The organism is Streptomyces sparsogenes subsp. cuspidosporus, assembly GCF_039532705.1.
Lineage (GTDB): Bacteria > Actinomycetota > Actinomycetes > Streptomycetales > Streptomycetaceae > Streptomyces > Streptomyces sparsogenes.
This window is the reverse complement of sequence record NZ_BAAASD010000003.1, coordinates 1-54,556: the sequence shown is the minus strand read 5'-3', so window position 1 is coordinate 54,556 and position 54,556 is coordinate 1. Positions and strand designations below refer to the sequence as shown.

At 72.7% G+C, this 54,556-nt stretch carries 55 protein-coding genes, 1 tRNA gene and 3 pseudogenes (1 of these 59 cut by a window edge); 29 read left to right on the top strand and 30 right to left on the bottom strand.

The features are described from left to right. The 8 genes and pseudogenes from ABFY07_RS04545 to ABFY07_RS04510 all read right to left on the bottom strand — a co-directional run. A protein-coding gene (locus ABFY07_RS04545; protein ID WP_346173176.1) for an IucA/IucC family protein crosses the window boundary here: on the bottom strand, nt 1–162 show its beginning. 1,623 nt of this gene lie to the left of the window's left edge; only the first 162 of its 1,785 coding nucleotides appear in the window; it begins with the start codon at nt 160–162; the stop codon falls past the left edge of the window. A 119-nt stretch (nt 163–281) separates the two neighbouring features. After that, nucleotides 282–863 (bottom strand): annotated as a pseudogene (locus ABFY07_RS04540) (GNAT family N-acetyltransferase); the annotation flags it as partial. Beyond that, complete coding sequence (locus tag ABFY07_RS04535; protein WP_346173174.1) at nt 860–2,167, bottom strand: lysine N(6)-hydroxylase/L-ornithine N(5)-oxygenase family protein; 1,308 nt, start codon at nt 2,165–2,167, stop codon at nt 860–862. The gene ABFY07_RS04535 and the pseudogene ABFY07_RS04540, both read right to left, overlap by 4 nt. A gap of 45 nt (nt 2,168–2,212) precedes the next feature. Next, nucleotides 2,213–3,832, bottom strand: a complete 1,620-nt coding sequence (locus tag ABFY07_RS04530; RefSeq protein ID WP_346173173.1) for a pyridoxal phosphate-dependent decarboxylase family protein — start codon at nt 3,830–3,832, stop codon at nt 2,213–2,215. A gap of 308 nt (nt 3,833–4,140) precedes the next feature. Further along, nucleotides 4,141–5,175: a siderophore-interacting protein gene (locus tag ABFY07_RS04525; protein WP_346173172.1), complete on the bottom strand. Its 1,035-nt coding sequence runs from the start codon at nt 5,173–5,175 to the stop codon at nt 4,141–4,143. Between the two features lie 48 nt (nt 5,176–5,223). Continuing rightward, nucleotides 5,224–6,258, bottom strand: coding sequence for an ABC transporter substrate-binding protein (locus ABFY07_RS04520; RefSeq protein ID WP_346173171.1), 1,035 nt, complete (start codon nt 6,256–6,258; stop codon nt 5,224–5,226). A gap of 180 nt (nt 6,259–6,438) precedes the next feature. Next, a complete protein-coding gene (locus ABFY07_RS04515; RefSeq protein ID WP_346173170.1) occupies nt 6,439–6,714 on the bottom strand; it encodes a DUF4190 domain-containing protein in 276 nt (91 codons plus the stop codon). Nucleotides 6,715–6,717: 3 nt separating this feature from the next. Further along, nucleotides 6,718–6,873: a hypothetical protein gene (locus tag ABFY07_RS04510; protein ID WP_170066573.1), complete on the bottom strand. Its 156-nt coding sequence runs from the start codon at nt 6,871–6,873 to the stop codon at nt 6,718–6,720. Nucleotides 6,874–7,078: 205 nt separating this feature from the next. On the opposite strand from ABFY07_RS04510, the gene ABFY07_RS04505 reads away from it, so the two are divergent. After that, nucleotides 7,079–7,720, top strand: a complete 642-nt coding sequence (locus tag ABFY07_RS04505; protein WP_065963430.1) for a TetR family transcriptional regulator — start codon at nt 7,079–7,081, stop codon at nt 7,718–7,720. On the opposite strand, the gene ABFY07_RS04500 is transcribed toward ABFY07_RS04505, so the two are convergent. Next, nucleotides 7,686–9,053, bottom strand: coding sequence for a M6 family metalloprotease domain-containing protein (locus tag ABFY07_RS04500; RefSeq protein WP_346173169.1), 1,368 nt, complete (start codon nt 9,051–9,053; stop codon nt 7,686–7,688). The two genes, ABFY07_RS04505 and ABFY07_RS04500, sit on opposite strands and share 35 nt — an antisense overlap. A gap of 268 nt (nt 9,054–9,321) precedes the next feature. Between ABFY07_RS04500 and ABFY07_RS04495 the strand changes: the two genes are divergently transcribed. Further along, nucleotides 9,322–9,990: a TetR/AcrR family transcriptional regulator gene (locus tag ABFY07_RS04495; protein ID WP_346173168.1), complete on the top strand. Its 669-nt coding sequence runs from the start codon at nt 9,322–9,324 to the stop codon at nt 9,988–9,990. Nucleotides 9,991–10,245: 255 nt separating this feature from the next. Then, a complete protein-coding gene (locus tag ABFY07_RS04490) occupies nt 10,246–11,754 on the top strand; it encodes an MFS transporter (RefSeq protein WP_346173167.1) in 1,509 nt (502 codons plus the stop codon). Nucleotides 11,755–11,916: 162 nt separating this feature from the next. Here ABFY07_RS04490 and ABFY07_RS04485 read toward each other — a convergent pair whose 3' ends face one another. Then, nucleotides 11,917–12,426: a MarR family winged helix-turn-helix transcriptional regulator gene (locus ABFY07_RS04485; protein WP_428836855.1), complete on the bottom strand. Its 510-nt coding sequence runs from the start codon at nt 12,424–12,426 to the stop codon at nt 11,917–11,919. A gap of 101 nt (nt 12,427–12,527) precedes the next feature. Here ABFY07_RS04485 and ABFY07_RS04480 point away from each other — a divergent pair, with 101 nt between their 5' ends. Next, nucleotides 12,528–13,325: a dioxygenase family protein gene (locus tag ABFY07_RS04480; protein ID WP_346173165.1), complete on the top strand. Its 798-nt coding sequence runs from the start codon at nt 12,528–12,530 to the stop codon at nt 13,323–13,325. 38 nt (nt 13,326–13,363) lie between these two features. On the opposite strand, the gene ABFY07_RS04475 is transcribed toward ABFY07_RS04480, so the two are convergent. Continuing rightward, nucleotides 13,364–14,491 carry a questin oxidase family protein gene (locus ABFY07_RS04475; protein WP_346173164.1) on the bottom strand — a complete coding sequence of 376 codons (1,128 nt, stop codon included), beginning with the start codon at nt 14,489–14,491 and terminating at the stop codon, nt 13,364–13,366. Between the two features lie 197 nt (nt 14,492–14,688). Continuing rightward, nucleotides 14,689–15,159 carry a hypothetical protein gene (locus ABFY07_RS04470; RefSeq protein WP_346173163.1) on the bottom strand — a complete coding sequence of 157 codons (471 nt, stop codon included), beginning with the start codon at nt 15,157–15,159 and terminating at the stop codon, nt 14,689–14,691. A gap of 496 nt (nt 15,160–15,655) precedes the next feature. On the opposite strand from ABFY07_RS04470, the gene ABFY07_RS04465 reads away from it, so the two are divergent. After that, nucleotides 15,656–16,657, top strand: coding sequence for a sigma-70 family RNA polymerase sigma factor (locus tag ABFY07_RS04465; protein WP_065963446.1), 1,002 nt, complete (start codon nt 15,656–15,658; stop codon nt 16,655–16,657). 194 nt (nt 16,658–16,851) lie between these two features. On the opposite strand, the gene ABFY07_RS04460 is transcribed toward ABFY07_RS04465, so the two are convergent. Further along, entirely contained in the window at nt 16,852–17,589 is a 738-nt protein-coding gene (locus ABFY07_RS04460) for an SDR family NAD(P)-dependent oxidoreductase (RefSeq protein WP_346173162.1), read from the bottom strand. A gap of 302 nt (nt 17,590–17,891) precedes the next feature. Here ABFY07_RS04460 and ABFY07_RS04455 point away from each other — a divergent pair, with 302 nt between their 5' ends. From ABFY07_RS04455 to ABFY07_RS04445, 3 genes are all read left to right on the top strand, one after another. Then, nucleotides 17,892–18,653 carry a DeoR/GlpR family DNA-binding transcription regulator gene (locus ABFY07_RS04455; protein WP_065963450.1) on the top strand — a complete coding sequence of 254 codons (762 nt, stop codon included), beginning with the start codon at nt 17,892–17,894 and terminating at the stop codon, nt 18,651–18,653. Beyond that, a complete protein-coding gene (gene pfkB, locus ABFY07_RS04450; protein WP_065963452.1) occupies nt 18,650–19,594 on the top strand; it encodes a 1-phosphofructokinase in 945 nt (314 codons plus the stop codon). Before ABFY07_RS04455 ends, pfkB begins: the two co-directional genes overlap by 4 nt. 85 nt (nt 19,595–19,679) lie before the next feature. Then, the gene (locus ABFY07_RS04445) at nt 19,680–21,854 is read left to right on the top strand and encodes a PTS fructose transporter subunit IIABC (protein ID WP_346173161.1); all 2,175 of its coding nucleotides are present in this window, start codon (nt 19,680–19,682) and stop codon (nt 21,852–21,854) included. A 140-nt stretch (nt 21,855–21,994) separates the two neighbouring features. Here ABFY07_RS04445 and ABFY07_RS04440 read toward each other — a convergent pair whose 3' ends face one another. Together ABFY07_RS04440 and ABFY07_RS04435 are read right to left on the bottom strand one after the other, a co-directional pair. Beyond that, a complete protein-coding gene (locus tag ABFY07_RS04440; RefSeq protein ID WP_346173160.1) occupies nt 21,995–23,056 on the bottom strand; it encodes an FAD-dependent oxidoreductase in 1,062 nt (353 codons plus the stop codon). 96 nt (nt 23,057–23,152) lie between these two features. Next, nucleotides 23,153–24,289, bottom strand: coding sequence for a P1 family peptidase (locus ABFY07_RS04435; protein WP_346173433.1), 1,137 nt, complete (start codon nt 24,287–24,289; stop codon nt 23,153–23,155). A gap of 204 nt (nt 24,290–24,493) precedes the next feature. Here ABFY07_RS04435 and ABFY07_RS04430 point away from each other — a divergent pair, with 204 nt between their 5' ends. Together ABFY07_RS04430 and ABFY07_RS04425 are read left to right on the top strand one after the other, a co-directional pair. Then, the gene (locus ABFY07_RS04430; RefSeq protein ID WP_346173159.1) at nt 24,494–25,036 is read left to right on the top strand and encodes an AMP-binding protein; all 543 of its coding nucleotides are present in this window, start codon (nt 24,494–24,496) and stop codon (nt 25,034–25,036) included. Nucleotides 25,037–25,039: 3 nt separating this feature from the next. Beyond that, nucleotides 25,040–25,228 carry a hypothetical protein gene (locus ABFY07_RS04425; protein ID WP_346173158.1) on the top strand — a complete coding sequence of 63 codons (189 nt, stop codon included), beginning with the start codon at nt 25,040–25,042 and terminating at the stop codon, nt 25,226–25,228. A 67-nt stretch (nt 25,229–25,295) separates the two neighbouring features. Here the strand turns inward: ABFY07_RS04425 and mscL are convergent, their stop codons facing one another. From mscL to ABFY07_RS04400, 5 genes are all read right to left on the bottom strand, one after another. Next, nucleotides 25,296–25,772: a large conductance mechanosensitive channel protein MscL gene (gene mscL, locus ABFY07_RS04420; RefSeq protein ID WP_076970825.1), complete on the bottom strand. Its 477-nt coding sequence runs from the start codon at nt 25,770–25,772 to the stop codon at nt 25,296–25,298. Nucleotides 25,773–25,829: 57 nt separating this feature from the next. Beyond that, entirely contained in the window at nt 25,830–26,402 is a 573-nt protein-coding gene (locus ABFY07_RS04415; RefSeq protein ID WP_346173157.1) for an RcpC/CpaB family pilus assembly protein, read from the bottom strand. A gap of 341 nt (nt 26,403–26,743) precedes the next feature. Beyond that, a complete protein-coding gene (locus tag ABFY07_RS04410) occupies nt 26,744–27,592 on the bottom strand; it encodes an S-methyl-5'-thioadenosine phosphorylase (protein ID WP_346173156.1) in 849 nt (282 codons plus the stop codon). A gap of 121 nt (nt 27,593–27,713) precedes the next feature. Beyond that, on the bottom strand, nt 27,714–28,064 hold the full coding sequence (locus tag ABFY07_RS04405; RefSeq protein ID WP_346173155.1) for an FmdB family zinc ribbon protein: 351 nt from the start codon (nt 28,062–28,064) through the stop codon (nt 27,714–27,716). A gap of 192 nt (nt 28,065–28,256) precedes the next feature. Further along, nucleotides 28,257–29,765 (bottom strand): potassium/proton antiporter, encoded by a 1,509-nt coding sequence (locus ABFY07_RS04400; RefSeq protein ID WP_346173154.1) that lies wholly within the window; start codon nt 29,763–29,765, stop codon nt 28,257–28,259. 231 nt (nt 29,766–29,996) lie between these two features. Here ABFY07_RS04400 and ABFY07_RS04395 point away from each other — a divergent pair, with 231 nt between their 5' ends. Further along, nucleotides 29,997–32,738: a penicillin acylase family protein gene (locus ABFY07_RS04395; protein ID WP_346173153.1), complete on the top strand. Its 2,742-nt coding sequence runs from the start codon at nt 29,997–29,999 to the stop codon at nt 32,736–32,738. A gap of 276 nt (nt 32,739–33,014) precedes the next feature. Here the strand turns inward: ABFY07_RS04395 and ABFY07_RS04390 are convergent, their stop codons facing one another. After that, nucleotides 33,015–33,608 (bottom strand): 5-formyltetrahydrofolate cyclo-ligase, encoded by a 594-nt coding sequence (locus ABFY07_RS04390; RefSeq protein WP_346173432.1) that lies wholly within the window; start codon nt 33,606–33,608, stop codon nt 33,015–33,017. A gap of 84 nt (nt 33,609–33,692) precedes the next feature. On the opposite strand from ABFY07_RS04390, the gene galU reads away from it, so the two are divergent. From galU to ABFY07_RS04345, 9 genes are all read left to right on the top strand, one after another. Continuing rightward, entirely contained in the window at nt 33,693–34,595 is a 903-nt protein-coding gene (gene galU / locus ABFY07_RS04385) for a UTP--glucose-1-phosphate uridylyltransferase GalU (protein WP_065963471.1), read from the top strand. Between the two features lie 4 nt (nt 34,596–34,599). Then, entirely contained in the window at nt 34,600–35,991 is a 1,392-nt protein-coding gene (gene glp / locus ABFY07_RS04380; RefSeq protein WP_346173152.1) for a molybdotransferase-like divisome protein Glp, read from the top strand. A gap of 201 nt (nt 35,992–36,192) precedes the next feature. Continuing rightward, nucleotides 36,193–37,020: a hypothetical protein gene (locus ABFY07_RS04375; protein ID WP_346173151.1), complete on the top strand. Its 828-nt coding sequence runs from the start codon at nt 36,193–36,195 to the stop codon at nt 37,018–37,020. 222 nt (nt 37,021–37,242) lie between these two features. Next, nucleotides 37,243–37,725, top strand: coding sequence for a cyclic pyranopterin monophosphate synthase MoaC (gene moaC / locus ABFY07_RS04370; protein WP_065963481.1), 483 nt, complete (start codon nt 37,243–37,245; stop codon nt 37,723–37,725). Next, nucleotides 37,722–38,303, top strand: coding sequence for a MogA/MoaB family molybdenum cofactor biosynthesis protein (locus ABFY07_RS04365; protein ID WP_346173150.1), 582 nt, complete (start codon nt 37,722–37,724; stop codon nt 38,301–38,303). Before moaC ends, ABFY07_RS04365 begins: the two co-directional genes overlap by 4 nt. Then, entirely contained in the window at nt 38,300–38,923 is a 624-nt protein-coding gene (locus ABFY07_RS04360) for a GNAT family N-acetyltransferase (protein WP_346173431.1), read from the top strand. Before ABFY07_RS04365 ends, ABFY07_RS04360 begins: the two co-directional genes overlap by 4 nt. Nucleotides 38,924–39,074: 151 nt before the next feature. After that, nucleotides 39,075–40,292 carry a divisome protein SepX/GlpR gene (sepX, locus tag ABFY07_RS04355; RefSeq protein WP_346173149.1) on the top strand — a complete coding sequence of 406 codons (1,218 nt, stop codon included), beginning with the start codon at nt 39,075–39,077 and terminating at the stop codon, nt 40,290–40,292. Between the two features lie 157 nt (nt 40,293–40,449). After that, a tRNA-Ala gene (locus tag ABFY07_RS04350) sits at nt 40,450–40,523 on the top strand. A gap of 208 nt (nt 40,524–40,731) precedes the next feature. Next, nucleotides 40,732–41,118 carry a DUF4267 domain-containing protein gene (locus ABFY07_RS04345; protein ID WP_346173148.1) on the top strand — a complete coding sequence of 129 codons (387 nt, stop codon included), beginning with the start codon at nt 40,732–40,734 and terminating at the stop codon, nt 41,116–41,118. A 90-nt stretch (nt 41,119–41,208) separates the two neighbouring features. Here the strand turns inward: ABFY07_RS04345 and ABFY07_RS04340 are convergent, their stop codons facing one another. Further along, nucleotides 41,209–42,015: a hypothetical protein gene (locus ABFY07_RS04340; RefSeq protein ID WP_346173147.1), complete on the bottom strand. Its 807-nt coding sequence runs from the start codon at nt 42,013–42,015 to the stop codon at nt 41,209–41,211. Here ABFY07_RS04340 and ABFY07_RS43075 point away from each other — a divergent pair. Both ABFY07_RS43075 and ABFY07_RS04335 read left to right on the top strand, forming a co-directional pair. Continuing rightward, a pseudogene (locus ABFY07_RS43075) lies at nt 41,903–42,967 on the top strand (serine/threonine-protein kinase); the annotation flags it as partial. The gene ABFY07_RS04340 and the pseudogene ABFY07_RS43075 sit on opposite strands and share 113 nt — an antisense overlap. Nucleotides 42,968–43,433: 466 nt before the next feature. Then, a complete protein-coding gene (locus tag ABFY07_RS04335; RefSeq protein ID WP_346173146.1) occupies nt 43,434–43,922 on the top strand; it encodes a hypothetical protein in 489 nt (162 codons plus the stop codon). Here ABFY07_RS04335 and ABFY07_RS04330 read toward each other — a convergent pair. Together ABFY07_RS04330 and ABFY07_RS04325 are read right to left on the bottom strand one after the other, a co-directional pair. After that, a complete protein-coding gene (locus ABFY07_RS04330) occupies nt 43,903–44,184 on the bottom strand; it encodes a DUF3817 domain-containing protein (protein ID WP_428836854.1) in 282 nt (93 codons plus the stop codon). The genes ABFY07_RS04335 and ABFY07_RS04330 overlap by 20 nt on opposite strands. After that, on the bottom strand, nt 44,181–44,714 hold the full coding sequence (locus tag ABFY07_RS04325; protein ID WP_065963493.1) for a hypothetical protein: 534 nt from the start codon (nt 44,712–44,714) through the stop codon (nt 44,181–44,183). The genes ABFY07_RS04330 and ABFY07_RS04325 overlap by 4 nt, the downstream gene beginning before the upstream one ends. Nucleotides 44,715–44,797: 83 nt before the next feature. On the opposite strand from ABFY07_RS04325, the gene ABFY07_RS04320 reads away from it, so the two are divergent. Together ABFY07_RS04320 and ABFY07_RS04315 are read left to right on the top strand one after the other, a co-directional pair. Continuing rightward, a complete protein-coding gene (locus ABFY07_RS04320; RefSeq protein ID WP_346173145.1) occupies nt 44,798–45,139 on the top strand; it encodes a PadR family transcriptional regulator in 342 nt (113 codons plus the stop codon). Continuing rightward, on the top strand, nt 45,136–45,852 hold the full coding sequence (locus ABFY07_RS04315) for a hypothetical protein (protein WP_346173144.1): 717 nt from the start codon (nt 45,136–45,138) through the stop codon (nt 45,850–45,852). Before ABFY07_RS04320 ends, ABFY07_RS04315 begins: the two co-directional genes overlap by 4 nt. Nucleotides 45,853–45,885: 33 nt before the next feature. Here the strand turns inward: ABFY07_RS04315 and ABFY07_RS04310 are convergent, their stop codons facing one another. Together ABFY07_RS04310 and ABFY07_RS04305 are read right to left on the bottom strand one after the other, a co-directional pair. Then, the gene (locus ABFY07_RS04310) at nt 45,886–46,566 is read right to left on the bottom strand and encodes a hypothetical protein (protein ID WP_346173143.1); all 681 of its coding nucleotides are present in this window, start codon (nt 46,564–46,566) and stop codon (nt 45,886–45,888) included. 141 nt (nt 46,567–46,707) lie between these two features. Then, nucleotides 46,708–47,058, bottom strand: coding sequence for a hypothetical protein (locus ABFY07_RS04305; RefSeq protein ID WP_346173142.1), 351 nt, complete (start codon nt 47,056–47,058; stop codon nt 46,708–46,710). A gap of 301 nt (nt 47,059–47,359) precedes the next feature. On the opposite strand from ABFY07_RS04305, the gene ABFY07_RS04300 reads away from it, so the two are divergent. Then, on the top strand, nt 47,360–48,208 hold the full coding sequence (locus ABFY07_RS04300; protein WP_346173141.1) for an oxidoreductase: 849 nt from the start codon (nt 47,360–47,362) through the stop codon (nt 48,206–48,208). Further along, nucleotides 48,208–48,822 (top strand): TetR/AcrR family transcriptional regulator, encoded by a 615-nt coding sequence (locus ABFY07_RS04295; RefSeq protein WP_346173140.1) that lies wholly within the window; start codon nt 48,208–48,210, stop codon nt 48,820–48,822. The genes ABFY07_RS04300 and ABFY07_RS04295 overlap by 1 nt, the downstream gene beginning before the upstream one ends. A gap of 62 nt (nt 48,823–48,884) precedes the next feature. On the opposite strand, the gene ABFY07_RS04290 is transcribed toward ABFY07_RS04295, so the two are convergent. Together ABFY07_RS04290 and ABFY07_RS04285 are read right to left on the bottom strand one after the other, a co-directional pair. Continuing rightward, entirely contained in the window at nt 48,885–49,259 is a 375-nt protein-coding gene (locus ABFY07_RS04290; RefSeq protein WP_346173139.1) for a VOC family protein, read from the bottom strand. Beyond that, on the bottom strand, nt 49,256–49,879 hold the full coding sequence (locus ABFY07_RS04285; protein WP_428836859.1) for a TetR/AcrR family transcriptional regulator: 624 nt from the start codon (nt 49,877–49,879) through the stop codon (nt 49,256–49,258). The genes ABFY07_RS04290 and ABFY07_RS04285 overlap by 4 nt, the downstream gene beginning before the upstream one ends. A 299-nt stretch (nt 49,880–50,178) precedes the next feature. Between ABFY07_RS04285 and ABFY07_RS04280 the strand changes: the two genes are divergently transcribed. Beyond that, nucleotides 50,179–51,354, top strand: a complete 1,176-nt coding sequence (locus ABFY07_RS04280; RefSeq protein WP_346173137.1) for a trypsin-like serine peptidase — start codon at nt 50,179–50,181, stop codon at nt 51,352–51,354. Between the two features lie 93 nt (nt 51,355–51,447). Here ABFY07_RS04280 and ABFY07_RS04275 read toward each other — a convergent pair whose 3' ends face one another. Beyond that, the gene (locus ABFY07_RS04275; protein WP_346173136.1) at nt 51,448–51,930 is read right to left on the bottom strand and encodes a GNAT family N-acetyltransferase; all 483 of its coding nucleotides are present in this window, start codon (nt 51,928–51,930) and stop codon (nt 51,448–51,450) included. Nucleotides 51,931–51,994: 64 nt separating this feature from the next. Here ABFY07_RS04275 and ABFY07_RS04270 point away from each other — a divergent pair, with 64 nt between their 5' ends. Both ABFY07_RS04270 and ABFY07_RS04265 read left to right on the top strand, forming a co-directional pair. Continuing rightward, nucleotides 51,995–52,792 carry an exodeoxyribonuclease III gene (locus ABFY07_RS04270; protein ID WP_065963513.1) on the top strand — a complete coding sequence of 266 codons (798 nt, stop codon included), beginning with the start codon at nt 51,995–51,997 and terminating at the stop codon, nt 52,790–52,792. Nucleotides 52,793–52,829: 37 nt separating this feature from the next. Continuing rightward, nucleotides 52,830–53,369 (top strand): tetratricopeptide repeat protein, encoded by a 540-nt coding sequence (locus ABFY07_RS04265; protein WP_346173135.1) that lies wholly within the window; start codon nt 52,830–52,832, stop codon nt 53,367–53,369. A gap of 63 nt (nt 53,370–53,432) precedes the next feature. Here ABFY07_RS04265 and ABFY07_RS04260 read toward each other — a convergent pair. Continuing rightward, a pseudogene (locus ABFY07_RS04260) lies at nt 53,433–54,556 on the bottom strand (hypothetical protein); the annotation flags it as partial.

Genomic DNA, 54,556 nt, shown 5'->3' with positions numbered 1-54,556 from the left:
CGAGCCGTCGTCGCTGGTGACGGCATAGCGGCCGTCGGGCTGGGGCTCGGGAGTGAGCAGGCGCTCGTGGGTGAACTCGGCGAGCGCCTTGCGTACGAGGAGGCGGCCCGCCCGCTCCCACAGCGCGGGGGTGAGGTGGGCTACGGCGTCGCGGGGGCTCATCCGTGCACTCCTTGCGCTGGCTCGTGCGGCTCGTGCGGCTCGTTCGGCTCGTGGGGTTTGGTGGGTTTGGTCGGCTCGTTCCGCTTGGTCGGCTCGTTCGGCTGCTCTGGGGGCTCCGGCTGTTTCGGGTGCTCAGCTCCTGTCGTTCTCACCGCACTGAACCGATCCCGCCCGCAGAAGCTCAGATACGCCTCCTTCTCCGGTTTTCTCACCCGCCCCGCGATCTCGAAGCCGACCGCCGCGTTGAGCCTGTGCACCGCCGTGTTGCGCACGTCGGGTTCCACCACCACGCGCCGCGTCGCCGGGTCGGCGAAGAGGAACTCCATCACGGTAGTGATCACCGCCAGCGTGAACCCGTGCAGCGGAGTGTCCGCCGGCGCGCACAGGAAGTGCATGCCGACGTCGCCCTCCTGGGCCGGGTAGAGGCCCGCCAGCTCCACGCGGGCCGGGTCGTAGCGCTCCACCAGGAAGGCGGGCCGGTCCTCGTGCAGGCCGATGAAGGCGTCGTGGTGCGGGTGCGCTGCGATCTGCCCGTATTCGGAGGCGACCCGCTCCACGTCGGCGTCCTGCATCAGCCAGAAGGACGCCTTGGGGTGGGTGACCCAGCGGTGGAGCAGCTCCGCGTCGGCCGCCGGGTCGAGGGGGCGCAGGGAGAAGCGGCCGAGCCGGGGGTCGTGGCGCGTGAAGAGAGCGGTGGTCATCGCAGCACCCCCTCCGGGGCCGCGAACTCCTGGAAGGCGATGGACTTCTCGATCGGGTAGTGCTCGCGGCCCAGCAGCTCGCGGATGATGCACGAGTTGCGGTAAGCGGCCATCCCGAGGTCGGGGGTCACGAAGCCGTGGGTGTGCAGCTCGGCGTTCTGGACGTAGATCTCCCGCCCGGCCGTGTCGACGCTGTAGTCGCGGGCGACCGCGAACCGCCCCGCGTCGTCCCAGGCGATGCGGTCCCGGATGGGCGCCAGGAACTCGGGCACCTGGTAGCGGTAGCCGGTGGCCAGGATCAGCCCCTGGGTGGTGAGGGTGAAGTCCCGGCCCTGCTCCTCCTGGCGCAGGCCGAGCGTGTACGAGCCGGCGGCCGCGTCGTACGAGGCCTCGCGCAGGGCGGTGTTCGTCATCAGCCGGGTCGGGCAGGGGCCCCGGCGGTTCTTGATGTAGAGGAGATCGAAGATGGCGTTGATGAGATCGGAGTTGATCCCCTTGTAGAGGTTCTTCTGCGAGGTGTTCAGCCGGTCGCGGGTGTGCGCGGGCAGCCCGTAGAAGTAGTCCACGTACTCCGGGGAGGTCATCTCCAGCGTGAGCTTGGTGTATTCGAGGGGGAAGAAGCGGGGCGAGCGGGTGATCCAGTCGAGCCGGTAGCCGTGCGCGTCGATGTCCTGGAGCAGGTCGTGGTAGATCTCGGCGGCGCTCTGGCCGCTGCCCACGACGGTGATGCTCCGCTTCGCCTGGAGCGCCTCCTTGTGCTCCAGGTAACGGGAGTTGTGGATCAGGTCGCCGCCCAGCCCACGGCAGGCCTCGGGGACGTACGGCGGCGTCCCGGTGCCCAGCACCAGCCGTCCGGCGCGCCAGGAGCGCCGCTCGCCGGTGGCCGTCTCGGTGGTGTGGACGACGTAACGGCCCTCCGCCTCGTCGTACTCGACCGAGGTGACCTCCTGGCCGAAGCGGACGGAGCCGAGGCGGGCGGCCACCCAGCGGCAGTAGTCGTTGAACTCCTCCCGCAGCGGATAGAAGCTCTCGCGGATGTAGAAGGAGTACAGGCGGCCCGTCTCCTTCAGGTAGTTGAGGAAGGAGTACGGGGACGTCGGGTCGGCGAGGGTGACCAGGTCGGACATGAACGGCGTCTGGAGCGTGCTGCCCTCGAGGAACATCCCCGAGTGCCAGTCGAAGTCCGGCTTGCGCTCCAGGAACAGCCCGTTCAGCTCGTCGATCGGATCGGTCAGCGCGGCGAGGCCGAGGTTGAAGGGGCCCAGGCCGATGGCGATGAAGTCGTATGAGTCGGGGGAAGACACGGGGGACACGGTGGACACGGGGGTCTCCGGCGGGGTGGAAGGCGGTCAGCTGGCTCGGGCGCGGGGGAACTCCGGAACGGCGGCCTCCGAGGAGGACAGGTACCGCTCGGCGTGGCCCGCGAGGAGGTCCAGGACGTGGGCGATGTCGTGGAGCGAGGTCTCCGGGTTGAGCAGCGTGAACTTCAGGTGGTGCGCCCCGTCCACGACCGTTCCGGCCACGACGGCCTCGCCGGAGGCGGCCAGCGCCTCGCGCGCGTGCAGATTCGCCCGGTCCAGCAGGCCGGGGTCCAGCAGGCCGGGGGCGGGCCGGCCGGGGTCGGGCCGCGCGGCGGACGGGCCGCCGGTGTAACGGAAGACCAGCGTGCTCAGCTGCGGCCGGGTGACCACCTCGTACCGTGGATCGGCGTCCAGCAACCGCCAGGCCTCGGCCGCCCGGTCCACCACCTCGTCGAACAGCTCCCCGATGGCGTCCGCGCCCATGACGCGCAGCGTCAGCCACAGCTTGAGCGCGTCGAAGCGCCGGGTGGTCTGCAGGGACTTGTCGACCTGGTTGGGGATGAGCCGCTCCGCGCTGCGGGCCGGGTTGAGGTAGTCGGCGTGGTACGTGGCGTGGCCGAGCGTCGTACGGTCGCGCACCAGCACGGCGCTGGAGCTGACCGGCTGGAAGAAGGACTTGTGGTAGTCGACGGTGACCGAGTCGGCGCGCTCGATGCCGTCCAGGAGGTGCCGGCGGCGCGGGGAGACCAGCAGCCCGCAGCCGTACGCCGCGTCGACGTGCAGCCAGACCCCGGCCCGCTCGCACAGGTCGGCGATCTCGGGCACCGGATCGATGGAGCCGAAGTCGGTGGTCCCGGCCGTGGCCACGACCGCCATGACGACCAGGCCCTCGCGGCGGCAGCGGTCGAGCTCGCGGGCGAGCGCGACGGTGCGCATCCGCCGGTCCTGGTCGCACGGGACGGCGATGACGGCCTCGTAGCCGAGCCCGAGGACGGCGGCCGCCTTGGCGATGGAGAAGTGGCTCGCCTGGGAGGCGAGGATGCGCAGCCGGGGCAGGATCCGGGGCTTGGTGAGCGGGGCGCCGGCCGCCGCCGTCTCCTTCTCCACCAGCTTGCAGGCCTCGTCGCGAGCGAGCAGCATCGCGTGCAGATTGGACTGCGTGCCGCCGCTGGTGAAGACGCCGTCTGCCGCGTCGCCGAGCCCGAGGCGCGCCGCCGTCCAGTCGATCAGACGCCGCTCGATCAGCGTGCCGCCGGCGCTCTGGTCCCAGGTGTCCAGCGAGGAGTTGACGGCCGACAGGACCGCCTCGCCGAGCAGCGCCGGGATGACCACCGGGCAGTTGAGATGGGCGAGGTAGCGGGGGTGGTGGAAGTAGACGGCGTCCTTGAGATAGACGCGTTCGAGCTCGTCGAGGGCGGCGGCCGGATCGCCCAGCGGCCGGTCCAGGTCGACTCCGGAGATCTCGGGGGCCAGTTCGGCGGGGGTGACTCCGGTGAACGGGCGGGTGGTGCGGGCGACGGTGGAGGCCACCAGACCGACGCCGTCGGCCAGGGAGCGGCGGTAGCGCTCGGCCGTACGGTCGTTGAAGAGGTGGGCCCTGCCATCCGCCGCCCCGGGTATCGGCCCTGACGACGACGGGTCCTCAGCGGGGTGCGCGAGGAAACTCACGGTCTGTCCCTTCTGGGGGTGCGGGCATGGGGAAGCTGCCCTGGACGCGGGCACACGGATGCCCTGGACGCGGCATGGGGGTGCGTGCCCTTGGACGGGGTGAGGCTGTGCGGTTATGCGGGGGTGTGCCGGGGTGAGGCTGTGTGTGGGGGTGGGTGTGGGGCTGTTAAGGGGTGGGCTTATGCGGGGGTGTGGGCTTATGCGGGGGTGTGGGGGTGTGCGGGGGCGTGGGGGTGTGCGAGTGGGCCAGGCGTGCGCTGGTCGGGCTTGCGCCGGCCGGGCCGGTCCGTATCGGCGTGCGGCGCCGGTCAGTCGTCCTCGGGCGCGGGGCCCGTGCCGGTCACGGCCTCCTCGACGAGCTGCTCGTCGGTGGCCCCCAGCCGCCAATAGCCGGTGAACGTAACCGCCTTGCGGTCGAAGCCGCGCTCGCGGACGAGGTGGCGGCGCAGCGCGCGGACCGTCCCGGCCTCGCCCGCGATCCAGGCGTACGGCGTGCCCTCGGGCAGTGTCGCGGTGCGTACGGCGTCCAGGAGGAGGGCCGAGTGCGGCTGGTCGGGGTCGGCGCCGTCGCGGAGCAGCCAGACGATCTCGGCGTCCGCGTCGGTGGGCAGCTGCTGCAGGTCCTCCGCGTGCTGCACCTCGATCCAGACCTTGGCCCGGGTGCCGGCCGGCAGCCAGGCGAGGATGCCGGCGACGGCGGGCAGCGCGGTCTCGTCGGCGGCGATGAGCATCCAGTCGGTGCCGGGCGGCGGGCGGAAGTCGACGCCGCCGTTGTCGGGGGCGGTGGGGCCGAGGACGAGGGCGCGGTCGCCGGGCCGGGCGCCCGCGGCCCACCGGGAGGCCGGGCCACCCGCCGTGGCGCGGCCGGAGGCGGCGGGGCCGGAGGAAGCGGTGCCCGAGGTATCGGAGCTGGACACGTCGGCGCCGGAAGCGGAGCCCGAGGCGTCGGAGCCTGACGCGTCGGCGCCGTGCAGGGCGAAGTCGACGTCGAACTCCTCGGGTTCGCGCCGCTGCTCGCGCACGGTGTACGAGCGCATGACGGCGCGCCTGGCGGGGTCCATGGCCCGCCACACCGGGAACCACTCCTGGCCGGCCTCGACCGGCACGAGCGGGGCCTCCTGGTGGGGGTGCGGCAGGAACAGCTTGAAGCGCTGGTCACGGCCGCCGGAGACGAAGTCCTTCAGGCCGTCGCCGCCGAAGGTGATGCGCACCATGGACGGCCCGAGGGCCCGGGTGCGGACGACCCGTACGTCGAAGAAGCGGAAGGGGACGGAGGCGGGGGCCGGGAGTTCGGCCGGGGCCGGGTCGAGGGAGGTGTGGGGGGCGGTGGCTGCGGTGGTCATGGAGAGGGGTCTCTTCCCTTCGCTTGCCGGGGGCCGGCGATACGGGGGTCAGCTGACCTTCTTCGCGTCCTGGATGGCCTTGGTGAGGGATTCGACGAGCGGCGCGGCGCCCGCGTACGAGAAGCGAGGCTCGCTGCTCCAGGGGGTGATCTGACCGGCCTTGACCGCGGGGAGCTTGGACCAGGTCGGCTTGGCGGTCAGGTCCTTGGGCTGGAGGGTGGCGGTGCGGTTGTCGAGGAAGAGCAGGTCGGCGTCGTACTTGTCGGCGTTCTCCCAGCTCAGGCTCTCGAAGTAGCCGCCCTTGTCGGTCTTCTGCGGGACGACGAGGTCGACGCCGAGCTCGCGGAAGTAGATCAGGTCGGCGTTGACGGCCGGGTTGGAGACGTAGAAGAGGTCGGCGCTGGCGGAGCAGGCCATGACCTTGATCTTCTTCGACTTGACGGTCTTGCGCAGCGTCTCGACGGCGGCCTCGAAGCGGGCCTTGGCGTCGGTGACCTTCTTGGCCTTGAGGTCGGCGCCGAGGGCGGCGGCGAGTTCGGCGTAGCGCTTGATGGGCTCCAGCATGGAGACCCGGCCGGTGGTGAGGGCGGCGCTGGGGGCCAGGGCGAGGATCTTCTCCTTGGCCTCGTCGGGGATGTAGAAGAGGGCGCCGGGGTCGTACATGTTCGTTATCAGCAACTGGGGGTCGAGCGAGGCGTACTTCTCGACGTTGAACTGGCCCCAGGTGTTGCCGAGCGAGGTGACCTTGTCGACGTCGAGGTCGCCGGCCTGCACGTCCGGCTTGCCGTTCTTCAGCTTGGTGGGGCCGAAGACGCCGACGATCTGGTCGTCGACGCCGAAGTCGTACAGCGCGGCCGCCGAGCCGATGTACGCGACGACGCGCTGGGGGCGGCCGCCGAGGCTGATCTTCTTTTTGCGGTCGTCGGTGAAGGACCAGGAGCCGCCGCCGCTTCCGCCCGCGCGGCCGGAGGAGTCAGAGCCGTCTTTGCTCCCGCAGGCGGTGACCAGGGCGCCGAGTCCGGCGAGGCCGCCGGCGGCGAGCAGCCCGCGGCGGGAGAGGGGGAGGGCTCTGGGGTGGGGCATGGGACGCCTTCTCTCGATGCGTACGGGGGCGGCCACGGGCATCGCCCGAGGACGTAGTTAGGTTAGCCTAACCAACTTCGATGTCCAGGGGGCGGGGGCGTGATCCCTTCCGCGTAGGGCAGCGGCCCCTCCACCGGGTCGGGTGGAAGGGCCGCTGCGGGGCGCGGGGCTGAGGAAAGGTCAGCCGAACTGCCAGAAGACCGTGTTGTCCAGCGTCACCAGGGCGACCAGCACGATCACGTCGATGAAGCCGAGGGTGAGGCCGAGCAGAGCCCGGCCGCGGCGCTCGGTCTGCCGGGCGATCGCCAGGGTGCCCAGGGCGATCGCGCACGGTCCGAACACGGCGTTGAACAGCAGCAGTCCGATCAGGCCGAGGACGAACGAGGCCACGGCCATCCCGTCGGCGTCCCGGCGCCGTGCGGCCGGCGTGGTGCGGGTGGGGGCGGTCAGTGCCATGGGTCAGCTCTCCTTGTGCCCGGTGCGTTCGCGGATGAAGAAGATCAGCAGCCAGGTGCCGATGGCGGCCGAGGCGGCGAGGAAGACCGGGAGCGGGGTGTGAGCCGCCGCGCCCAGAAGGATCCCCGCCAGGGCGAGAGCCGCGACGATGAAGAGCATGTGTGCCTCTCTCGGATAGCTGGATCTGGGTTGCGGATGGCTTGCGGGTGCAGCTTCGTGAACAGCCGGTCGAGCCGGGGTGAACACCGTTGGGTGCACGTGAACACCATTGGGTGAACACTTGGAATGACAGTTGTTCACTGACTTCAAGAGTACCCCCGCACGCCCCTGGCAAAAGTCGGCGAACGGTTGTTTACTGAATGACATGAGTCACACCCTCGGGGTCCGGCAGGCCCAGAAGCTCAAGACCCGGCGCGCGCTGCTGGACGCGGCGCTGCGGCTGCTGGAGGACCAGAGCCTGAGCAGCCTGGGGCTGCGCGAGGTGACGCGCCTGGTGGGCGTGGCTCCCGCCGCCTTCTACCGGCACTTCCGCGACATGAGCGACCTCGGCGTGGCGCTCGTGGAGGAGTCCCTGGGCAGTCTGCACGCGATGGTCCGGGTGATCCTGGCCGAGCGGGACGGGGACGAGGAGCGGATCGAGGCCACCGTCGAGGCAGTCGCCGAGCATGTGAGCCGCTATCCGGCGCACATCCGCTTCATCGCGCGCGAGCGCCACGGCGGCGTACGGGCCGTACGCGAGGCGATAGCCGCCGAGCTGGGCCGCTTCGCCGACGAGGTCGCCGAGGCTTTCGCGCCCCCGCTGACGGCGGACGGCTGGTCCGCCGGGGACGTGCGGATGCTCGCCCAGCTGTATGTGGACCACATGGTGATGACGGCGACCGCGTTCCTGGAGGCCCGGCCCGGCGACGGGTCCGCGGACCCGGAGGCGGTCCGGGAGGTGGCGGCCACCGCCCGCAGGCAGCTGCTGCTGATCAGCCTCGGCCGCCGCCACTGGCGTACCGGGTGATCTCGACGCGGTAGTCGCCGCGCGAGTCGCGCTCGGTGACCCGGACCCGGACTCCGGTGCCCAGCGCGCCGCCGGTGAAGGTCTTGCCGGGAGTGAAGGTCGCGTCGCTCAGCCCGGGGTGCACATTGCGCTCGTCGGTGCAGCCGTTGCTGCCCGGGGTGCTGTCCACGACGGTGATCGGTCCCCGGCCGGAGTCGACCCGGGTGTCCACCCAGGAGACCAGGACACCCGGTTGGCACACGGCGTCGTCGTTGCCCTCGTTGGTCCGCGCCTCCACGGCGTAGCCGGCGTACGGCGAGACCGGTATGAAGATCAGCTTCATGCCGCCCCGGCGGCCGAGCGGGCTCAGGGCCCGCCGGGTGATGCCGGGGCGCGCGACGCACTCGACCTGCCGGGCGCCGAGCCAGCCGAGCTTCCACTTGTGCCAGGCCAGCAGGTCGTTCCCGGCGCCCCAGTCCTCGGACATCACGTCCCAGTGGCCCGCGCTGTCCCCGCCGCGCCGGGTGTAGAGGTCGGGGAGCCCGAAGACATGCCCGTTCTCGTGCGGGAGCACGCGGTAGCCGGTCTCCCGGAGGGTGCCGGAGCCGTCGTCCTGGCGGCTGTAGACGAAGGAGACGTTGGCCAGGGGCACACCGTCGGCGATCGGGGCGTGCTGGTTGTCGGCGTAGGTGACGGACAGCACGGCGCGCGCGGCGGGCGGGCCGGCGTTCGGGGTGACCAGGATGTTTACCAGGTCGTAGCGGCTGAAGTCGACACGCGGATCGGCGGCCTTGACGATGTCCGCGACCAGCCTGCGGTAGCCGGGCTCGAAGGAGCTGCCGCGCTTGAGGCCGTAGCTGCGGAAGGGGCGGGGCATCCGCAGCCAGCGTTTGATCGGGGCCACGGGTCTGTAGTTCAGCCGCCCGTACGAGCCGCGCTTGAACCACCGCGAGGTCTGCGGGAAGAACTCCGCGTAGCGCTTGCGGGCGGTGCCCGGGCCCTTGGCGTCCGGAAAGTCGATCATGAGGGTGAGGGCCCTGACCTTCCCGGTGCTCCGGACGTAGCCGTGCCCCGTCGGCAGCCCCTCGGACATCTGGAGGTCCTGGCCCGGGGTCAGGGCGCAGGGCGCCAGGGCGCCGTACGCGGGGTCGGCCGCCAGGGCGGGGGCGCGCGCCGGATGGTCGGGCGCGGGGGGTGGGCCGGGGGCCGCCGCCGGGGCGGCCGCCATGGCCACCGTGAGCACGGCGGCCGCGGCGAACGCGCTGCCTCGGCGGGGCCTGCGTATTCGGGGGCGCGCGCGGTGTCGCGTCCCGTGTCGCGGGCGGTGGCGAGTGGTCTCGCTGGAGTGCTTCATGGCGAGTCCACCGTCTGGCGGCGCCCGTCCGGGCGCCCGTGGGGTGCGGCCGGACGGGGGAAGGGGCTGCTCCGTCCGGGCTGCGCGGCGGCCGAACAGGTGTGAGGCAGGTCACGGCCGCTCGTGAAATTTCCGGGGACCGCCTCCCCGTTTAACCGTACGTACGAAACGGGGACCGACTCCCCGGAAACGTTGAAGACCGAATCATCGCCGGCGGCAACGCCGCAGTGCCGCAGTGCCGAGCCGCAGTGCCGAAAGGAGCGCCGCCGTGGGAACGACCACCGCCCAGCAGCAGTCCGCTGCCCAGCAGCCCGCGCGCCCCAGGCTGCGCGCCGATGCCCTGCGCAACAGGGAGCGGATCGTCGCGGCCGCCCGCGAGGTGCTCGTCGAGCACGGCGCGGACGTCTCGCTCGATGAAATCGCTCGACGCGCGGGGGTCGGCAATGCCACCCTTTACCGGCACTTCGCGGACCGCCGGGAGTTGGTGCACCACGTCACCGTGTCGGTGATGGAGCGCATCGCCGACCAGGCCGAGGCCGCCCTGGCGGAAGAGCCCGACGCCTTCTCGGCGCTGCGGCGCTTCGTCCACGCGGCGGCCGACGAGCGGGTCGGCGCGCTGTGTCCACTGCTTTCCGACGGTTGGATCGACAAGGAGCACTCTGACCACATCGCCGCGCGCACCCGCCTGGAGGACGCCATAGGCGCCCTGATGGCAGCGGGGCGCGACTCGGGCCAGCTGCGCGCCGACATAGACGTCGGCGATCTGATGGTCGCCCTGACCCAGCTCACCAGGCCGCTGCCCGGCGGCGCCTGCGTGAACTTCCACCTCTTCGTGCACCGGCACCTGCAGTTGTTCCTCGACGGACTGGCTGCCCCGGCGCGCTCCGCCCTGCCCGGCTCCGCGGCCACTTTGGAGGATCTGAAGCGTCGTCCGTGACGCACATCTCACGGCGTCCGGTCACCTGGATCGATTACTTCTCGCTCGCTCGCCAGTCTTCTCGTCGTCAGCAACGGCTCGTGGCGTGGTTGCCCACGTCACATACCGTGCGCGTCACATTCCGGCGCGCCGCTCCGTCGTTTGTTGTGACGCAGGTTTCAAACGTCCCGTATTTCACCGTCCCGTAGCTCATTTCACCGTCCCGTAGCCCACCGTTCCGTTTTTCACTCTCCGCACCAGTAGGTAGGCCCCTCCATGCCTGAAACGGCACAGAACGTCGATCCCCGGCGCTGGAAAGCGCTGATATTCATCGCCCTCGCCCAGCTGATGGTCGTGCTCGACGCGACCATCGTGAACATCGCGCTGCCCTCCGCCCAGAAGGCGCTGGACATCTCCGACGGCAACAAGCAGTGGGTCATCACGGCCTACGCGCTGGCCTTTGGTGGGCTGCTGCTCTTCGGCGGACGCCTCGCCGACCTGTGGGGCCGCAAGCAGACCTTCGTGGTCGGCCTGGTCGGCTTCGCGGCCGCCTCGGCGCTCGGCGGCGCCGCGCTGAACTCGCCCATGCTGATGGGCGCCCGTGCGCTGCAGGGCATCTTCGGCGCGCTGCTCGCCCCGTCGGCGCTCTCGCTGCTGGCCGTGACGTTCACCGACGCCAAGGAGCGCGCCAAGGCGTTCGGCATCTTCGGTGCCATCGCCGGTGGTGGTGGCGCCGTCGGTCTGATCCTCGGCGGTGTGCTGACCGAGTACATGAACTGGCGCTGGACGTTCTTCGTCAACATCCCCTTCGCCGTCGTCGCCGCGGTCGGCGCGATCGCCGTGATCCGCGAGCCCGCCGAGAGCCGCAACCCGTCCAAGCTCGACATCCCCGGCGTCCTGCTGGCCACGCTGGGCCTGGTCTCGCTGGTCTACGGCTTCACCCGCGCCGAGAGCGACGGGTGGACCGCGGGTCTGACCGTCGGCCTGTTCGTCGCGGCCGTCGTGCTGCTGGCCGCCTTCGCGGCCGTCGAGTCCCGGGTCAAGGCGCCGCTGCTGCCGCTGCGCGTGGTCACCAACCGCAACCGCGGCGGGGTCTACCTGGCGCTGGGTCTGGCCGTCATCGGCATGTTCGGTCTGTTCCTGTTCCTCACCTACTACATGCAGATGGTGAAGGGCTACAGCCCGGTCAAGACCGGCCTGGCCTTCCTGCCGATGATCGTCGGCATGATCACCGGCTCGACGCAGATCGGCACCCGGCTGATGACCCGGATCCCGGCCCGGATGCTGATGGGCCCAGGCTTCCTGGTCGCCGCGGTCGGCATGCTGCTGCTGACCCAGATCGACCTGGACACCTCGTACCCGCTCCTGATCCTGCCGGCGTTCCTGCTGCTGGGCCTCGGCATGGGTACGGCGTTCATGCCGGCGATGAGCCTGGCCACGTATGGCGTGCAGCCGCGTGACGCGGGTGTCGCCTCCGCGATGGTCAACACCTCGCAGCAGGTCGGCGGCGCGATCGGCACCGCGCTGCTGAACACCATCGCCACCAGCGCCGGGCAGGAGTACGGCAAGACCCACGCGGCCACGGCGAAGTCGCCCGAGCTGCTGCTGGTGCAGTCGCAGGTGCACGGCTACACCGCCGCCATCTGGTGGGCGGTCGGCATCCTGGTGGTCGCCGCGGCCCTCGCCATGGCCTTCGTCAACGCCGGACGGCAGGACGGCGGCCCGGCGGCCACGGGCTCCGGCGAGGGCGCGGCCGAGGACGCGATCCCGGACATGGCGCACTGAGACGGGCCGCCGCGGGGGTTCTCCAGCGGTAACGGACGGAAGGCCCCGCTCCGGGAGGAGCGGGGCCTTCCGTCGTTGTGCGCACGTGGCCCTTCTGTGTCCGCCATGGACCTTCGGCACCGCGGTCGCCGGTGTTCGCCGGTGGCCTCGCCGTTGTGCGGTTCAGCGGAGCCAGGGCAGGTCGGCGCCCTCCGGCTGCAGACCGTCCGCGATGATGCGGCAGATGTCCCCGAACTGGCCGACCTGCTCCGGGGTCAGGCGGTCGAATATCGCCGCGCGCACCGCCTCGACATGGCCGGGCGCGGCCTTCTTCAGCACCTCGAAGCCCTCGTCCGTCAGAACGGCGTTCTGGCCGCGCTTGTCGGAGGGGCAGTCCTCGCGGCGTACCCAGCCGTTCTTCTCAAGACGGGTGATGGCGTGCGAGAGGCGGGAGCGGGTGATCTTCGCGGCCTCGGCCAGCTCGGTCATCCGCAGCCGGTGGCGGGGCGCCCAGGAGAGCTTCACCAGCAGGCCGTAGTACACGTGCGGCATGCCCGCGTCGCGCTGCAGCTGACGGTCGAGGTGGTCTTCGAGCAGCATGCTCGCCTGGATGTAGGCCTGCCAGGCGTGCTGCTCGTCATCGGTCAGCCAACGGGGTTCTTCGACGTCTGCGGGTGTCTTCATCGCTTCCACAAGTCCATTGTAGGAGCCATTTCTTGAACTTTAAACTAGTAAGCCGCTAGAGTGGTCACGTCCATATTATTGAGACTTCAAGCTCTGTCCCGGGAGCCGCCATGTCCGCCGCCACCTCGCCCGCGTCCGGTGGGCGCATGCCCGCCCTCTACCTCAGCCACGGCGCCCCGCCGCTCGCCGACGACCCCGTCTGGCCCGGTCAGCTCGCCGCCTGGTCGGCCGGGCTGCCCCGGCCGACCGCGATCCTGATGGTCTCCGCCCACTGGGAGGAGGCGCCGCTGGCCCTCGGGGCCACCCGGACCGTGCCGCTGGTGTACGACTTCTGGGGCTTCCCCGAGCACTACTACCGGGTGCGGTACGACGCCCCCGGCGCGCCCGAGCTCGCCGAACGGGTCCGCAAGACGCTGCGCACGGCGGGCACGCCCGTCCAGGACATACCGGACCGCGGCCTGGACCACGGCGCATACGTCCCGCTCGTCGAGATGTACCCGGACGCCGACATCCCCGTCCTCCAGGTGTCCATGCCGACCCTCGACCCCAGCGAGCTGATGGCCATCGGCCGCAAGCTCGCCCCGCTGCGGGACGAGGGCGTGCTGATCGTCGGCAGCGGCTTCTTCACCCACAACCTGGCCGCGCTGCGGAACGCGGGGCCGACCCCGCCCGGCTGGTCGACCGAGTTCGACGACTGGGGGCGGCGGGCGCTGGACGCGCGGGACGTCGACGCGCTGCTGGACTTCGAGCACAAGTCCCCGGCGGGCCGCCTGGCCCACCCGCGCACCGAGCACTTCGCGCCGCTGTTCGTCACCCTGGGCGCGGCCGAGTCCGACCTCGGCAGCCAGCGGAGCGTCATCGACGGCTTCTGGATGGGGCTGGCCAAGCGGTCCGTGCAGTTCGGGTGACGGGTGCGCGGGGCGCGCGGGGGTGCGCCGGGCCCCGGTCAGGCAATCGGCTCGATGAGCGCGCACCCCTGAAGGGCCGCGGCCAGGGCGAGGTCGTCGCCCGCTTCCCGCATCGCCGCGACGTCGAGCACGGTGTCGGTCAGCTTGATCGCGTGCTCGTCGCCGTGCGCGGCCGCGCGGGCGAAGACCTCCTCGGCCCGCTCGGCCGGCGTCGCCCCGGCCGGAACGGAAGGCAGCCCGCCGGGCGGGAGGGGCGCGGGCGGGCCGTACGCGGCCAGCACCGCCGCGCTCGCCGCCCACGCCGCGTCCAGGCTCGGCGCCCACAGCTCGCGGGGCAGTGCGGGCAGGGTGCGCAGCACGGCGTTGGGCGCGGTCACGGCGTGGACCATCATGACCGGCTCGCCGTGGCCGTGGGTGGCGTAGCGGTGGGCGGCCGCCCGTACGAGCTCGGCCAGCAGCGCGCGCGCCTCGTCCGCGCCGAGGGCCCCGGGCGCGGGGGCGGGCCAGACAGGGAAGGCGGCGAGCTGGGCCAGGCGGGCGCGGATGCCGCCGCTCTGGTCCGCGACGCGCGGCACGGCGGCCAACGCGTCGGCGGCGGTGTGCGGGACGGGCCCCGGCAGCCGGTCGAGCGGGGGCAGCGGGGCGTGGCGGGCGGCCCAGTAGCCGAGGGCATGCGCCAGCTCGTGGGTGCGGGGCCCGGGCGCGGGTTCGGCGGCGCCGGGCGGCCCGGCCGGGGCGTCCCCGGCGCCGGTCGCGGGGCGGGTGCCCCCGAGGAGGGTGCGTACGGCGTGGCCGACGCGGATCACCGGATGCGTGGCCCCGCCGGCGATCCCCGGCAGCAGCCGCGGCCACCACTGGGCGAGGACCTCGCGCCAGGGGTGGTCGGCGAGCTCGCGGGTGAAGTACGCGGTCCAGTCGGCGATCCGGCGCGGGTCTCCGAGGGCCTCGGGCCAGTTCCGGTCGGTGACGGTGGCGTAGGGGCTCGGCATGTCCTCGAGCTTGTCGGAGTACAGGTCGAGCCAGCGGTGCACCGAGGGGCCTTGCCCGTGCCGGACCAGGGCCTCGACGGCCATCGGGGCGTGGTTGCTCAGCCAGCCGCCGCGCTCGGGGCCCGCGGCGTGCAGCCGTTCCAGTGCTTCGTCGAGAGTGCCGCTCGTGTCGTCCATGCGAGCCACGCTAGGGAGGGTCGCCGCCTGGCGGAACGGTCCGGCGATGTACCGGCGCGGGGCCCGGGGACCTACGCCGCGCGGCCCGGGCCTGTGGACCCAGGAGCGCTCGCGAGCGGCTCCGGGCCGCCCCGGCCGTGGGAATGCGGGCTCTCAGTGGCCTCAGCGCCTCTCCCGCCTCAGCAGCCTCGGCGGTCTCAGTCGCCTCGGGCGCCTCGGTCGTCGGTCTGGGTGCGGGTGTGGGTGTGGAACACGTAGAAGGACGCGGCGTACATGCCCAGTCCTCCGGCCAGGCCCATGATCGAGGAGCGGAACACGGCGTGCTCGCTCAGGCTGTACAGGAAGCCGAAGGCGCAGCCGAAGAACGCCCCGTACGCGGCCGCCCGCAGCTCCGGCATCAGCGCGGGCCCGAACCTGCCGATGAGATAGCAGAGCGTCCCGGCCACTACGGCGGCCACCGCGCCGAGCAGCCCGGCCCAGCCCACGGGGGTCCCCTCGTTGTGGGTGATGAACATCGCCCACCCGCCGAAGAGGACGCCCAGGACGACCGGGACCACCCAGGACGCGGAGGGGTGCGGCCGGGCCCGGACGTGGGGGTGGGGGAGGCGTAGGTGCGGGTGGTGGCGGTGACGCGCCGGAGCGGCGGTGGGGGCGGTGGGGGCGTTCATGGCGGGGTCTCCTTCCTCGGTGCCCTGACCTCTCCCTGTCCAGCGCACACCTGGGCGACGGCCCCGGCAACTCGGTCAGCCCCCCGGCGCCTGCCCGGACCGGGCCCGGCGCGCGCCCGCGCAACCAGAATCCGGCCAGGGACGTCTTCGGGGGTGAGAGCAACCGCGGGCGCCACCGTCCGACGGAGGACGGTCCGGATCGGGGGTGATGGCCGTGGCTCGGACCGCGGGGCCCCGAGCGGGGTTCGAAGCGGGGACCGAATGGGTCGTCGGCACGGGCCGGTGGGCCGCCCTCGGCACCCGTCCTGACCTGCACTTCTGGGTGTTATGAGAGCAAAACGACACCGTGTGCCGGGACAGGGTACTGCATGATCGCGAAAACGTGTGCGAGGCATGGGAATTCTGTCCGGATTCCAGTCGTTGTTTCCATCGGACGGGGCACCCGGCAGGAAGACCGTCCATAGTCCGCGCCCGATCCATCTGTAAGGGAGCACGCATGGCAACCCGTGCCGTCGCCCGCAATCAGGCCACCGGCAGTGGCGCTGATGGGGCCAACAGTGTTCGCGCCACAGGCGGGGAGATCGCCGATCGCGACCTGGTCGGCATGTATCTCGACGAGATCGCTCGCACCCCGCTGCTCGACGCGGCCAAGGAGGTCGAGCTGTCTCAGGCAATCGAAGCGGGTGTCTATGCCCAGCAGATCCTGGACGGTGAGATCGAGGACGCCCCGGCGGCCGGCGCGAGCCGTGCGGAGCTGGAGGCGATAGCCGCTGAGGGCGCCCGCGCCAAGGACGTCTTCATCCGCTCCAACCTGCGCCTGGTCGTGGCCGTCGCGCGCCGGTACCCGCGCAGCGGGCTGCCCCTCCTCGACCTGATCCAGGAGGGAAACGCAGGCCTGGTCCGCGCGGTGGAGAAGTTCGACTACACGAAGGGCTTCAAGTTCTCGACGTACGCCACGTGGTGGATCCGCCAGGCCATCACGCGCTCGATCGCCGACCAGTCCCGGACCATCCGGCTGCCCGTCCACCTGGTCGAGGAGCTGGGCCGGATCCGTCGAGTGCAGCGCGAGTTCAACCGTGAGCACGGCCGTGAGCCGGAGCACTCGGAGATTGCCGAGGAGCTCGGCTCGACGACCGAGCGGGTCTCGGATGTGCTCGACTGGGCCCGCGACCCGGTCAGCCTGAACATGTCGGTGGACGACGAGGGCGAGACCCAGTTCGGCGATCTGCTGGAGGACACCTCGGCCGTCTCGCCCGAGCAGTCGGTGATGACGCTGCTGCGCAGCGAGGAGCTGGAGGGCCTGATCGGCCGGCTCGACGACCGCACCGCGTCCATCATCAAGGCCCGGTACGGCATCGAGGACGGGCGGGAGCGCACGCTCACCGAGGTCGGCAAGCAGCACGGCCTCACGCGCGAGCGGATCCGCCAGATCGAGAAGCACGCGCTGCTCGAGCTGAAGAAGATGGCGCGCCAGACCGGCTTCGACGAGGCCGCCTGACCCGACGTCCCCCTACTCACCTGTCCCTTGTTCTCACGCACAGCTGATTCTGAGCGGCAGTTGATTTCATGGCCGCGTCACAGACCGAGCCCCGGCGCTCTTCCCCCCCAGCGCCGGGGCTCGCCCTTGCTCGTCGGCCGGCTCAGCCGGCTGGGGGCTCAGCCGGCTGAGGGCGCCGAGGCGACTGGTCGGGCTCAGACGGCGAAGCCGCCGTCCACCGCGATCGACGCCCCGGTGATGTACCGGCCGCGGTCCCCGGCGAGGTGGGACACCGTCGCCGCGATCTCCGCCGGCCGGCCGTAGCGGCCGAGCGCGGTGAGCCCGCTCTGCATGGGGGCGCTCTCCCCGTCGGCGGGGTTCATGTCGGTGTCCACGGGGCCGGGGTGGACGAGGTTGACGGTGATGCCGCGCGGGCCGAGCTCGCGGGCCAGCGCCTTGGTCAGACCGGTCAGGGCGGACTTGCTCATCGAGTACAGCGAGCCGCCGGGGAAGGCGACGCGCTCGGCCATGCAGCTGCCGATGTTGATGATGCGCCCGCCCTCGCCCAGGTGGTGGGCGGCGGCCTGGGCGGCGAGGAAGGGCGCGCGGACGTTGACGGCGAGGACGCGGTCCACGTCCTCCAGCGTCAGGTCGCCGACCGGGCCGAGGACGCCCGTGCCCGCGTTGTTGACCAGGATGTCGAGCCGCCCGAACTCGGCGGCGGCCCCGGCGACGGCCTCGCGCACCGCCTCCGGGTCCGCGCTGTCGGCCTGGACGGCCCACGCCCGGCGGCCCAGGGCCTTGATCCGGTCGACGACGGACGCCGCCCGCTCCTTGTTGCTGTGGTAGGTCAGGGCGACATCGGCGCCCTCCTCGGCGAGTCCGAGCGCCACCGCCTCACCGATGCCCCGGCTGCCGCCGGTGACCAGTGCCGCCTTGCCGTCGAGTGTCATGGATGTCCCTTGCTGTGTGATCGAGTGTGTCGTGGTGTCCTCTGTGCGATCCGGGACGTTTCGTGTCGTCCTCGAGGACATGCCTCGATCCTCGTGGGAAGGGAGCGCGGATTCCGGCGGCAATCGGACATCGCGCTGAGCCCTCGGGGCAGGGCCGCCGGTGATGCCCGATCGGGTCCGACTGTGACCCGGGCGTGTCCGTACGGGATTGTTTCTTGCCCGAGTCTGTTTACTTCCCGGCATCGGGGACGTAATCTGGCCGCGAAATCACAGGTTCGGGCATAGAAGGGGCGTAAACCCACATGTACGCACCGGAGCGGCAGCAGGAGATTCTCCGGCTCGCCCGCGAGAGCGGGCGAGTGGACGTGCTGTCCCTCGCCGAGGAGTTCCAGGTCACCGCCGAGACGGTGCGGCGCGACCTGCGGGCGCTCGACCGGGCGGGCCTGGTCCGCCGCGTGCACGGGGGTGCCATCCCGGCCGGCCGACTCGACTTCGAACCCGACCTCGCCGAGCGCGAGAGCACCGCGGCCGACGAGAAGGACCGCATCGCCCGCGCCGCCGTCGCCGAGCTGCCCGCCGACGGCAGCGTGATCATCGACGCGGGCTCGACCGCGGCCCGGCTCGCCGCCGCGGTCCCGCTGGAGGCCGACCTCACCGTCGTCACCCACGCGCTGCCGATCGCCGCCCGGCTCGCCGACCACCCCGGCATCGCCCTCCACCTCGTCGGCGGCCGGGTCCGCCACCGCACCCGCGCCGCCGTGGACGCGTGGGCGCTGCGCGGCTACAGCGAGATCAAGGCCGATGTCGTCTTCCTCGCCACCAACGGCTTCTCGCTCGACGGCGGCCTGACCACCCCCGACCTCGCGGAGGCCGCCGTCAAGCGCGCCATCATCGCCGCCGCCCGCCGGGTCGTCCTCCTCGCCGACTCCTCCAAGTTCGGCCAGGAGCACTTCGCCCGGTTCGGCGACCTCGGCCACGTCGATCTCCTCATCACCGACACCGGGCTCAGCCCACAGGACGCCCTCGCCATCGAGCGGCAGGGCACGGAAGTAGCACGCGCATGATCCTCACCGTCACCCCCAACCCCAGCCTGGACCGTACGTACGAGATCCCGGCCCTGGAGCGCGGCGCCGTGCTGCGCGCCGCGGCCGACCGGGTCGACCCCGGGGGCAAGGGCGTCAATGTCTCGCGGGCCGTGGCCGCCGCCGGGCACCGCACGGTCGCCGTGCTGCCGCTGGGCGGACCCGAGGGCGCGCTGCTGGCGCGGCTGCTCGGCGACCTGGGGATCGAGGCCGCGGGTGTCCCCGTCCAGGGCTCGACCCGAATCAACATCTCCGTGGCCGAACCCGACGGCACCCTCACCAAGATCAACGCGGCTGGTCCCGAGCTGACCGCCGCCGAGGCGGAGGCGCTGCTGGAGGCCGTACGGACACAGTCGGCCGACGCCGACTGGATCGCCTGCTGCGGCAGCCTGCCGCGCGGGCTCGCCCCCGAGTGGTACGCCGAGCTGGTGGCCCGGGCCCACCGCGCCGGCGCCCGGATCGCCCTGGACACCTCCGGCCCCTCCCTCACGGCGGCCCTGCGCGAGCGCCCCGACGTCGTCAAGCCGAACGCCGAGGAGCTGGCCCAGGCCGTGGGCCGCCCGCTGGCCACGGTCGGCGACGCGGTCAAGGCGGCCGAGGAGCTGCGGGCGCTGGGCGCCCGCGCCGTCCTGGCCAGCCTCGGCGCGGACGGCCAGCTGCTGGTCGACGAGACGGGCGCCTACTTCGGCGCCGCCCCGGTCGCCGCCGTCCGCAGTAATGTCGGTGCGGGCGACGCTTCCCTCGCCGGATTCCTCGCGGCGGGCGGCCTCGGGCCGGCCGCCCTCGCCTCGGCCGTGGCGCATGGCGCGGCCGCCGTACAACTGCCGGGGAGCGTCATGCCCACCCCGGCCGACCTGGACCCGTCCGCCGTCACCACGACCGCGGACGTCCCGCTGGACCGCGCCCTCACGGAGCCCGCGTGACCAGCCCGACCCCCTCCCACCCCCCTGTCCCCACTCCGCCCGCCCGCCTTCCCCAGGGCGGCGCCGCACGCAAGGGAGCCGCGAGATGAGTGAGCTGATCACCGCGGACCTGGTCGACCTGGACCTGTCCGCCGACACCAAGGAAGCGGCCGCCAGGTCGCTCGCCGAACGCATGGTCGCGGCCGGCCGCGTCACGGACCTCGACGGCTTCCTCGCCGACGTGGCGGCCCGTGAGGCGCAGATGCCGACCGGGCTCGACGGCGGCATCGGCATACCCCACTGCCGCAGCGAGCACGTCACCGAGCCGACGCTGGCCTTCGGGCGCAGCGCCGCGCGCATCGACTTCGGCGCCCCGGACGGGCCGGCCGACCTGATCTTCCTGATCGCCGCCCCGGCCGGCGCGGACAGCGATCACCTGACCATCCTGTCCGGCCTGGCGCGCCGGCTGATGAGCGCCGAGTTCACCGGCGCGCTGCGGTCGGCCGACGACCCGGGCCGGGTGGCCGCCCTGATCCGCGGCGACCAGCCGGAGCCGTCGGCGGCCGCCGCCGGGACCGAGGCGGGCGCCGAGCCGACGGCGGGAGAGGGGGCCGAGCCCGCTGCCCGGCCTCTCGCCGCGGAGCCTCTCGCCCCGAAGCCTGCCGCCGCCCGGACCGCCGAGGCCAAGGTCGCCGAGGCCGCCGAGGCCGTCTCAGGCGAGGGAGCCGGCGCCGGGTCCCAGGCCGCCACGTCCGCGCCCTTCCGGGTCGTGGCCGTCACCTCCTGCCCCACCGGCATCGCCCACACCTATATGGCAGCCGAGTCGCTGGAGAACGCCGCTCGGGAGGCCGGGGTCGAGCTGGTGGTCGAGACCCAGGGCTCCGCCGGGTTCGACAAGCTGCCACCCGCCACCATCGCCGCCGCCGACGCGGTGATCTTCGCCCATGACGTGGAGGTGCGGGAGAAGGCGCGGTTCGCGGGGAAGCCCACCGTCGACGTCGGCGTGAAGGCGGGCATCAACCGCCCGGCCGAACTGATCGCCGAGGTGCGCCAGAAGGCCGCGCGCGGCGAGATCAGCGCCCCGGCCGCCGCCGCGGACGCAGACCGCTCGGCGCCCATGGACCGGGCCGGTGAGCCCGGCGACCGCTTCGGCACCCGGCTGCGCAAGTGGCTGATGACCGGTGTCAGCTACATGGTCCCGTTCGTGGCCGCGGGCGGTCTGCTGATCGCGCTGGCCTTCGCGATCGGCGGCTATGAGATCGCGAGCGCCAAGTCCGTCGCCGACCACTTCATATGGACGGAGAAGGACAGCTGGGCCGCGCTGCTCTTCCAGATCGGCGCGGCGGCGTTCACCTTCCTGGTGCCGGTCCTGGCCGGCTTCATCGCCTACGGCATGGCTGACCGCCCCGGCCTGGTGCCCGGCTTCGTCGGCGGCTACATCGCGACCACCATCAAGGCGGGCTTCCTGGGCGGTCTGGTCGCGGGTCTGATCGCGGGCGCGATCGTGATGGGCATCCAGCGGTTCAAGGTGCCGGCGTCGCTGCGCGGCATCATGCCGGTCGTGGTGATCCCGCTGATCTCCTCGGCGATCGTCGGCTTCCTGATGTTCGTGGTGATCGGCAAGCCCATCGCCTCCGCGCAGGAGGCCATGACCGACTGGCTCAACGGCCTCTCCGGGACGAACGCCATCATGCTCGGCGTCCTCCTCGGCCTGATGATGTGCTTCGACCTGGGCGGCCCGGTCAACAAGGTCGCGTACGCCTTCGCGACCGGCGGCATCACGGTGGCGAACCCCAGCAACGGCAGCCTCAAGATCATGGCGGCGGTGATGGCGGCCGGCATGGTTCCGCCGCTGGCGATGGCGCTGGCCACCACCGTCCGCGGGCGGCTGTTCACCAAGACCGAGCGGGAGAACGGCAAGGCGGCCTGGGTGCTGGGCGCCTCCTTCATCAGCGAGGGCGCGATTCCCTTCGCGGCGGCGGACCCGCTGCGCGTGATCCCGTCCTCCATGGTGGGCGGCGCGGTGACCGGCGCGCTGTCGATGACCTTCGACTGCACGCTGCGCGCCCCCCACGGCGGCATCTTCGTGGTCCCGCTGATCGGCCAGCCGTTCCTCTACCTGCTGGCCATCGTGGCGGGCACGGTGGTCTCGGCCGGTCTGGTGATCGTCCTCAAGGGGATGCGCAAGGCGGCCCGGCCCGAGACGGCCGCCCCGGCCGCCGGCGGCGAGACCGCCCCGGGCGGTGCCGGCGGCGAGGCCAAGGTGCCCGCCACCGTCTGACCGCCCCCGCATCCACCACCGGAACCAACAGGAGCACCACCACAACCAGCACCACCACCGCGGCGCTCCGCGGTGCCCCCCGCTCGGCGGTGAGACGGACCGACCCCGTCTCACCGCCGAGTCATGCGCCGGGCGGTACCTCATCCGTCGTCACCTCCGGCCCCGATCCGCGTCGGCAGTCCGCGCGACGCGTAGTAGGCGCCGAGCGCGGCCTCGCTCCCGGACCCCATGGCGGTCGCGATCCGCTGGAAGCGGGCGGAGCGCAGATCGCCCGCCGTGAAGACCCTCGGGTGCTGGCGGGAGGGCGGGCAGTAACCCGAGGCGTCGGCGAAGAGGTCCCCGCCCGGCGCCACCGGGCCGCTGCCGAGGTTGCGGAACAGGCGGTCGCCGGTCAGGGTCCGCCGGCCGCCCTCCACGGTCAGCACCTCGGCCGTGACCGGAGCCCGGGCCGTGACCGGAGCCCGGGCCGTGACCGGAGCCCGGGCCGTGACCGGAGTTCCGGGTGAGGTGGTGGCCCCGGACGGGGGCGGGACGAGAGTCAGGCGACGCACCGGCACCAGCTCGACCCGCGGATCGTCGGCGATCTCCTCGGCCTTGTACGCGTCCCCCGGCGGACAGGCGACGACGAATCGGCTCTCCAGGCCCGGATGAGCCCGCAGATAGGTGCCGAGCGGCCGGTCGGCGCCGAGGACCAGCGCGGTGCGGCCGGCGAGCGCGGCCGGGTCCGCCTCCCACAGCGGGGGCGCCTCCAGGCCCCGGCCACCCTCGATCCATCCGACGTCCTGGGGCCGCAGCGGCCCGACTCCGGTGGCGACCACGGCATACGGAGCGGTCAGCGGCGCGGGCCCGGACGGCAGCGGGCCGGAACCGGTGCTCTTCGCGGGCTCGGTGGTGACCTCGACCCGGTCCTCATGGGCATCGATCCGCACGACCCGCAGGCCGAGCTCCACCCGGCAGAGGTCGCGGTCGGCGACATCGGCCCTGATCGCCGCCGCCAGAGCGGGGCCGGCCGAGAAACCGAGCACATTGCCCACCACCGGGATGCGCTCAAGCACCCGGCACAGCGCATCCTCCGACTCGACGAGCACGGACCGCATCCCGACGCCCGCCGCCATCACCGCGGCGGCGCACCCGGCCGGGCCGCCACCGATGACGATCAGGTCGGCGTCCATCGTGGCGCCAGTCGTGGCGGTGTCTGTCATCGCTGCCTCACATCCCTCGTGCCTCCCCCTTTGTCTCGCTTGTCTCGCTCCCGGGAGTGTTGTTCCGCTGTTCCGCTGCTCGGAGGTCCCGGCTTCTCACCCCTCGGTCCGGTCCGGGCCGTACAGGTCGCGGTACGCGGGGAATACACCTCCCGGCCCGTCCACGCCCTCGGCGGCCAGCACCCCCTCGACCACCGCCCGGGTCAGGACATCCGCCCCGGCGGCCAGCACCTCGTTCAGCGCCCCGGCCTCCAGATGGACCCCGAAAGCCGGGTCCTGACCGCCGTCGGCCCCCTCGGGCACGAGCGGGCGGTCGCCGGTCGACAAGGCGAAGACCGTGTCGCCGTCGGACAGCAGATGCACCGGCCGGACCGCGCGCGCCAAGCCGTCATGCGCCGTGCCCGCGAGCTTGTGGGCCTGGGCGCGGCTGAGCGCCGCGTCCGTGGCGACCACCGCCAGGGTGGTGTTCAGCGGAGGCCGCACCGACGCCGCCGAACGCCGCTCGGACTCGGCCCGCGCGGCGGCCAGCCGGTCCAGCGCCCTGGCGTGCTCCGCCTCCCCGGGGCGGCGGGCCCGGTCCCACTCCCCGTACAGCTCGCCCGTCAGCGGATCGACCACCGAACCCGCCGCGTTGACCGCCGCCAGGGCGGCCACGGTGACCCCCGACGGCAGGACCACACTCGCCGATCCGATGCCGCCCTTGAGGCCCCCCGCCACCGCGCCCGTCCCGGCCCCCACATTGCCCTGGGCGACCGGCGCGCCCACATCCGTGCCGGCCGCGGCCTCGACGGCCGCGCGGCCCAGCGCGGCGTCCGGCCGGGCCCGCCAGTCACCGCCGCGCCCGAGGTCGAACAGCGCGGCGGCCGGCACCACGGGCACCACCTGCGCCGGGTCGGGGCCGACCCGGAAGCCCCGGCCCCGCTCCTCCAACCAGGCGACCACCCCCGAGGCGGCGTCCAGGCCGAACGCGCTGCCGCCGGTCAGCACCACCGCGTCGACACGCTGGACGAGATTGCGCGGGTCGAGGGCGTCGGTCTCGCGGGTGCCGGGCCCGCCGCCCCGGACGTCCACGGCGGCGATCGCCCCTCCTTCCGGGGCCAGCACCACGGTCGTGCCGGTGAGCCGGCCTCCGCCGGTCCGCCGCGCATGGCCGACGCGCAGCCCGGGTACATCAGTCAGGGCATCGACCCGGCCGGGGCGGGCGGGTCGGGGTGTCGTCCGGTCGGTATCCATGGACGCCATGCGTAGCACGGAAGCCCCGGCGGAGGGGCCGCCGTGGCGGGAGCCGCCGAGCGGGAGCGCGGCTGCCGGAAGGCTCGGACGGCGGGGGCTCGGCCGGCGGGCGGGTCCCTCATCAACAGGACGTTCATCAGACGTTGATGGGCCGACGGCAGGCTGTGCGCCATGCCGTTCGCCCGCGTCCGAAGGAAGACCAACGTGCCCCGTATCTCTGCGACGGAGGAGCTCCCGACCCTGGCCGCCGCCACGCGGCAGGGTCCCCGGGTGGCTCTCCGCTGGATCAGTGAGCCGGACCGCGAGCAGGAACTGACGCATGCCGAGCTGCTGGAGCAGGCGGACCGGGCGGCGGCGGCCCTGACCCGGCTCGGCGTGCGCGCGGGGGACCGGGTGGCGGTCCATCTGCCGCTGATACCCGAGTCCGTCATCGCCACGCTCGCCTGCGGCCGGCTCGACGCCGTGCGCTCCACCCTTCCCGTCGGGCTGCGCGCCCCCGAGCTGCGCGACCGGCTGGCGGGGATGGACGTCAAGGTGCTGATCACCGCCGACGGCGACTGGCGGCGCGGGGAGCCGCAGGCGCTCAAGCCGCTGATCGACCGGGCCCTGGCGGGCCGCGCACGGAAACCGAAGGTCCTGGTCGTCCACCGCCTGGCCCGCCCGGTGTCCTGGACCCCGGGCCGGGACCTGTGGTGGCACGAGCAGCTGGGCGCGGCGGGGGACCCGGCCGGTCGGCCGTACTCTTGACGCATGAGCACCGCCCCCGACCCCGGACCCCGCGACCCGTCCGCCGCGCTGATCTTCGACGATCCGCTGGCGCAGCGGTCCTCGGACGACACGGACCGCGGCTGGGGCGAGCGCCAGGCCGGCGGGGACACCGCCGACAGCGCCGCGGATCTGGCCCGCTTCCTCGACGAGAAGCCGCCCCACCACCTCTGACCGTCGCCCTCGCCCTCGACGTCGAGGGCGATGTCGCTGCGGACGCAGGCGCCGGCGCGCGGGGAGCTCAGGTGATCGAGCCGCTGCCGCTGCCGCGCAGCGCGACCAGTTCGTCCCGTATCTCGCGCAGCAGCACGATCTCGGCGCTCTCCGCCTCGGCCTGCTTCTCCTCTTCCCTGCGCTCCTTGGCGGCCTTCCGCGCCAGATAGCGGGACATCGGCAGGACCATCAGGAAGTACACCACCGCCGCCGTGATCAGGAAGGTGAGCACGGCGCTCAGCACGGTCCCCCAGAGGATCGGGATGCCCTTCGTGACCTCGCCAGCCGCGTTGGTCTCGCAGGGGGCCTCCAGGCAGGAGCGGTACTTCTCCAGGTCCTTGGTGCCGAAGGCACCGACGACGGGATTGATCAAGCCCTTCACTATGGAGTTCACCACGCCGGTGAACGCGGCTCCGACCACGACCGCGACAGCCAGATCGATGACGTTGCCACGCATCAGGAAGGCCTTGAAGCCCTCCACGACGCTCTTCTTCTCCTCGCTCAACCCTTTGCCTCTCTCTCGCCGCGCCGGTTGTGGAGCGGTCGGCTCCGCAACCTACGGTCAAGATCGGCACAATGCCACCGCCAACCTGGAGGTGGCCGCCGCGCCGGCCAGGGCCGCCGCGGTCGGACGGGGCACCGCGAGCACCACCAGCGTGCCGTCCAGCCCGCCGTCCACCGCCGCCATCCGCCGGGGCGGCGGCACGGCGGTCACCCGCGCGCCGCGAGCGCCCGTGCGCGCGGTGGCCGGGCCGCCGGACCGACCGGCCGCCGGGGCGGCCAGCACATCCACCCGGTCGCCGGGGCGCAGCAGCCGCACGGCCGCCTCGTCGGCGATCCGGACCGGCGCGGACACCACGGCCGGGGGCCGCTCGCGCCGCCCGCCGTCCGGCGGCGGGGACGCCGCCGGACGCGCGCCTGAGGCGCCGGAGGGCGCGTCGGCGGCCACCGCGGGCGCGGTCATCGCCAGCCCCGCCGCCATCGAGCGCCGGCGCCGCCGTAACGCGCGCCGCAGCCGGTGTCCGCCGCGGCCCACCCGCACCGGCCCGAACCGGGGGACCGCGCCCGTCGGAGGGGTGCGGCGGGACCGCTCGGACCAGGACGGCGCCGAGCGGGCCCGGCCCGCGGGCCACATGGGCGAGGAGCCGGCTGAGGCAGCGGGCGAGCAGCCGGCCGATGAAGCGGGCGGGAAAGCGGGCGAGGAGCCGACTGAGAAGAGGGAAGGGCGCGAAGGGGTGGGTGGAGCGGGACGGAACGGATCGGACACGGCAATCACCGCCTGTCGTGAGAGGCCGGGAGCTTCTGGCCCCTTCACGATGCCCGCCCTCCCCGGATCCCGCTCGGACCTGTGCACAACCCTCGGGCTGTGGACAACTCCGCCACCCGCGCGAGTGAGCCCCCCGGCCCCGCGCGGTCGAGGCCACCGCCCCACGCGCTTGAGCCCGCAGCCACCCGCCCCAGCGGGCCCACCGGCCGCTAAGGCAGCTCGATCCCCAGGTCCCAGCCCTCGTGCGCGTGCCCGCACAGGCAGTCCCGGGCGTCGGTGGCCGGCAGGGCGCCCACCGCGTCGAAGAGCACGTCGCGCAGGCGTGCCAGGTTCTCCCCGAACACCCGCAGCACCTCGGCGTGCGAGACGCCCTCGCCTGTCTCCGCGCCCGCGTCCAGGTCCGTGACCAGCGTCAGCGAGGTGTAGCAGAGCTCCAGCTCACGGGCCAGTACCGCTTCCGGGTGCCCGGTCATGCCGACCACCGACCAGCCCTGCGCCGCGTGCCACCGCGACTCGGCCCGGGTGGAGAAGCGCGGCCCCTCGATCACGCACAGCGTGCCGCCGTCCACCGGCTCCCAGCCCCGTCCGCGCGCCGCCGCCACCGCGACGCGCCGCCCCGTCGGGCAGTACGGGTCGGCGAAGGTGGTGTGCACCACGCTGGGCACCCGGCCGTCCGGCAGCGGTTCGCCGTCGAAATAGGTCTGCACGCGCCCCTTGGTGCGGTCCACCAGCTGGTCGGGCACCAGCAGCGTCCCCGGTCCGTACTCCGGCCGCAGCCCGCCCACCGCGCAGGGGCCGAGCACCTGCCGTACGCCGACCGAGCGCAGGGCCCACAGATTGGCGCGGTAGTTGATCCGGTGCGGGGGCAGGTGGTGCTTACGGCCGTGGCGCGGCAGGAACGCGACCCGCCGGCCCGCGACCTCGCCGAGGAACAGCGAGTCGCTCGGCGCGCCGTAGGGCGTCTCGACAGTGATCTCCGTCACGTCATCGAGGAAGGAGTAGAACCCCGACCCGCCGATGACCCCTATCTCCGCATGCGTGCTGCTGGTGTCCGCCATGCGGTCACCCTAGCCAGCGGCGTCCCCGCATACGAGATCCCGCCGCCTCTCCGGGGAGGGACGGCGGGATGCCGGTGCGATCGAGGCGGCCGAAGGCGGCCGTGCCGAGGGTGGCCGCGGGTCAGGCGGCCGACGAGGTGCTGGTCGACGCGGTCGAGGACGAAGAACCCGAGGACGACGACGAGGACGACGAGGACGCGTCCGACGACGAGGACGAGGAGGAAGACGAGGAGGACCCCTCGCTCTTCGAGGCCGTCGACTTCGACGAGCCGCCGCCCGTGCTGCTGGACGAGGAGCCGCGGCTGTCGTTCCGGTAGAAGCCCGAGCCCTTGAAGACGATGCCGACCGCCGAGAACACCTTCTTCAGGCGTCCCTTGCAGTTGGGGCACTCGGTGAGCGCGTCATCGGTGAACTTCTGCACCGCCTCGAGGCCCTCGCCGCACTCGGTGCACTGGTACTGATAGGTCGGCACTTGCTCCTCCTGGCACTCTCACTCGATGAGTGCTAACGACGCTCCATAGTGCAGTATTCCCGCCCGCCAGTCCACTGCGAGGGGCAATACGGTGACCCATTCCACGCGGCCGTACGGCGGCCTGCTCCACCCGCCCGTACGGCGGCCCGCTCCACCCGGCCGTACGGTGACCCGTCCCACGCGCCCGTACCGTCACCGCCCGCTCGTGCCCAGCCAGCCGGCCAGCTTGCCGCCCCGGCCCACCGCGCGCAGCCGCTCCTCGGCCGCGTCCCGCACCGGGTCCGTGGCCACGACCAGCAGCTCGTCACCGCGGCGCAGCACGGTCGACGGCTGCGGCACAAAGCTCTTCCCGTCCCGGACGACCAAGGTGACCGCGGCCCCCGTCGGCAGCCGCAGCTCGCCGACCTCCACGCCGTGCATCTTGGAGTCCTCGGGGATCGAAACCGACAGCAGATGCCCGCGCAGCCGCTCCAGCGGCGCCGACTCGATGCCGAGGTCGGCCGCGGCCTCCTCCTCGCCCAGGCGCAGCCGGCGCGCGAGCCAGGGCAGCGTCGGGCCCTGTACCAGGGTGTAGACGATCACCAGCACGAAGACGATGTTGAAGACGCGGCGGCTCTCCGGCACGTTCGAGACCACCGGGATGGTGGCGAGCACGATCGGCACCGCGCCGCGCAGCCCCGCCCACGACAGCAGCGTCTTCTCCCGCCAGGTCACCGGGAAGGGCAGCGTGCTGACCAGCACCGACGCCGGCCGGGCCACCGCGGTGAGCGCCAGCCCGACGCCGATGGCCGGCCAGATGTCGTCGCCCAGCTCATGGGGGGTGACCAGCAGGCCGAGCAGCACGAACATGCCGATCTGGGCGATCCAGCCGAGCCCCTCGGCGAAGCCGCGGGTGGCCGGCCAGTGGGGGAGCTTCGCATTGCCCAGGATCAGCGAGGCCAGATAGACGGCGAGGAAGCCGGAGCCGTGGGCCAGCGCCCCGCCCGCGTAGGCGATCACGGCGATCGCCATCACCGCGATCGGGTAGAGGCCCGAGGCGGGCAGCGCGACACGCCGCAGGCCGTAGGCGCCCAGCCAGCCGATGGCCAGGCCCACCACCGCGCCGATGGCCAGCTCCATGGCGATCTCGCCGAGCAGCACGTACCAGGGGTCGATGGGGCCCTGGGCGGAGAAGGCGACCACAAGGATCACCACCGGGGCGTCGTTGAAGCCTGACTCCGCCTCCAGGGTGCCCGTGAGCCTCGGGGGCAGCGGCACCTTGCGCAGCACCGAGAAGACCGCCGCCGCGTCCGTGGAGGACACCACCGCGCCGATGATCAGTGCCTGCCGCCAGTCGAGCCGTACGAGATAGTGCGCGGCCGCCGCCGTGACCCCCACGCTCACCGCGACCCCCACCGTGGACAGCACGGCGGCGAGCGGCAGGGAGGGTTTGATCTCCCGCCACTTCGTGCCGAGGCCGCCCTCGGCCAGGATGACCACGAGGGCCGCGTAGCCGAGGACCTGCGTGAGCTCGGCGTCCTGGAAGACGACACCGATGCCGTCCTGCCCGATGGCCACGCCGATGCCGAGGTAAATGAGCAGGGTCGGCAGCCCGCTGCGGGTCGAGACCCGGACGGCCGCCACCGCCACGAGCAGGACGAGTGAGCAGATCAGCAGGAGTTCGTTGAGGTGGTGGACAGTCAGGGGCCGAACCTTTCTCACGGGAGCGGCCGGAAGGCTCCCCGGCCGACCGGAACTTCATTGCCTTACCTAATATTTTACGGGTTCTTGACGCGGGTGGCTCACACGGATTTTCCGAGGGTGACGGCGGGGTGAGGGCGAGGTGATGGCCGGTGGGCGGCCCCAGTCATGACTCCGCGTAGGGGAGGCGTCAGCGCTGCGCCTATGGTTGCTCCAGCACTCCAGGACCACCCTGCCCCTCGAAGGACAGCGATGCCCGCCAACAAAAACGGCCCTTCTGGCAAGAAGAAGGGCCGACGTGCCCGCCTGATCGTGATCGCAGTCGTGCTGCTGCTCGTGGGGGGCGTCGGGTACGGCACGTACTGGAGCATCAGTACGGTCCGCGCCTCTTTCCCGGAGACCACCGGATCGCTGCAGCTCAAGGGACTGTCCGGACCAGTCCAGGTCAAGCGCGACGGCTACGGCATACCGCAGGTCTACGCGGACACCCCCGAGGATCTCTTCCGCGCCCAGGGGTTCGTCCAGGCCCAGGACCGCTTCTGGGAGATGGACGTACGCCGCCACATGACGGCCGGTAGGCTCTCCGAGATGTTCGGCTCCGGACAGGTGGAGACCGACGCGTTCCTGCGCACCCTGGGCTGGCACCGGGTCGCGCAGCGGGAGTACGACACCAAGCTGTCGCCCACCACCAAGAAGTACCTGCGCGCCTACTCCGACGGGGTCAACGCCTACCTCGCGGACCACCAGGGCAAGTCGCTGTCCGTCGAGTACGCGGCCCTGGAGTTCGAGCACGACTACACGCCCGAGAAGTGGACCCCGGTCGACTCAGTGGCCTGGCTCAAGGCGATGGCGTGGGACCTGCGCGGCAACATGCAGGACGAGGTCGACCGCGCGCTCGCCCGCGGCCGCCTGAGCGCCAAGGAGGTCGAGGAGCTGTACCCGGCCTACCCGTACGGCCGCAACAAGCCGATCGTGGGCAGCGGAGCGGTGGACGAGACCGCGGCCAAGTTCGACCCCAAGGCGACGGCGACCGACCCCGCGAACGCCGCCCAGAACGGCGTGGGGGGCGCCACACAGGGCTTCCAGACGCAGCTCTCCTCGCTCTCCAAGACGCTCGACGAGATCCCGGCGCTGCTCGGTCCGAACGGCACCGGCATCGGCTCCAACTCCTGGGTGGTCCGAGGCCAGTACACGACCACCGGCAAGCCGCTGCTCGCCAACGACCCGCACCTGGCCCCCCAGCTGCCCTCCGTCTGGTACCAGATGGGCCTGCACTGCAACCGGGTCAGCAGCGCGTGCCCGTACGACGTGGCGGGCTTCACCTTCGCCGGCATGCCGGGGGTCGTCATAGGCCACAACCAGGACATCGCCTGGGGCATGACCAACCTGGGCGCCGATGTGACCGACCTCTACCTGGAGAAGGTCACCGACCAGGGCTACCTCTACGACGGCAAGCAGGTCCCCTTCAAGACCCGCGAGGAGACCATCAAGGTCGCCGGCGGCAAGTCCCGGACCATCACCGTCCGCTCCACCAGGCACGGCCCGATCGTCTCCGACCGCGACGACGAGCTCGGGGACGTCGGCAAGAGCGCGCCGGTCGGCACCGACGTCGGCGACGTGGCCCCCGACCGGGGCGACGGCTACGCGGTCTCGCTGCGCTGGACCGCGCTGGACCCGTCCAACACCATGGACGCGGTCTTCGAGCTCGACACGGCCAAGAACTTCACCGACTTCCGCAAGGCGGCCCGCGACTTCGCGGTGCCCTCCCAGAACCTGATCTACGCCGACACCAAGAACAACATCGGCTACCAGGCCCCCGGCAAGATCCCCACGCGCGCCAAGGGCGACGGCCGCTACCCGGCGCCCGGCTGGGACTCGCGCTACGAGTGGAACGGCTACATCCCGCAGGCCGAGCTGCCCTGGGCGTACAACCCCAAGCAGGGCTACATCGTCACCGCCAACCAGGCCGTCATAGGCAAGGACTACAAGTACACGCTGACCGACGACTGGGGATACGGCGCGCGCAGCCAGCGCATAGCCGACCTGATCGAGTCGAAGATCAAGGACGGCGGGAAGATCTCCACCGAGGACATGCAGTCCATGCAGATGGACAACAGCAGCGAGATCGCCGAGCTGCTGACCCCGTACCTGCTGAAGGTGGACATCAGGGACAGCTTCGTCAGGGAGGCCCAGAAGCTCCTGGAGGGCTGGGACTACACCCAGGACTCCGACTCGGCGGCCGCCGCGTACTTCAACGCCGTCTATCGCAACGTCCTTATGCTGGCGTTCGGAAATAAACTTCCGAAGGAGCTGCGGGTGGAGGGCCAGTGTCTGCGGGTTCGGCCCGCCGACGACTCGGGGCCCGCCGAGGACCTGGACGGCAGCGCCCGGCTGGTGCGCGAGTGCGGCCAGCGCGACCCCGCGTCGGCCCAGCCGGACGGTGGGGACCGCTGGTACGAGGTCCTTCGGAAGATCCTCAAGGACCCGAAGAACAAGTGGTGGAAGACCACCGGCACCCGTCTCCAGCCCGCCTCGACCAACCGGGACGAGCTCCTGGCGCACGCCATGAAGGACGCGCGTTCCGAGCTCACCGCCAAGCTCGGCAAGAACATCAACAGCTGGAGCTGGGGTCGGCTGCACCGGCTGGACCTGAAGAACCAGACCCTGGGCATCAAGGGTCCGGGCGTGGTGCAGTGGCTCCTCAACCGCGGCCCGTGGAACCTGTCCGGCGGCGAGGCCGCGGTCAACGCCACGGGGTGGAACGCGGCGGGCGGCTACGGCGTCACCTGGGTGCCGTCCATGAGGATGGTCGTCAACCTCGACAACCTCGACAAGTCCCGGTGGATCAACCTCACCGGCGCCTCCGGGCACGCCTACAACGCGCACTACACGGACCAGACCGAGAAGTGGGTGAAGGGCGAGCTGCTGCCCTGGTCCTTCAGCGAGAGCGCGGTGAAGAAGTCGACGGAGGACGAGCTGGCGCTCACGCCCTGACGCGCACGCCCTGAGGCGCACGGCCTGGCGCGTACGGCCGGGCCGCGCCCTGAGGCGCACGGCCTGGCGCGTACGGCCGGGCCGCGCCCTGAGGCACACGGCGTGGCCCGCGCCCTGACGCGTACGGGCCGGCGCGTACGGCACGCGTACGGGCCGGGGCGCCCGGCCTGGCCCGCGCCCCGCGCGCCCGGCCCGCGTGCTCCCGACCGCCCCGCGCCGCACGCCCCCCGCGAGCCCCCGCCCGCCCCGGGCAGGGCCTCGCGGGGGGCGTCGCCGTTACGGGGAGCGGAAGCGGTGCACCGCCGAGGGGGTGACCGCGGCGTGCACCGGCCGGTCGTGGGCCTCGCCCGGGACCTCGTCCAGCACCTCGCCGTCGTACAGCAGCACCACCAGCGCCGGGTGGACCCCCGCCCGCTCCAGCCGGGCCAGCACCCGGTCGTACGAGCCGCCGCCGCGGCCCAGGCGCACCCCGCGCCGGTCCGCGGCGAGCCCGGGCAGCAGCACCACGTCCGCCCCGGTGACCGCCTCGGGGCCGAGCCGCGGCCCCTCCGGCTCCAGCAGCCCCCGCCCGGCCCGCGCCAGTCGCTCGGGGCCCTCGTCCCGCCCCCAGTCGAGGTCGTTGTCCTCCAGGAGGACCGGGAGCAGCACCCGTACGCCCCGGGCGCGCAGCGCCTCCCTCAGGTCGTGGGTGCCGGGCTCGCGGCCCACCGAGACGTACGCGGCCACCGTCCCCGCCCCCGCGAGCTCCGGCAGCTCCAGCGCGCGACACGCCAGGGACGCCCGCGCGTCCGCGATGTCATCCGCCGTCAACCTGGCCCTCACCGCCATGAGACGTCGCCGCAACTCGGCCTTACTAGCTTCGGCATTGATCACTGAGTCCACAAACTTCCTGTCTCATGTCATATTCACCGAATCCTCATGATCCGCCCAAAGGCACCCGATAGGGTTCGGTGCATGACTCAAGCGCGTACTCGGATCAGCAAGGCTGTCATCCCCGCCGCGGGGCTCGGAACCCGCTTCCTGCCGGCCACGAAGGCCACCCCCAAGGAGATGCTGCCGGTCGTCGACAAGCCGGCGATCCAGTACGTCGTCGAGGAAGCCGTCACCGCCGGGCTGTCCGACGTACTCATGGTCACGGGCCGCAACAAGCGGCCCCTCGAGGATCACTTCGACCGCAACTACGAGCTGGAAGAGGCCCTGAGCCGCAAGGGCGACGAGACCCGGCTCGCCCGCGTCCAGGAGTCCAGCGACCTCGCGACCATGCACTACGTCCGCCAGGGCGACCCCAGGGGCCTCGGCCACGCCGTCCTCTGCGCCGCCCCGCACGTCGGTGACCAGCCCTTTGCCGTCCTCCTCGGCGACGACCTCATCGATGCCCGCGACCCGCTCCTGTCCCACATGGTCGAGGTGCAGGAGCAGCACGGCGGCAGCGTCGTCGCCCTGATGGAGGTGGACCCCTCCCAGATCCACCTCTACGGCTGCGCCGCCGTCAAGCCGACCCTGGAGGAGGACGTCGTCAAGGTCACCGGGCTGGTCGAGAAGCCGGACCCGGCCGACGCCCCCAGCAACTACGCCGTCATCGGCCGCTACGTCCTCGACCCGGCCGTCTTCGACGTGCTGCGCGCCACCGAGCCCGGGCGCGGCGGCGAGATCCAGCTCACCGACGCACTGCAGGCGCTCGCCGCGAACCCGGACCTCGGCGGGCCGGTCCACGGGGTCGTCTTCAAGGGGCGCCGGTACGACACAGGGGACCGTGGGGACTATCTGCGTGCCATTGTCAGACTCGCGTGCGAACGTGAAGACCTGGGCCCGGACTTCCGGGACTGGCTTCGCCGTTACGTCACCGAGGAGATGTAGCACTGTGAGCAGCACCGCAGCACGGGCCGCCGACCAGGGCCCGGACCAAGACCCCGGCCAGGGCCCGCGGCCCGGCGCGGCCGGCGCACCCGGCGCGCCCGGCGGGGGTCGGGGCGAGGACCGCTTCTGGACGGTGGCCGAGCACCTGGACGACATCCTCGGCCAGCTCCACCCCCTCGACCCCATCGAGCTGCAGCTGCTCGACGCCCAGGGCTGTGTCCTCGTCGAGGACGTCACCGTCCCCGGCGCCCTCCCCCCGTTCGACAACAGCTCCATGGACGGCTATGCGGTCCGGATCGCCGACATCGCGGCGGCGACGGAGGAGTATCCCGCGGTGCTCACCGTCGTCGGGGACATCGCGGCGGGCAGCGAGACCGCGCCCGCCGTCGGCCCCGGCGAGGCCGCCCGCATCATGACCGGCGCCCCGCTGCCGCCCGGCGCCCAGGCCGTGGTGCCCGTCGAGTGGACCGACGGCGGCCTGGGCCAGGGCCCGGTCACCGCCATGCCCGCCCACAGCGAGGCCCCCGAAGGCGCCAGCGGCAGGGTGCGGGTGTACCGCCCCGCCAAGGCCGGGCAGCATGTGCGCGCCCGCGGCTGCGACGCCGGGGCGGGCGAGCTGGCGCTGCGCGCCGGCACGGTCCTCGGCGCGCCCCAGATCGGCCTGCTGGCCGCCCTCGGGCGCGCCGCGGTCAAGGTGCGGCCGCGGCCGCGCGTGGTGGTGCTGTCGACCGGCAGCGAGCTGGTCCAGCCCGGGCAGGAGGCGGGCCCCGGCCGGATCCACGACTCCAACAGCTTCCAGCTCACCGCCGCCGCGCGGGACGCCGGCGCGATCGCCTACCGGGTGGGCGCGATCGCCGACGACGCGGGGGCGCTGCGCGCCGCCGTCGAGGACCAGCTGAGCAGGGCCGACATCGTGGTCACCAGCGGCGGCGTCAGCGTCGGCGCGTACGACGTGGTCAAGGAGGCCATGCGGGAGGTCGAGTTCCGCAAGCTGGCCATGCAGCCGGGCAAGCCCCAGGGCTTCGGCCGCGTCGGCCCGGACCGCGTCCCCTTCATCGCCCTCCCGGGGAACCCGGTCAGCTCGTACGTGTCCTTCGAGCTGTTCGTACGGCCCGCGATCCGCACGCTGATGGGCACCGGCCCCGTCCACCGCCCCCTCGTCCGGGCACGCTGCCCCGAGGGCGTCGCGTCCTCCCCGCGGGGGCGGCGCCAGTTCCTGCGCGGCTGGTACGAGCCCCCGGGGGTGGACGCGGAGCTCGGCGTCGTCACCCCTGTGGGTGGCACCGGCTCCCACCTGATCAAGGCCCTCGCCCACGCCAACGCGCTGATCGTGGTGGACGAGGACACCACGGAGGTCGCCGCCGGCGCCGACGTGGACGTCGTCCTGCTCACCTGATCCCCTGGCCCCCGCCCGCTGCGGGTCGGCAGCTGTTGATTCGGCTGTTGGCCGTGGTTGGCCGGTGTGCCCCTCGTCCGGGTGAATGCGGACGGTTTCCGGGATCCCGAGGTGTGTTGGGAACGCATGATCGGTGGTGGCAACTAGGTTCGTGATGTCCCGAGGGGGGCGGTGGCGCGTCAGCGGGGGAGGAGGCGTGCGTTGCGTGCGATCGCGCCTCCGTTCACGGTGGCCGGGCCGTCAGGCGCCCGGATTCGGGACCGGCTGCGTGTCGGTGTCGCGGACGAGAGGGTCCTCGCCCTGGTCGGGCAGCACCTCGGCCGTTATCAGCGGGCGGATCTGGCTGAGCGCGTGGTGATCGGTCCGGTGCCGGTGAAGGAGGCCCGGCGCGCCGAGCGGAAGAAGAAACTGACCGGGGTGTCGTCGTCGCGCTGGGCGGGGGCGATGACCCGTGTCAGTGAGGACCAGTACCAGCTCAGCATGCGCTGCCTGTACGACGAGCGTGCTGGGCTCCGCCGCGCCATCAAGAAGATTGCCCGCCGCCTCGCGGTGCCGTGCGGACAGCGCGAAGGCAGAGTGCGCGGTTACCAGAACCGGTGTGAACGCTTCCAGAAGCAGCGCCGCCTCCAAGCGCTCCAAGCGCGCCTTGCCGTGGTCGAGCGGCGCATCGCCGAGGGGTGGTGGCCGTCTGTGGTCGTGGGCGGGCGTCGTCTGGCGAAGCTGCGGCACCGCCTGGACCAGGCCCATCTCACGGCCGGGGAGTGGCGCGGGCGATGGGAGGCGGCCCGGCTGTTCCTCACCGCGGATGGCGAGTCGGGGGCCCCGCACGGGAACTACACCATCACGGTGGATCCGACGGACGGCAGCGTGACGATCCGGGCATCATGCGGCCGCGGTGGCGATCGGCAGACGCGGCCTGGGGCAACGGATCCGGCGTCGGCCAGGTGTGACCGCTCCCGACCGGAGGATCGGACAGCGGAGAGCTACCGGCCAGACCGCATCCGTACCCCAGTCCGCGTGGGACCATGAGCCCACCCAGGACCACAGGCACGCCCCATAGGGGCGGCAAGACCTGTTGGAGCCGAAGTGACCAGCTCGTGCCGCTCCCGGCACCCTGGACCGTTCGGGGTGCACCCGGCACCAGACACCTCCCACCTGGACCGGAATGTGTTGATGTGGCCAACGCAGGTCAACACTAGGAACGGTACGGTGTCGTCCCACAGGAGCCACCTGGCCCGGACCGGGAGAACGATGAGCAGCGCCCAGGACCACCTCACCCACCTCGACCAGACGGGCGCGGCGCGCATGGTCGACGTCTCGGACAAGGACGTCACCGCGCGCACCGCCCGCGCCAGCGGCCGTGTGCTCGTCGCCCCGCGCGTCGTGGAGCTGCTGCGGGGCGAGGGCGTGCCCAAGGGCGACGCCCTCGCCACCGCGCGGATCGCGGGCATCATGGGCGCCAAGCGCACCCCGGACCTGATCCCGCTGTGCCACCCGCTCGCCCTCTCGGGCGTGACCGTGGACCTCGCGGTCGCCGACGACGCGGTGGAGATCACCGCCACGGTCCGCACCACCGACCGGACGGGCGTCGAGATGGAGGCCCTGACGGCGGTCACCGTGGCCGCGCTGACCGTGATCGACATGGTCAAGGCCGTGGACAAGTCCGCGGTCATCGCGGACGTACGGGTGGAGGAGAAGACAGGCGGGAAGTCCGGCGACTGGAGCCGGGCATGAGCGGCTCGCCGGCGTACCGCGCCCTGGTCGTCACCGCCTCCAACCGCGCCGCCGCCGGGGTCTACCCGGACAAGGGCGGCCCGCTGCTGGTGGAGGGGCTTACGGCGCTGGGCCTCGACGTCGACGGGCCGCGCGTGGTCCCCGACGGGGACCCGGTGGAGTCGGCCCTGCGCGAGGCGGTGGCCGCTTCGTACGATGTCGTCGTGACCACGGGCGGTACGGGCATCTCGCCCACCGACCACACCCCCGAGGCGACCCGCCGCGTGCTCGACCGCGAGATCCCGGGCATCGCGGAGGCGATCCGCGCCGAGGGGCTGGCCAAGGTGCCCACCGCCGCGCTCTCCCGCGGGCTGGCCGGGGCCGCCGGGAGCACCCTGATCGTCAACCTGCCCGGCTCCACCGGCGGCGTACGGGACGGGCTCGCGGTCCTCGGGCGGATCCTGCTCCACGCCATCGAGCAGATCCACGGCGGCGACCACCCCAGACCAGCCGACCCTCCCGATACCGACGGCCCCTCGGCCACCCACACAGATCCCGCCGGTCCCGCCGGTCCTGATCCCGCCGGGAGCGCGCGCTGAACGCGCTCTGGCCGGTCGTGCTGGCGGACGGCGACACGGTCCTCCGCCCCATAAAGCTGCGCGACCAGCGTGTCTGGCGTGAGGTCAACCAGCGCAATCGAGAGTGGCTGCGCCCCTGGGAGGCCACCATCCCGCCGCCTCCGCCCGGCGGCCCCGTCACCCACCGGCCCACCTACCGCCAGATGGTCCGCCATCTGCGCGCCGAGGCACACGCCGGGCGGATGCTGCCGTTCGTCGTGGAGTACCGGGGGCGGCTGGCCGGACAGCTGACGGTGGCCGGGATCACCTGGGGCTCGATGTGCTCGGGCCATATCGGCTACTGGATCGACGAGGCGGTCGCCGGCCGGGGCGTCATGCCGACCGCCGTCGCCCTCGCCACCGACCACTGCTTCCGTGCGGTCGGACTGCACCGCATCGAGGTGTGCATCCGGCCCGAGAACGGGCCGAGCCGCCGGGTGGTGGAAAAGCTGGGATTCCGCGATGAGGGGCTGCGCCCGCGCTACCTCCACATCGACGGCGCCTGGCGGGACCACCTGGTCTTCGCGCTCACGGCGGAGGAAGTGCCGGAGGGGTTGTTGGCCCGGTGGCACCGGATGCGACCTGGCGCATCGCAGAAATAAAATATGTGTTCGAATTCAGTGGGCCAATTGAGCACATTACCGGCCTGGTCATCGCACCAATCACAAAAAAAGTTCGAGATATCAGCCAGATCGTGCGACACACCGCGCCAATTGGCAGATGGCCTCGCGCGTACCCCTCTACCGTGTGACCGTGAGCAGCAGTGGCCTCATCTACGCAGTCATCGTCGGGGCCTGGGCCGCCTATCTGGTGCCGATGTGGCTCCGTAGGCAGGACGAGCTCAACGAAGCCCGTCCGACGGAGCGCTTCAGTACCGCCATCCGGCTGCTGTCCGGACGGGCGGGCATGGAGCGTCGTTACGCCAAGGAGCGGGCGGACCTGGAGGCTCTCAGGGGTCCGGCGGAACCGGAGGGGCGCGCCCCGGACGCGGACCGCCCCGAGGCCGGGGGAGACCCGGCCGACCCGGACCGGCACGCGATGGACCCGGACCGGCGCGGGACGGACCCGGACCGGCGCGGGACGGACCCGGACCGGCGCGTGATCGACCCGGACGCCGTGACCGACGCGGTCGACGTCCGGGCCTTCGCCGACCCCGTGACCATGCGTGCGCCCGTGCCGCCCCACGCAGCCCCGCCCGCCGAGGGCCCCGCCGCGCCTCCCTCCGGCTCCACCGCCCAGCCGTCGCCGGCCGCCCAGCCCCCCACCGCCGCGGCCCGCAGCCGGCGCGCGAAGGTGCTTGCGCGCCGTCGGCGCACCACCATCATCCTGTTCCTCGCCTTCACCCTCGGCGCGGTCGTCGCGGCGGTCGGCGGCCTCGCCTTCCTGTGGGTCCCGGGCATGCCGGCCGTCCTGCTGAGCGCCTACATCGCCTACCTGCGCACCCAGGAGCGCCGCCGCTTCACCTTCACCATGGACCAGCGCCGCGCCGAGCTGGCCGCCCAGCGCCTGCGCGGGCGCCGCCCTCACCCCCGCCCGCCGGCGGACGGCCCCGCCGACGACGACCGGCCCGCCGAGCCGCCCGCCCGCCTCGACGCGGACCGCGCCGCCCCGGCGCCCTCCCCGCACGCGGCCGGCCGCCGCGCCCTGGTCGAGCAGACCGACCACGCGGAGTGGGTCGACCAGCAGCGGGAGCGTGAGCGCGGCCCGTCCACCGGCGAGAGCTGGGAGCCGGTGCCCGTCCCCCTCCCCACCTACGTCACCGCGCCCGTCGCCCCCCGTGCCACCGGCAGCGTCGACCTGGGCGCCCCCGACGCCTGGAGCTCCGCCCGCTCCAGCACCGCCGAACCCACCCAGGCCCCCGACGCCGCCACCCACCACCCCCCGGCCCCCCGCACCCCCCGGGAACGGGGCCGCACCCCCCTCTTCGACCAGTACGCGGACGACGACCGCCCCCGCGCCGCCAACGAGTGACCCCACCCGCCCCGGCCCCGCGCACCGGCACTCCCCGACCGGCACTCCACCGCCACTCCACCCGCCACTCCACTGACCAGCGGGGACCGCCCGGGGGCCGACGGGGAACGGATTTCCAAGCACCCCGACGGGGATGCTAGAGTTTCACTCGCTGCAAGGGCCTGTGGCGCAGACTGGTAGCGCACCTCGTTCGCATCGAGGGGGTCAGGGGTTCAAATCCCCTCAGGTCCACCCAGCTCAAAGCCCCCGCCGGGGAAACCCGGCGGGGGCTTTTTGGTGCCGTGCAGCAGCGAAATACAGCGGAAGCGACAGTGGCAGACCAACCCGAGACTGATTTCTAGCACCGCTAGACAACGAGGCAACGCTAGGTCTAGCATTGCTAGAAGTTGGAGCGGTGCTCGACAGGGGGTCGGTGCCGCGAGAAGAGGAGATCACCGTCATGCCTACCGCTGCCACCACCGCCGCCACCGTCATCACCTGGGCCATCGCCATCGGGATCATCTTCGTCGGCTCCCGCATGATGTGGGCCCCGCAGGCCGCGGCGGACTTCGGCATCCCCGGCACCCGCACCGAGGACCCCGCCACCCGCGCCTGGCTGGCTGTCCTGGGCGGCCGCGACATCGGCTACGGCCTCTTCCTGCTGGTCGCGCTGATCGGTGGAGACACGCACCTGCGCGGCTGGATGATGCTGGCCGGTTCACTCGTCACGCTCGCAGACGCACTCATCACGAAGCTCAGCGGCGGACCCGCCAAGGCGTACTACGGCATCCACGGCGGCACCACCGTGGTCATGGCCGCGGCCGGCGCCGTGCTGCTGCTGTCCTGACCGCGGCGCCGATGCTTCGCCGCACAGCTCAAGCCCCCGCCGGGAAGGCCGGCGGGGGCTTTCCCGTGTCGGCGCGCGGCTGCGGAACCGTTAGAAGGTAGGTGGGGCCAGCGGGAGGGTCTCGTACGTGCTGTGCGGGTAGAGCCATGGGCTGCCGGTGCCGGCTTGGAGGCGGTCGAGGGCGATGAGTGTGTCGGCGGCGGTCTTGCAGCGGGGGTGGCGGGTGGCGAAGGCGGCGATGCGGGGGCGCTGGGTGGGGAGCCAGGTCGCGATGGTCTGGGGGTCGCCGTCGTGCCAGGACCAGAACCGGAAGTCCTCCCAGAGGAGGTCGGTCGCCCAGTCGAAGGCGAGGCGGACGAGGCCGGCGTCTGCCTGGGGGCCGGGGACGGCGGCGAGGTGGTCGAGCCAGGGGAGGAGGTCACCCGTCGCGTGGGCGATTCCCTCGATGAGGTCGGTGATGTGTCCCAGAGACCGGCCGTCGATCAGGGCGAGGCTCAGCAGCGCCCGGAAGGCCTGCTCGATGGCGGCGCGTTCGGGGGCGGGCCAGGTGGTGAAGTCGGCCCCGTCGCGGCCGAGGTGGCCGATCTCGCGGGCCGGATCCATGTCGGCGCCGTCCGGGCCCCAGTAGCGCAGCGCGCGGGGCATGAGGCGACGCCACAGGAGGGGGTATTGGTCCTTGTCCCAGTGGCTGGCGACCTCGCCCATGAAATCCCCGAGGACCTCATCCGGTACGGAGGCGGGATCGCCACCGAGAAGGCGGAGGTCCGATTCCGGGGTGCAGTAAGTGCAGCCGTGCACCGGGCGGTCGAGGGTGGGCGGGTCGGCGAAAACCCGGTCGGCTTCGGCGAGCGCCTGCCGCCACAGCGCGTACGGATCCAGGGCGCAGGGGGCGGGCACAGTGGCAGCGGGATCGGACACAGTACGGCCTACCGAGGGGACTCCGCGCAGCGCGACTGGCGAAGAGCGGGACTTTAGCACTCGGCGTTCCGGGGCGATCACGGCGGCCGGAGATCCTGGCGGTGCGGAGTATTCTCAGCCGGGGCCGGGCCCGCGCGGGCCGGGGATCGGGGGAGCGCGCGTCGTGTTGCGGTTGGAGGCCGATGATCCGCGGCAGGTGGGCGGATATCGCCTGTTGTTCCGCCTGGGGGCGGGCGGCATGGGCCGGGTGTATCTGGGGCGGTCGGCCGGCGGGCGCTATGTGGCGCTGAAGATGGTGCATCCCTGGCTGGCCTCGGCGCCCGGGTTCCGGGAGCGCTTCGCGCGGGAGGTGCGCGCGTCCCAGGCGGTGTCCGGGCGGGGGACGGTGAAGGTGGTGGCCGCCGACGTCGACGCGTCGGCGCCGTGGCTGGCCTCGGCGTATGTGCCCGGCCCCGCCCTGGCCGAGGTCGTGGGCGAGCACGGTCCGCTTCCCGAGCCTTCGCTGTGGCGGCTGCTTTCGGGACTGGCCGAGGCGCTCGACTCCGTTCATGGCAGCGGGCTCGTACACCGCGACCTGAAGCCGTCGAACGTGCTGGTGTCGCAGGACGGGCCGCTGCTCATCGACTTCGGGATCGCTCGCGCGGCCGACGAAACCGCGCTCACCGGCACCGGCCTGGTCGTGGGGTCCGCCGGCTACATGTCGCCGGAACAGGCGGAGGGCCGGGAGGTGACACCGGCGGCGGACGTCTTCTCGCTCGGAGCGGTGCTGGCCTTCGCGGCCACCGGCCGCGGGCCGTTCGGCACGGGCTCCGGACCGGAGTTGCTGTACCGGGTGGTGCACCGGGAGCCGGACCTGGAGGGCATGCCCGAAGAGCCGGCCGCCATCGTCCGCGACTGCCTGAGCAAACGGCCCGAGGACCGCCCCTCGGTGGCGGAGTTGTACGCCCTCGCGGCCGAGCGGGACGCCGACGGGCGGGACTGGCTGCCGGGGCCCGTCAGCGCGCTGATCGCCCGTCGGGCCGAGCACCTGCTCAACCTGGAGGGCGCCGACGTCCCGCACCCGCCGGAGCCCGGCCGGGCGGCGGCGGGTGTTCTCCCTCCGACCAGGGTGGATTCGCGGGCCGGGGGGCCTGGCCCGGGTGCCGGCTCTGGTGTGGGCGCTGGTCCTGGCGCCGGTCCGGGTGTCGGCTCTGGTCTGGGTGCCGGTTTCCGGTCTGGGTGTCGGGCCTGGTGTCGGTCCGGATGCCGGCTCTGGCCTGGGTGCTGGTGCTGGTGCTGGTGCTGGTGCCGGTTCCGGTCCGGGGGCCGGTCGGCAAGGCGGCGACGACCCGCCCTCGGCCGGGGCGCGCCTCAGCTCGTGGGTACGCGGAGGGGTACTGGGGAACCCGGGGCCGAGCATGTTGGGGCTGGTCCCCATGCTCGCCCTGCTGCTGATGGCCCCCAAGCTGCGCACCATCGTCCGCGACTACCCCGAGACCCCCGACAACATCGACTTCGGCGGGCTCTCCGAATGGGCCCAGCACAACGACTGGTTCATGCCGGCGCCCGTTCTGCTCCTCATCGTCCTGGCGGGATTGCAGTACACGGGCGCCCGGCTGCAGCGGTGCCCCGAGTGGGGCGTACGGCTCTGGGCGGCTGTCGGGGCGCTTTACTGGCTGGCGTGGGCGGGGGCGATCGGCCTGAGCACCGCGTGGTTCCTGGGCATGGACGACGGTCTCAGCGGTGACGCGGCCAGCCCGCACACCAACGGCGCCTTCATCGCGGCGCACATATGTGTGGGGCTGGCCCTCTTCGGCAATGCCATCGCCGCGCCTTTCGTCGGCATCGGCGCCGTGAAACGACTGAACCGCGTGCTGACGGAGGAGGTCACCGCGGGGCATCCGTGACGCCGGCCCCCTGGGGCCGGATGCAGCGGAGGGCGAGCAGGCCGCCGATGCCGGGGATGAGGGCGCGCCAGCGGGCGGCGGGGGTGGCGCCGGGGGTCAGCCAGGCGCAGGCGGCGATGGTGGCGAGGTAGGCCGTGCCGTGGACGGGGCCGCCCAGGGCGGTGACGGCCCGGGTGTGGACGGTGGCCAGGTTGGCCAGCAGGACCACCAGGGACACCGCCTCGACGGCGGCCGCGATACGCAGCGTACGCACGGCGGTCACGCCCCCGTCGTGGAGCCGGGGCGGACGATCATCAGCACGACCACGATCGCCCACAGCAGATTGAAGATGCCGGTCGTCATGGCCAGCCGGCTCGCCGCCGCCCCCGTGTCCTCGGTGGCGGCGGTCGTGCCGTCCGGGGAGGTCAGCAGGCGTTGTTGGCCGGGGAGGACGGCGAGGATCAGGAGGGCGGCGGCGATCGCGGTCAGCGCGATCGAGGTGAGGAGCCAGGCGTCGGTCAGGACGCCGAGCTGGGCTCCGGTGGCGAGCCCGAAGACGGGGACGGCCAGGCCGACGACGGCGTAACCACGGCATATGCGGTGCAGGAACGCGGCGATCGCGGGGCTTCGCCGGTCGGTCGGCGCCTGGCCGTCGGTCGGCTCCTGATCGTTGCCGGTTGTCCGGTCGTCGGTCGGTGGGTGGTCGTGGCCCGCATCGCGGGCGAAGCGCGGGAAGAGGGAGGCGGCCACGGCGATCGGGCCGATCGCCAGGATCGCGGCCAGGACGTGCACGGACAACAGCAGCTTGGTCACTGCGACTCCGTCGTTCAGTAGGCAGCCTATGTGTTGGCAGCCAATATATAGGCCGGCTACCTCCCGATGGGTAGGCTGCCTACATGAAGGGAGACGCGGTGCGCGGGCACCTTGACGCGCTGCTGCTGGCCGCGCTGGAGCAGGGGCCGCTGCACGGCTACGCGATCATCACGGCCGTCCAGAAACGCAGCGGCGGCGTCCTGGAGCTGCGCACGGGCACGATGTATCCGGCGCTCAACCGGCTGGAGCGGCTCGGGCTGTTGCGCAGCGACTGGCAGTCGGCCGGTGAGCGCCGTCGCCGCTGCTACGAGCTGACCGACGCCGGGCGGCGCGCCCTGGGCGAAGAACGCACGGCTTGGCGCGAGCTCACCGCCGCGATCGGTGCCGTCCTCGACCCCTCTCCGGCGCCGGGGCGGGCCACATGACGGCCCTCGAACGGTCCGCCGGCCCCGGCGTCGGGCCCGGTTCCGGGCCGGGATCCGGCCCCGATCCGATCGACGAGTACGTCGCCGCCCTGGCGGCGGTCCTGCACGGACCGGCCCGGGCCAAGGCCCGGATGGTGACCGAGGCGCGCGACGCCCTGACCGACGGCGCGGCGGACTTCGCCCCTCACCTGGGCCCCGGTGACGCCGCGCGCCGGGCGATCGACGACTTCGGGAGAGTGGAGGAGGTCGCGCCCGCCTTCCAGCGGGAACTCACCATCGCCCAGGCCCGGCACACCGCGCGGGCCGTCGCGCTCACCGTTCCGTTCCTGATGGTCTGCTGGTACTGGACGACGGCCGTCGGCCAGGGTCGGCAGCTGCCGCATCACGCGCAGGTCCTGGCCGCCCACTTGGGCGGGATAGCGGCCGCCGTCGCTCTGCTGGCGGCGGCGTCGCTGGCCGCCACCGGTGTTCTGGCCCGCCGGCTGCCCGTCCCGGACCGGCTCCCACTGATGGTCGCCTGGACCGGGACCACCGCCGGTACGACCCTGGGGATCAGCGCGCTGACCCTCACCGCCGTGTCGGCCCTGGCCGGGAACTGGCTGATCAGCGGGCTCCTCGGGGTCCTCACCGTCGTCTCGCACGCGAGGGTCGCGGCCTCCGCCCGCGTGTGCCGCCAGTGCGCCCGCCTCCCCGTGGGCCGACCCGCTATCTGACCCGCGATCTGACCCGCGATCTGACCGGGGCGGTCAGCCCACGCGTTCGATGACGGCCCGCCGGATGAGGAACTTGCCGGGCTCGCGCACCTGCTCGAAGGCGGCGTTGTTCAGCAGGGCGCAACTGCCCGAGGGCGAGGTCACGGTCACCGTGGTCGACTTGTTGTTGTCGAGGTTGGTGACCTTGAGCCGGGTGCCGATCGGGAACTGGTTGCTGGAGGCGGCGGGCGCGCCCTCTTCGCCGGAGAGGGTGACCGTGGAGCCGGGGCAGACCACCTCGCCGGATGCCTGGCCGGCGCCACCGCTCGGCTGCCCGGCGCCCGTGGTGGGCGCGGTTGGCTGCTCCGTGGCTGTCGGTGCGGTCGTGGGCGCGGTCGTCGTGGGGGCGGTCGTCGTGGGGGCGGAGGGCGTGATGGTCCCGGTGCATCCCGCCACCTGACGACGCTGCTGGATCTGCTTCACGACCTCTTGGCGGTTGGCGATCCTGGCCTCCGACTGGGCGTCGGGGTCCGCCCGCTGGGCGGCGATGAAGTTCAGGTTGTTCCGCAGCGCGGTGTCGAGCCCCGCGCAGTTCTCCGTGGGCGCCTTGGCCTGAGCGGTCTCCGACGCCTGGCTGACTCCGACGCCGACGGCCGAGCCGCCCCCGACGAGTCCTGCCGCCCCGAAGGCCAGGGCGATCTTCTGGGGTCGGCTCATGCGGCGCTTCCGGGACATGCGGAACTCCTCGTCTGATCGGCCATGCCGTGCGGTGCCTGTCGCAGCCGGAGATACGGCCTCGCGCGGCGGACCGTTCAACGAGGTCCAGATCTTTACGGGTTGGTGCTGGTCAGGCCCCCGCTGTCAGGCCCCCGCTGGTCAGGGCCCCGCTACGGGAGGGGCGGTGCACAGCCCCCGCTCGGTCAGCCAGCGCGTGAGGGCCTCGGCGCGCAGCAGCGGGAGCTGCCCGCCCCACGCGCTCCAGTCCAGCCCGCTGCCCAGGTGCAGTCTCAGCACGGCCAGGGTGCGCCGCGACGCGTCGCGCACCAGGAACTCCACATCGCCCCAGCACATGCAGACGAACCCGGCGCCCGCGCGATCGACCTCCAAGAGGCGGGCCAGCTCCGCCAGTTCGCCAGGGTCGCCGACGATCCGCTCGCCGTGGCCGGTCAGGTCGCGGATCGTGACCGTGTCGGCGTGCGACCAGGGGATCTCGGTCGGCGCGGGCATCGTCTGCTCCGATCTCAGGGGTGGAGGGCCGGGCCGACATCCTCCATGACCAGATGTCGTGTAGGCGGGTCCGGAGTGCCGACAGCGGACCGAGGTGGTCACTGCTGCGGTCATCACTCCAGCCACAACGTGATCGTTTCAGCCGAGGCGAGCGGGTCGTTGAGGGGCCGGATTCACCTCGGCTGAGCATGGTGCCGTGCGGGGCGGCAGAATCGGCATCACGTTGATAAAAATCGACGTTGTGTAGACTTTCTGGGTGAGGAGGTAGTCCAGCTCCTCGCGCGACCTTTCTGGAGGAGCAGTGCAGCAGCAGAAGTGGCTCATCACCGGCGTCAGCACGGGCCTTGGACGTGCCTTCGCCCAAGCCGCCCTGACCGCCGGGCACACCGTCGTCGGCACGGTCCGCTCGGAGGAGGACCTGCGGGCCTTCGAAGGGCTCAAACCCGGGTACGCTCACGGCCGCATCCTGGACGTGACCGACGACGCCGCCGTCTCGAGTGTGATCGCGGAGGTGGAGCAGGGCGTCGGTCCCCTGGATGTCGTCGTCGCCAACGCGGGCTACGGCCTGGAGGGCACCTTCGAGGAGACGCCGCTGGCCGACGTGCGGCGGCAGTTCGAGGTCAACGTATTCGGGACGGTGGCCACGCTGAAGGCGGCCCTGCCCCATATGCGCCGGCGCCGCCGCGGACACCTGATGGCCGTCACCTCCATGGGCGGGCTGATGGCCGTGCCCGGCATGTCCGCCTACTGCGGCAGCAAGTTCGCCCTGGAAGGCATCCTCGAGGCACTGGGCAAGGAGGTGGCACAGTTCGGGATCCACGTGACGGCGATCGAGCCCGGGTCCTTCCGCACCGACTGGGCCGGACGGTCCATGACACGCGCCGCGCGGTCCATCGACGACTACGACGAGCTGTTCACCCCCATCCGTGAAGCGCGGCAGAAGGCCAGCGGAAACCAGCTGGGCAATCCGGCCAAGGCCGGGGAGGCCATCGTGCACATCGCGTCGGTCGACCAGCCGCCCGCCCACCTCATCCTGGGTTCGGACGCGCTGCGACTGGTCACCGCCGCGCGCACGGCCGTGGACGAGGACATCCGCGCGTGGGAGACACTCTCGCGTACCACCGACTTCGCCGAGGGCGCTCAGCTCTGATGTCCGGCCACCACCCCGCGCGGAGCCGACGCACCCCCGAACGCAAGGGTGACGTCCGGGAGCGGGCCATCCTCGACACCTGCGAAGCTCTGCTGGCGCAACAGGGCTATGACTCCATGACCGTTGGTGACATCGCGCAGGGCGCCGGCATCACGCGTGGCGCCCTGTACTTCTACTTCGGCTCCAAGCAGGAGGTGGTCACGGCGCTCGTGGCCCGGACCGTTGAGCACCTGTGGGAGCGGTCCCGGGTCACCGCGCAGACCGACGAGCCACGCCAGGCCATCGCGGCGGCCATGCGGCGCACGGTCGAGCTGTGGAACGAGCACGGCCTGGTCATGCGCACGGCGATCGACCTGTCGTTGACCGTGCCGGAGATCGGCGAGCTGTGGGGCCACACGGCAGACTTGTTCATCACGGCCATCGCCGCCGTTCTGGAACGAGCCGGCGTTCAGGCCGGCACCGAACCCGAGCAGGCGTCGGCCATGGCACGCGCCCTGTGCTGGATGATCGAGCGGACCTTCTATCACGCCTCGCAAGAGTCCCGCGAGGAGTTGCAAAAGGCATCTTCGACCTGCGAACACATCTGGCTGATCAGCGCCGGCCTGATCACCTGATGCGTCTGGTGCGGACGGTGCGGCGTGAACCGTGTGACCCGTCAGATCAGTGCTCCGGGGCGTCACGCCGGGGACATCACCTCGTACAGATTCCCCGTGGTGTCCTGGAAGAACAGGCCGCGCGGGCACAGGGGGTGGTCGGTCCGGCCGTTGTCGGGTTGGGTGGGGTCGCTGCCGTAGGGGATGCCCGCTGTGCGGATGCGGGACAGGATCGCGTCGAAGGTGGCCGGGTCCACGTCGAAGGCCAGGTGGTGCCCTTCGGGGTCGGGCACGGTCATGAAGTCGAGGGTGAGCGTGTCGTTGACCCGCACGGGGGCGAAGTGGCCGTTGCGGCCTGCCGGTGGCAGCTCCTCCAGGCCCATGACGGAGGCGAAGAACCGGGCCGCCTCGCGGTGGTCGGTGGCGGGGACGATGGTGTGGTTCAGCGTGACGGTCATGTGTCGCTCCCGGGTGTTCTGAGGGTGCCGTGCAGAAGGACGTCGACGAACTCGGCCGGATCGGCCTCGGCGCCCTCGGCGCCGAAGTGGAGCTGGGTGAAGAGCATGCCGAGGAAGATCGAGGCGACTCTTTCGGGGGGCAGGCGCAGGGCCGCCCGGTCGGGTTCGACGAGTTCGGTCAGGGCGTCGCGGGTCGCCCGCATCGCCGCCTCCCGGCTGTCCGCCGGCCGGTCGCCGGGGGATCGGCCGGGGGTGCGGTCGCCGGGGGATCGGCCGGGGGTGCGGTCGCCGGGGGATCGGCCGGGAGTGCGGTCGCGGCGGTGGCCCGAGGCGTGGAGCGCTCCGGCCACCGCGCCCATGCGCGTCAGGTGGGCCCGCATCGCCTCGGCCGCCTCGGTCAGCCGGTCGGCGAGCGGCTGGTCCAGGGAGATGGAGGCCAACTCGCGCTGCACATGCTGAGGATTCATCGCCTCGGCCGTACAGGCGGCCAGCACCTCCTCCTTGTCCTTGAAGGCGCGGAAGATCGTCGCCTCGCCGATGCCGGCGGCGCGGGCGATCTGCGCGGTCGTCACCGCGGCGCCGTACTCGGCGACCAGCGGCAGCGCCGCCGCGACGATCATCGCCCGGCGCTGTTCGGTGCTCATGCCCGGCGCGCGCCGCCGGGCCGGTGGTTCTGTCATGCCGTCAACCGTACGGAGTGAGTACTCACTCCGTCAATGCGATGTCATGGAATCGTGCCGACGCCGTTGGCGTTGTGTGCGAGCCGCGGGCCGGGCACGGGCCGCCGCCAACGGCGCGGGCATAGTGGGGGCTTGCCCTGGAAGGGGTACGTGCGTACGTACGCACAGCACACGGCGCGGCGCCGCACCAGCACCAGCACCAGCACCACGCCGGCACCACACAGGGGGGACAAGGCTCCATGCCATCGATACGCCGCTCCGCCGCGGCCGCCGCGGCGGTGGCCGCGCTGCTCGCGGTCTCCGCCACGGCCTGCGGGCCGGGCGACGACAACGCCGGTTCCGCGCCGGGCGCTTCGGCCGCCGCCCAGGATGAGGCCCAGGACAAGGCCGAGGACGGGCTGAAACTCCCGGACGGAGTGCCGACCAGCCTGGACGAGCTGAGGAAGTGGAAGGACGGCGGCTGGAAGGACTGGGAGCACTGGGCCCGCAAGGCCTCGGAGTTCGCCAACCCCGTCATCAAGGACTTCTGGCAGCCGTCCAGGATGGCCGAGGCCAAGGACTCGCCGAACACCGTCACCGCGCAGAGCGCCGGCGAGGACCAGCCGGCCACCGACCCCGAGCCCCCCGCGACCCAGGCGGTGCAGGTCTCGCGGCCGTACCACCAGAACATGGCGCCGGTGGGGAAGGTCTTCTTCGACAGCCCCGAGGGGCCGATGGTGTGCTCGGGCACGGTCGTCGACGACCCGGCCCACCCGGGCAGGTCCAACCTGGTGTGGACGGCGGGCCATTGCGTCCACTCCGGCAAGAGCGGCGGCTGGATGCGGAACATCGTGTTCGTGCCCTCGTACAACGACAACGGGCTGCCGGCCGACCGGGCCCAGGCGGCCGCGAGCCAGGAGGTCGCCCCGTACGGCGTGTGGTGGGCGGACTGGTCGCAGACCTCCTCGCAGTGGATCGACGAGGGCGGTCATACCGGCAACGTCGGCTCGGCGTACGACTTCGCGGTGCTGCACGTGAAGCCGGAGGGCAGCGGCGGCAAGTCGCTGCAGGAGACGGTCGGCGCCTCGGTGCCGGTGTGGTTCGACGCGCCGCCGGCGGCCCGGGTCGGCTCGGTCGGCGCGTACGGCTACCCGGCCGCGCCGCCGTACGACGGGGCCCTGATGTTCAGCTGCCTGGACCGGCCCGGGCGGCTGTCGTTCTCGCCGACCGCGCCGACGATGTACCGCATCGGCTGCACGATGACCGGCGGCTCCTCCGGCGGCGGGTGGCTGGTGAACCGCGGTGGCAGGACCGTGCTGGTCTCCAACACCTCCATCAGCTCGAACGCGCACACCTGGCTCGCGGGACCGCGTCTCGGTGGCGAGGCCAAGGGGGTGTTCGACGCGATCAGCCGGAAATTCGCGGCCACCGGGTGAGCGGGCGAGGTGAGCCGGCGAGGTGAGCCGGCGAGGGCAGGTCGAGGGCAGGTTGCGAGGGCAGGCTGCGAGGCGAGTCCCGGGGGCGGGCCGCTACGCGTCCCGCAGGGGCTTGGCGTAGCAGCGGCTGGCCTCCTCGAAGCGGTAGAGCCCGAACTTGGGCGTCGGCACGTAGCCGGAGGAGGTGTAGAGCGCCATCGCCTCCGGCTGCTCGGTCCCCGTCTCCAGCACCATCCGGACCCGCCCCGCCGCGCGGGCGCTGTCCTCCAGCGCGGCCAGGATCCGGCGCGCCAGGCCCTGCCCCCGTGCCTCGCGGACCACGAACATCCGCTTGATCTCGGCATCCCCGTCCGAGTAGCCCTCCTCGTCGCGCTCCCGGCTGCGCCAGCCGCCGCTGGCCACCGGGCGGCCCTGGGCGTCGTACGCGAGGAGGTAGAGCCCGTGGGGCGGATCGAAGTGGGCGGGGTCCATGACGGTCAGGTCGCCCTCGCCGTAGCGCTCGACGTATTCGGCCTGCACCTCGTCGTTGAGCTTGACGGCGTCCGGGTGGTCGTAGCGGATGGGTCGGATATCCATGCGAGGGATCGTACATTCATGCGGTACGGCGGGGTGCTCGTTTTTTCTGGCGTATCGTGCCGGAATGCTCACCGTGACCACCGTGAATGTAAACGGGCTGCGCGCCGCGGCCAAGAAGGGCTTCCTCCCCTGGCTCGCGGGCACCGCCGCCGACGTGGTGTGCCTGCAGGAGGTGCGCGCCGAGCCCGGTGAGCTGACCGCGCCGGTCCGCGAGCCCGACGGCTGGCACACCGTGCACGCCCCGGCCGCCGCCAAGGGCCGGGCCGGGGTCGCCGTCTACACCCGGCGCGAGCCGGAGGGCGTACGGGTCGGATTCGGCTCCACGGAGTTCGACGGCAGCGGCCGCTATCTGGAGGTGGACCTGCCGGGGGTCACGGTCGCCAGCCTGTACCTGCCCTCGGGGGAGGTCGGCACGGAGCGGCAGGAGGAGAAGGAACGCTTCATGGGGGAGTTCCTGCCGTATCTGAAGGAGCTGCGCGAGCGGTCCGCCGCGGGCGGGCGCGAGGTCCTGGTGTGCGGCGACTGGAACATCGCGCACCGGGAGGCCGACCTCAAGAACTGGAAGGCCAACCGGAAGAAGGCCGGGTTCCTCCCCGAGGAGCGGGCGTGGCTGAGCCGCGTGTACGAGGAGGCGGCGTACGTGGACGTGGTGCGCGAGCTGCACCCGGACGTCGAGGGCCCGTACTCGTGGTGGTCGTACCGGGGGAAGGCCTTCGACAACGACGCGGGGTGGCGCATCGACCTGCTCGTCGCCACCAAGGGGCTGGCCGAGCGGTGCGTCAAGGCGTACGTGGAGCGGGCGGCGACCTACGACCAGCGGTGGAGCGACCACGCCCCGGTGACGGCGGTCTTCGGCGCCTGACTCCGCCCTGGCGGTCCCGGGCTGGGATGCTGTGACGATGAGCACTTCGGCACAACAGCCCACGGCGCGGGACACGGCCTCGGCACCCGTGGACTGGGAGCGGCGGGTCGCGGACCTGTGGACCGCCTTCGACGACCACGACCCGGCCGACTTCCTGGCGGCCATGACGGCGCTGGCCGCCGAGCTCCCCGCCGGCGAACCGGTCGCCTCCTTCGAGCTGGCCTCGGCCTACGACGCCACCGACCACGAGGAGCGGGCCGCCCCGCTCTACCGGGCGGCCCTGGACGCCGGCCTGTCCGGCCCGCGCCGCCGCCAGGCCCGGATCCAGCTGGCCAGCACGCTGCGCAACCTGGGCCGGGCCGAGGAGGGCGTCGCGCTGCTGACCGCCGAGCGGGAGGTGGGGTCCGACGAGCTCGACGACGCCGTCGCCGCGTTCCTCGCGCTGGCGCTCGTGGACGTCGGGCGGGAGCGCGAGGCGGTGGCCCTCGCGCTGTCAGCCCTCTCCCGCCACCTGCCGATGTACAACCGCTCGCTGGCCCACTACGCCGACGAGCTCGCGGCCCGGGCCGGGCGCTGACCGGGCGGACGGGCAGCCCCGTCCGCCCAGGCCCCGTCCGTCGAGGCCCCGTCCGCCCAGGCCTCAGACGCAGTCGTTGGTGACGTCCCAGCAGGTCTCCTCCGGGAAGGGGTCGCCGCCGTCGGACGTGGGCGAGTCGCTTGCCGACGGCGGGGGGTCGTAGGGGTCCGCCGGCGGGTCGTAGGGGGTCCAGGTCGGCGTCCGCGAGGTGTGCCGGGGCGTCGGCTTCGACTTCGGCTTCTCAGGCGCCGTCGTCCTGCTGGACGGGGTCGGCGACGTGGCCGCCGGGGTGGTGGCGCGCGGGGATTCACCCTCGGCGGGTTCGGCCTCGGCGGCCTTGGAGGGGGCGTCGTCCTGGGAGCGGCTCGGCGTGCCGGAGGGGGAGTACGAGGCCGTGGGGACGCCGGACCGGCTCTTGCGCGGCTCACCTGGGTCGTCCCCGGGGTGCAGCATCGCAGTGGCGGCGGCCGTCAGCAGCACGATCGCGACGGTGGCCGCGACGACCAGGCCCGGCCGCCGAAGGCGGCGCCAGGCCTTCTTCGGCCCCGGCTCCGGATCGGGGTGCGCCGGGTCGGCGGTTGGGCCGGCGGTTGGGTCGGCGACCGGGGTGGTGGCGGTTGGCTCTGCGGCCGGGCCGGTGGTCGGTCCGGCGGTCGGTTCGGCGGTCGAGCCGGCGGCCGGGGTGGTGGTCTGGGTGGTGGTCTGGGTGGTGGTCGGGCCCGGGATCGGCTCCGCCGCGAGGGATCCCGTGGCACTCCCGGCGCCCACGGGGTCGGCGACTGGCAGCGCCTCGGTCTCGTTCACCGTCGGTTTCGGCGCGGTGACCTCGGCGGGCCGCAGCGGTACCCCCGCCCGGACGACCGGCTGGTCGGGTTCGTCCGCCGCTCTGGCGCCCGAGGCCGCCGCGCTGACGGCCGCCACACCGGCGGTCCCGGCGGCGCCCGCGCCCTCGGCCCCCGCGCTGGCGGCTCCCGCGCTCTCTGGCACGGCGTCCGAGGCCGCCGCGCTCTCCGTCCTCGCGCCGGCGGATCCCGCGCCGGCGGTCCCGGCGGCACCGGCCCCCGCGCCCTCGGCCCCCGCGCTGGCGGCTCCCGCGCTCTCTGGCACGGCGTCCGAGGCCGCCGCGCTCTCCGTCCTCGCGCCGGCGGATCCCGCGCCGGCGGTCCCGGCGGCACCGGCCCCCGCGC

Excerpts from the sequence above, each read along its gene's own strand:
- ABFY07_RS04525 (WP_346173172.1), bottom strand. The coding sequence starts at position 5,175 with ATGACCACCGCAGCCACCGCCCCCCACACCTCCCTCGACCCGGCCCCG.
- ABFY07_RS04520 (WP_346173171.1), bottom strand. The coding sequence starts at position 6,258 with ATGCCCCACCCCAGAGCCCTCCCCCTCTCCCGCCGCGGGCTGCTCGCC.
- ABFY07_RS04515 (WP_346173170.1), bottom strand. The coding sequence starts at position 6,714 with ATGGCACTGACCGCCCCCACCCGCACCACGCCGGCCGCACGGCGCCGG.
- ABFY07_RS04510 (WP_170066573.1), bottom strand. The coding sequence starts at position 6,873 with ATGCTCTTCATCGTCGCGGCTCTCGCCCTGGCGGGGATCCTTCTGGGC.
- ABFY07_RS04505 (WP_065963430.1), top strand. The coding sequence starts at position 7,079 with ATGAGTCACACCCTCGGGGTCCGGCAGGCCCAGAAGCTCAAGACCCGG.
- ABFY07_RS04500 (WP_346173169.1), bottom strand. The coding sequence starts at position 9,053 with ATGAAGCACTCCAGCGAGACCACTCGCCACCGCCCGCGACACGGGACG.
- ABFY07_RS04490 (WP_346173167.1), top strand. The coding sequence starts at position 10,246 with ATGCCTGAAACGGCACAGAACGTCGATCCCCGGCGCTGGAAAGCGCTG.
- ABFY07_RS04480 (WP_346173165.1), top strand. The coding sequence starts at position 12,528 with ATGTCCGCCGCCACCTCGCCCGCGTCCGGTGGGCGCATGCCCGCCCTC.
- ABFY07_RS04475 (WP_346173164.1), bottom strand. The coding sequence starts at position 14,491 with ATGGACGACACGAGCGGCACTCTCGACGAAGCACTGGAACGGCTGCAC.
- ABFY07_RS04470 (WP_346173163.1), bottom strand. The coding sequence starts at position 15,159 with ATGAACGCCCCCACCGCCCCCACCGCCGCTCCGGCGCGTCACCGCCAC.
- ABFY07_RS04465 (WP_065963446.1), top strand. The coding sequence starts at position 15,656 with ATGGCAACCCGTGCCGTCGCCCGCAATCAGGCCACCGGCAGTGGCGCT.
- ABFY07_RS04460 (WP_346173162.1), bottom strand. The coding sequence starts at position 17,589 with ATGACACTCGACGGCAAGGCGGCACTGGTCACCGGCGGCAGCCGGGGC.
- ABFY07_RS04455 (WP_065963450.1), top strand. The coding sequence starts at position 17,892 with ATGTACGCACCGGAGCGGCAGCAGGAGATTCTCCGGCTCGCCCGCGAG.
- pfkB (WP_065963452.1), top strand. The coding sequence starts at position 18,650 with ATGATCCTCACCGTCACCCCCAACCCCAGCCTGGACCGTACGTACGAG.
- ABFY07_RS04445 (WP_346173161.1), top strand. The coding sequence starts at position 19,680 with ATGAGTGAGCTGATCACCGCGGACCTGGTCGACCTGGACCTGTCCGCC.
- ABFY07_RS04440 (WP_346173160.1), bottom strand. The coding sequence starts at position 23,056 with ATGACAGACACCGCCACGACTGGCGCCACGATGGACGCCGACCTGATC.
- ABFY07_RS04435 (WP_346173433.1), bottom strand. The coding sequence starts at position 24,289 with ATGGATACCGACCGGACGACACCCCGACCCGCCCGCCCCGGCCGGGTC.
- ABFY07_RS04425 (WP_346173158.1), top strand. The coding sequence starts at position 25,040 with ATGAGCACCGCCCCCGACCCCGGACCCCGCGACCCGTCCGCCGCGCTG.
- ABFY07_RS04415 (WP_346173157.1), bottom strand. The coding sequence starts at position 26,402 with ATGTGGCCCGCGGGCCGGGCCCGCTCGGCGCCGTCCTGGTCCGAGCGG.
- ABFY07_RS04410 (WP_346173156.1), bottom strand. The coding sequence starts at position 27,592 with ATGGCGGACACCAGCAGCACGCATGCGGAGATAGGGGTCATCGGCGGG.
- ABFY07_RS04395 (WP_346173153.1), top strand. The coding sequence starts at position 29,997 with ATGCCCGCCAACAAAAACGGCCCTTCTGGCAAGAAGAAGGGCCGACGT.
- galU (WP_065963471.1), top strand. The coding sequence starts at position 33,693 with ATGACTCAAGCGCGTACTCGGATCAGCAAGGCTGTCATCCCCGCCGCG.
- moaC (WP_065963481.1), top strand. The coding sequence starts at position 37,243 with ATGAGCAGCGCCCAGGACCACCTCACCCACCTCGACCAGACGGGCGCG.
- ABFY07_RS04365 (WP_346173150.1), top strand. The coding sequence starts at position 37,722 with ATGAGCGGCTCGCCGGCGTACCGCGCCCTGGTCGTCACCGCCTCCAAC.
- ABFY07_RS04345 (WP_346173148.1), top strand. The coding sequence starts at position 40,732 with ATGCCTACCGCTGCCACCACCGCCGCCACCGTCATCACCTGGGCCATC.
- ABFY07_RS04335 (WP_346173146.1), top strand. The coding sequence starts at position 43,434 with ATGTTGGGGCTGGTCCCCATGCTCGCCCTGCTGCTGATGGCCCCCAAG.
- ABFY07_RS04320 (WP_346173145.1), top strand. The coding sequence starts at position 44,798 with ATGAAGGGAGACGCGGTGCGCGGGCACCTTGACGCGCTGCTGCTGGCC.
- ABFY07_RS04315 (WP_346173144.1), top strand. The coding sequence starts at position 45,136 with ATGACGGCCCTCGAACGGTCCGCCGGCCCCGGCGTCGGGCCCGGTTCC.
- ABFY07_RS04310 (WP_346173143.1), bottom strand. The coding sequence starts at position 46,566 with ATGTCCCGGAAGCGCCGCATGAGCCGACCCCAGAAGATCGCCCTGGCC.
- ABFY07_RS04305 (WP_346173142.1), bottom strand. The coding sequence starts at position 47,058 with ATGCCCGCGCCGACCGAGATCCCCTGGTCGCACGCCGACACGGTCACG.
- ABFY07_RS04295 (WP_346173140.1), top strand. The coding sequence starts at position 48,208 with ATGTCCGGCCACCACCCCGCGCGGAGCCGACGCACCCCCGAACGCAAG.
- ABFY07_RS04290 (WP_346173139.1), bottom strand. The coding sequence starts at position 49,259 with ATGACCGTCACGCTGAACCACACCATCGTCCCCGCCACCGACCACCGC.
- ABFY07_RS04285 (WP_428836859.1), bottom strand. The coding sequence starts at position 49,879 with ATGATCGTCGCGGCGGCGCTGCCGCTGGTCGCCGAGTACGGCGCCGCG.
- ABFY07_RS04280 (WP_346173137.1), top strand. The coding sequence starts at position 50,179 with ATGCCATCGATACGCCGCTCCGCCGCGGCCGCCGCGGCGGTGGCCGCG.
- ABFY07_RS04275 (WP_346173136.1), bottom strand. The coding sequence starts at position 51,930 with ATGGATATCCGACCCATCCGCTACGACCACCCGGACGCCGTCAAGCTC.
- ABFY07_RS04270 (WP_065963513.1), top strand. The coding sequence starts at position 51,995 with ATGCTCACCGTGACCACCGTGAATGTAAACGGGCTGCGCGCCGCGGCC.
- ABFY07_RS04265 (WP_346173135.1), top strand. The coding sequence starts at position 52,830 with ATGAGCACTTCGGCACAACAGCCCACGGCGCGGGACACGGCCTCGGCA.